Annotated in this window: 40 protein-coding genes and 1 tRNA gene (1 of these 41 only partly in view); 30 read left to right on the top strand and 11 right to left on the bottom strand. The window is 51.0% G+C overall.

Annotation, left to right across the window (positions count from 1 at the left end; all coding sequences use genetic code 11):
• Both ACKWCC_RS12335 and alaS read right to left on the bottom strand, forming a co-directional pair.
• A protein-coding gene (locus ACKWCC_RS12335; protein ID WP_413996247.1) for a GSCFA domain-containing protein crosses the window boundary here: on the bottom strand, positions 1–457 show its 5' end (the start). The gene continues 503 nt to the left of window position 1, outside the view; only the first 457 of its 960 coding nucleotides appear in the window; it begins with the start codon at positions 455–457; the stop codon falls past the left edge of the window.
• Between the two features lie 56 nt (positions 458–513).
• Positions 514–3,129 (bottom strand): alanine--tRNA ligase, encoded by a 2,616-nt coding sequence (gene alaS, locus ACKWCC_RS12330; RefSeq protein ID WP_413996246.1) that lies wholly within the window; start codon positions 3,127–3,129, stop codon positions 514–516.
• 104 nt (positions 3,130–3,233) lie between these two features.
• Here alaS and ACKWCC_RS12325 point away from each other — a divergent pair, with 104 nt between their 5' ends.
• The 5 genes from ACKWCC_RS12325 (at position 3,234) to ACKWCC_RS12305 (ending at position 6,430) form a co-directional block, all read left to right on the top strand.
• On the top strand, positions 3,234–4,211 hold the full coding sequence (locus ACKWCC_RS12325) for a M23 family metallopeptidase (RefSeq protein ID WP_413996245.1): 978 nt from the start codon (positions 3,234–3,236) through the stop codon (positions 4,209–4,211).
• The gene (locus ACKWCC_RS12320; RefSeq protein ID WP_413996244.1) at positions 4,211–4,540 is read left to right on the top strand and encodes a MerR family transcriptional regulator; all 330 of its coding nucleotides are present in this window, start codon (positions 4,211–4,213) and stop codon (positions 4,538–4,540) included. The genes ACKWCC_RS12325 and ACKWCC_RS12320 overlap by 1 nt, the downstream gene beginning before the upstream one ends.
• A gap of 70 nt (positions 4,541–4,610) precedes the next feature.
• Positions 4,611–5,207: a LemA family protein gene (locus ACKWCC_RS12315; protein ID WP_413996243.1), complete on the top strand. Its 597-nt coding sequence runs from the start codon at positions 4,611–4,613 to the stop codon at positions 5,205–5,207.
• 10 nt (positions 5,208–5,217) lie between these two features.
• Complete coding sequence (locus ACKWCC_RS12310; RefSeq protein WP_413996242.1) at positions 5,218–5,655, top strand: TPM domain-containing protein; 438 nt, start codon at positions 5,218–5,220, stop codon at positions 5,653–5,655.
• Complete coding sequence (locus tag ACKWCC_RS12305; RefSeq protein WP_413996241.1) at positions 5,636–6,430, top strand: TPM domain-containing protein; 795 nt, start codon at positions 5,636–5,638, stop codon at positions 6,428–6,430. The genes ACKWCC_RS12310 and ACKWCC_RS12305 overlap by 20 nt, the downstream gene beginning before the upstream one ends.
• Before the next feature lie 411 nt (positions 6,431–6,841).
• Here ACKWCC_RS12305 and der read toward each other — a convergent pair whose 3' ends face one another.
• The 4 genes from der to ACKWCC_RS12285 all read right to left on the bottom strand — a co-directional run bounded on the left by der (position 6,842) and on the right by ACKWCC_RS12285 (position 11,431).
• Complete coding sequence (der, locus tag ACKWCC_RS12300; RefSeq protein WP_413996240.1) at positions 6,842–8,146, bottom strand: ribosome biogenesis GTPase Der; 1,305 nt, start codon at positions 8,144–8,146, stop codon at positions 6,842–6,844.
• A 96-nt stretch (positions 8,147–8,242) separates the two neighbouring features.
• The gene (locus ACKWCC_RS12295) at positions 8,243–8,938 is read right to left on the bottom strand and encodes an acetyltransferase (RefSeq protein WP_413996239.1); all 696 of its coding nucleotides are present in this window, start codon (positions 8,936–8,938) and stop codon (positions 8,243–8,245) included.
• A 256-nt stretch (positions 8,939–9,194) separates the two neighbouring features.
• Complete coding sequence (era, locus tag ACKWCC_RS12290) at positions 9,195–10,079, bottom strand: GTPase Era (RefSeq protein ID WP_413996238.1); 885 nt, start codon at positions 10,077–10,079, stop codon at positions 9,195–9,197.
• Entirely contained in the window at positions 10,076–11,431 is a 1,356-nt protein-coding gene (locus tag ACKWCC_RS12285) for an alanine/glycine:cation symporter family protein (protein WP_413996237.1), read from the bottom strand. The genes era and ACKWCC_RS12285 overlap by 4 nt, the downstream gene beginning before the upstream one ends.
• A gap of 197 nt (positions 11,432–11,628) precedes the next feature.
• On the opposite strand from ACKWCC_RS12285, the gene ACKWCC_RS12280 reads away from it, so the two are divergent.
• The 6 genes from ACKWCC_RS12280 (at position 11,629) to ACKWCC_RS12255 (ending at position 23,686) form a co-directional block, all read left to right on the top strand.
• A tRNA-Met gene (locus ACKWCC_RS12280) sits at positions 11,629–11,701 on the top strand.
• A 685-nt stretch (positions 11,702–12,386) separates the two neighbouring features.
• Positions 12,387–12,554 carry a hypothetical protein gene (locus ACKWCC_RS12275; RefSeq protein ID WP_413996236.1) on the top strand — a complete coding sequence of 56 codons (168 nt, stop codon included), beginning with the start codon at positions 12,387–12,389 and terminating at the stop codon, positions 12,552–12,554.
• 1,275 nt (positions 12,555–13,829) lie between these two features.
• A complete protein-coding gene (locus ACKWCC_RS12270; protein WP_413996235.1) occupies positions 13,830–17,018 on the top strand; it encodes a SusC/RagA family TonB-linked outer membrane protein in 3,189 nt (1,062 codons plus the stop codon).
• Between the two features lie 16 nt (positions 17,019–17,034).
• Positions 17,035–18,888, top strand: a complete 1,854-nt coding sequence (locus tag ACKWCC_RS12265) for a RagB/SusD family nutrient uptake outer membrane protein (RefSeq protein ID WP_413996234.1) — start codon at positions 17,035–17,037, stop codon at positions 18,886–18,888.
• Positions 18,889–18,984: 96 nt separating this feature from the next.
• Entirely contained in the window at positions 18,985–22,341 is a 3,357-nt protein-coding gene (locus tag ACKWCC_RS12260) for a VCBS repeat-containing protein (protein WP_413996233.1), read from the top strand.
• A 229-nt stretch (positions 22,342–22,570) separates the two neighbouring features.
• Entirely contained in the window at positions 22,571–23,686 is a 1,116-nt protein-coding gene (locus tag ACKWCC_RS12255; protein WP_413996232.1) for a DUF4185 domain-containing protein, read from the top strand.
• 212 nt (positions 23,687–23,898) lie between these two features.
• On the opposite strand, the gene ACKWCC_RS12250 is transcribed toward ACKWCC_RS12255, so the two are convergent.
• Positions 23,899–24,153, bottom strand: a complete 255-nt coding sequence (locus ACKWCC_RS12250; protein WP_413996231.1) for a hypothetical protein — start codon at positions 24,151–24,153, stop codon at positions 23,899–23,901.
• A 388-nt stretch (positions 24,154–24,541) separates the two neighbouring features.
• Here ACKWCC_RS12250 and ACKWCC_RS12245 point away from each other — a divergent pair, with 388 nt between their 5' ends.
• Positions 24,542–25,990, top strand: coding sequence for an NADP-dependent isocitrate dehydrogenase (locus tag ACKWCC_RS12245; protein WP_413996230.1), 1,449 nt, complete (start codon positions 24,542–24,544; stop codon positions 25,988–25,990).
• A 376-nt stretch (positions 25,991–26,366) separates the two neighbouring features.
• The gene (locus ACKWCC_RS12240) at positions 26,367–27,269 is read left to right on the top strand and encodes a 3-keto-disaccharide hydrolase (RefSeq protein WP_413996229.1); all 903 of its coding nucleotides are present in this window, start codon (positions 26,367–26,369) and stop codon (positions 27,267–27,269) included.
• A gap of 444 nt (positions 27,270–27,713) precedes the next feature.
• Here ACKWCC_RS12240 and ACKWCC_RS12235 read toward each other — a convergent pair whose 3' ends face one another.
• A complete protein-coding gene (locus ACKWCC_RS12235) occupies positions 27,714–28,193 on the bottom strand; it encodes a Dps family protein (RefSeq protein ID WP_413996228.1) in 480 nt (159 codons plus the stop codon).
• A 277-nt stretch (positions 28,194–28,470) separates the two neighbouring features.
• Between ACKWCC_RS12235 and ACKWCC_RS12230 the strand changes: the two genes are divergently transcribed.
• The 9 genes from ACKWCC_RS12230 (at position 28,471) to ACKWCC_RS12190 (ending at position 37,435) form a co-directional block, all read left to right on the top strand.
• Positions 28,471–29,559: a sensor histidine kinase gene (locus tag ACKWCC_RS12230; protein ID WP_413996227.1), complete on the top strand. Its 1,089-nt coding sequence runs from the start codon at positions 28,471–28,473 to the stop codon at positions 29,557–29,559.
• A gap of 2 nt (positions 29,560–29,561) precedes the next feature.
• On the top strand, positions 29,562–30,887 hold the full coding sequence (locus ACKWCC_RS12225) for a sigma-54-dependent transcriptional regulator (protein ID WP_413996226.1): 1,326 nt from the start codon (positions 29,562–29,564) through the stop codon (positions 30,885–30,887).
• 574 nt (positions 30,888–31,461) lie between these two features.
• Positions 31,462–31,659: a hypothetical protein gene (locus ACKWCC_RS12220; protein ID WP_413996225.1), complete on the top strand. Its 198-nt coding sequence runs from the start codon at positions 31,462–31,464 to the stop codon at positions 31,657–31,659.
• Positions 31,660–31,670: 11 nt separating this feature from the next.
• The gene (locus ACKWCC_RS12215; protein ID WP_413996224.1) at positions 31,671–32,957 is read left to right on the top strand and encodes a Glu/Leu/Phe/Val family dehydrogenase; all 1,287 of its coding nucleotides are present in this window, start codon (positions 31,671–31,673) and stop codon (positions 32,955–32,957) included.
• Between the two features lie 163 nt (positions 32,958–33,120).
• Positions 33,121–33,540, top strand: a complete 420-nt coding sequence (locus tag ACKWCC_RS12210; RefSeq protein ID WP_413996223.1) for a GreA/GreB family elongation factor — start codon at positions 33,121–33,123, stop codon at positions 33,538–33,540.
• Positions 33,537–33,935, top strand: coding sequence for a hypothetical protein (locus ACKWCC_RS12205; RefSeq protein ID WP_413996222.1), 399 nt, complete (start codon positions 33,537–33,539; stop codon positions 33,933–33,935). Before ACKWCC_RS12210 ends, ACKWCC_RS12205 begins: the two co-directional genes overlap by 4 nt.
• A 323-nt stretch (positions 33,936–34,258) precedes the next feature.
• Positions 34,259–35,566, top strand: coding sequence for a Na+/H+ antiporter NhaA (gene nhaA / locus ACKWCC_RS12200; protein ID WP_413996221.1), 1,308 nt, complete (start codon positions 34,259–34,261; stop codon positions 35,564–35,566).
• A 162-nt stretch (positions 35,567–35,728) separates the two neighbouring features.
• On the top strand, positions 35,729–36,949 hold the full coding sequence (locus tag ACKWCC_RS12195; protein WP_413996220.1) for a sulfite oxidase: 1,221 nt from the start codon (positions 35,729–35,731) through the stop codon (positions 36,947–36,949).
• 3 nt (positions 36,950–36,952) lie between these two features.
• Positions 36,953–37,435 carry a monoheme cytochrome C gene (locus ACKWCC_RS12190; protein ID WP_413996219.1) on the top strand — a complete coding sequence of 161 codons (483 nt, stop codon included), beginning with the start codon at positions 36,953–36,955 and terminating at the stop codon, positions 37,433–37,435.
• 4 nt (positions 37,436–37,439) lie between these two features.
• Here ACKWCC_RS12190 and ACKWCC_RS12185 read toward each other — a convergent pair whose 3' ends face one another.
• From ACKWCC_RS12185 to ACKWCC_RS12175, 3 genes are all read right to left on the bottom strand, one after another.
• The gene (locus ACKWCC_RS12185) at positions 37,440–38,591 is read right to left on the bottom strand and encodes a glycoside hydrolase family 27 protein (protein ID WP_413996218.1); all 1,152 of its coding nucleotides are present in this window, start codon (positions 38,589–38,591) and stop codon (positions 37,440–37,442) included.
• A gap of 503 nt (positions 38,592–39,094) precedes the next feature.
• A complete protein-coding gene (locus ACKWCC_RS12180; protein ID WP_413996217.1) occupies positions 39,095–40,282 on the bottom strand; it encodes a CynX/NimT family MFS transporter in 1,188 nt (395 codons plus the stop codon).
• Between the two features lie 2 nt (positions 40,283–40,284).
• A complete protein-coding gene (locus ACKWCC_RS12175) occupies positions 40,285–41,874 on the bottom strand; it encodes an FMN-binding glutamate synthase family protein (RefSeq protein WP_413996216.1) in 1,590 nt (529 codons plus the stop codon).
• Between the two features lie 648 nt (positions 41,875–42,522).
• Between ACKWCC_RS12175 and ACKWCC_RS12170 the strand changes: the two genes are divergently transcribed.
• From ACKWCC_RS12170 to lacZ, 8 genes are all read left to right on the top strand, one after another.
• Entirely contained in the window at positions 42,523–42,939 is a 417-nt protein-coding gene (locus ACKWCC_RS12170; protein ID WP_413996215.1) for a hypothetical protein, read from the top strand.
• Between the two features lie 354 nt (positions 42,940–43,293).
• On the top strand, positions 43,294–44,328 hold the full coding sequence (locus tag ACKWCC_RS12165; RefSeq protein WP_413996214.1) for a sensor histidine kinase: 1,035 nt from the start codon (positions 43,294–43,296) through the stop codon (positions 44,326–44,328).
• Positions 44,325–45,086, top strand: coding sequence for a LytR/AlgR family response regulator transcription factor (locus ACKWCC_RS12160; RefSeq protein ID WP_413996213.1), 762 nt, complete (start codon positions 44,325–44,327; stop codon positions 45,084–45,086). Before ACKWCC_RS12165 ends, ACKWCC_RS12160 begins: the two co-directional genes overlap by 4 nt.
• A gap of 201 nt (positions 45,087–45,287) precedes the next feature.
• On the top strand, positions 45,288–47,609 hold the full coding sequence (locus ACKWCC_RS12155) for a glycoside hydrolase family 20 protein (protein ID WP_413996212.1): 2,322 nt from the start codon (positions 45,288–45,290) through the stop codon (positions 47,607–47,609).
• Between the two features lie 420 nt (positions 47,610–48,029).
• The gene (locus ACKWCC_RS12150) at positions 48,030–48,962 is read left to right on the top strand and encodes a dihydrodipicolinate synthase family protein (RefSeq protein WP_413996211.1); all 933 of its coding nucleotides are present in this window, start codon (positions 48,030–48,032) and stop codon (positions 48,960–48,962) included.
• A gap of 156 nt (positions 48,963–49,118) precedes the next feature.
• A complete protein-coding gene (locus tag ACKWCC_RS12145) occupies positions 49,119–52,379 on the top strand; it encodes a SusC/RagA family TonB-linked outer membrane protein (protein ID WP_413996210.1) in 3,261 nt (1,086 codons plus the stop codon).
• Between the two features lie 12 nt (positions 52,380–52,391).
• Positions 52,392–53,891, top strand: a complete 1,500-nt coding sequence (locus tag ACKWCC_RS12140; RefSeq protein ID WP_413996209.1) for a RagB/SusD family nutrient uptake outer membrane protein — start codon at positions 52,392–52,394, stop codon at positions 53,889–53,891.
• A gap of 236 nt (positions 53,892–54,127) precedes the next feature.
• Positions 54,128–57,244 (top strand): beta-galactosidase, LacZ type, encoded by a 3,117-nt coding sequence (gene lacZ / locus ACKWCC_RS12135; protein ID WP_413996208.1) that lies wholly within the window; start codon positions 54,128–54,130, stop codon positions 57,242–57,244.
• Positions 57,245–57,671: the final 427 nt, after the last annotated feature.

Below are 57,671 nucleotides of genomic sequence, written 5' to 3'. Positions count from 1 at the left end.
TGCGAAATTCCTTTTGGGGCACTTTGTGGCAGTTGGCCACGGTCTTTCCCTGTTCAATGTGCTCGTAGGTCCAGGCCGTGCCCAAAGTGATGATCAGGTGGGAGGCCCCCAAGAGCCGCTGCTCCGTTTCCCGGAGCTGTTGGTCAAGGCGCTCCAGCAGCTTTTCCCGCGAAACATCGCTAAGGGCGCTATGGGCGTCAAAACAATGCCATTGATCATTTCCGAAAAACAGTTCTGCCGGCGTGTAGCCCTGGTTTTTTAGGGCCCGGAAGATCACGTTTTCAATGGCCAGGGGATGAAAGAGGATGCCAAAGGGATTCTCAAAGGACCGGAATTTAAAATACCGGAGCTTGGCCCCGATGTGCTGCGAGAAACAGGAACCGAACAAGACCGGGCGACTGTTGTAATCCATGGGCCTGTTGGCCTTTTTCAAGGGCACTTGGGTCTGCAGTTTCATATCAGAGGTGTTTTTTGATCCCCACCCAACCGGTAACGTACGGGCCATCCCGAGGGTTACCCCAAATACGTTCTGGCACGTTCCAAGGCCTCGGGTATGCCCTCCGGCCGCTTGCCCCCAGCCGTGGCAAAGAAGGGCTGGCCGCCACCGCCGCCCTGAATGTGCTTGCCCAGCTCACGTACAATGGTACCGGCATGGAGCGCTTTGGCCGCCACCAGTTTTTTGGAGATGTAACATGACAATAGGGCCTTGCCGTTCTGCTCGGTGGCAAAGAGCAGGAAAAGATCTTGGCGCCCCTGCCCCATTTCAAAGCAGAGGTCTTTGATGCTGGCCGCATCCAGATCCAATTTACGGGCCAGGAACCGGGCGCCGTTCACCTCCTCCAAATGGTTCATCAATTCAGATTTTAGGTTTTTGGCCTTGTCCTTTAGCAATTGGGCCAGTTGTTTCTTTAAGGCCGCGTTCTCTTCTTGGAGTCCGGCCACTGCCTTTACCGGGTCTTGGGCCCTGCCCAGCACTTCCCGTACCTGGTCCAGGGCCTCTTGGCTCTCCAAAAAAAAGGTTTTGGCGGCGTCCGAGGTAATGGCCTCCACCCGGCGAATGCCCGCGGCCACGGCACCTTCGGACTTAATCTTAAAATGCCAGATGTCTCCGGTGTTCTTCACGTGGGTGCCCCCGCAGAGTTCCACCGATTTTCCAAACTGTATGGTGCGCACCGTGTCCCCGTACTTTTCGCCAAAGAGGGCCATGGCCCCGGAGGCCAGGGCTTCTTGCATGGGAACGTTGCGCCTTTCCTCCAAGGGCAATCTGCCATGGATGCGGGCATTCACAAAATCTTCCACCTGCTGCAGTTCCGCGGGCGTCATCTTGGAAAAGTGCGAAAAATCGAACCTAAGGTAGTTCGCCTGCACCGAGGAGCCCTTTTGCTCCACGTGCCCTCCCAGCACCTCCCTAAGCGCCTGGTGCAGCAAGTGGGTGGCGGTATGGTTGGCCTCGGTGAGCGCACGGTGTTTGGCATCGACCACTGCATTTAGGGAAGCGTCCGGTTTTTTGGGCAGGTTCTTGGCATAGTGTACGATCTCATTGTTTTCCCGTTTGGTGTCCGTAATGTACACCACATCGCCATTGGAAGCCTCCAGGTAGCCCTTGTCCCCGATCTGCCCCCCGCCCTCCGGGTAAAAAGGGGTAAGGTTGAACACCAATTGGTATTGGGTACCGCCCTTTTTGGAGGTCACCTCGCGGTACTTCACCAAGTTCACACGGGCCTCCAGGACATCATAGCCCACAAATTCCTGTTCCTTATCGTCCAGCAGCACCACCCAATCCTGTTTGGAAACGGCAGAGGCCGATTTAGATCGATCTTTTTGGGCCTGCATGGCGGTGTTGAAGCCCGCCTCGTCCAGGGTGTAGCCCTTTTCACCCAAGATCAGGGCGGTGAGGTCTATGGGAAAACCAAAAGTATCGTACAGTTCAAAGGCCTTGGCACCATCCACGACCTTGCCCTTGGTATTGGCGATCATGACGTCCAAGAGAACCAAGCCTTGGTCCAAGGTCTTCAAAAAGGATTGTTCCTCTTCCTTCACCACGTTCTCAATAAGCTGTTTTTGCTCTTTGAGCTCCGGAAAGGCCTCTCCCATGGTGCGCGCCAACACCTGGGCCAGGCGGAACATAAAGGGTTCCTTGGTGTCCAGAAAGGTAAAGCCATAGCGCACGGCGCGCCTCAAGATCCTGCGGATCACATAACCGGCACCGGTATTGGATGGCAATTGGCCATCTGCTATGGAAAAGGCCACCGCCCTGATGTGGTCCACAATGACCCGTATGGCAATGTCCGTTTCCGCTTTCTTGCCATAGACCGCATTGGTTATGGTCTCCATCTCCCGGATCAGGGGCGTAAAGACGTCCGTGTCATAGTTGGAGGTTACGTTCTGCAATACCATGCAGAGCCGCTCAAAACCCATTCCAGTGTCCACGTGCTTGGCGGGCAAGGGCTCCAGGCTGCCATTGGCCTTTCGGTTGTACTGCATGAAGACCAGGTTCCAAAGTTCCACCACCAGCGGATGGTCTGCATTGACCAAACTGGCTCCCGGTGTTTTGGCCCTTTCACCATCGGGTCTCAGGTCCACGTGGATCTCGGAGCAGGGGCCGCAGGGACCTTGGTCTCCCATCTCCCAAAAATTATCCTTTTTATTGCCCATGATGATACGGTCTTCGGGGACAATGTTGCGCCACAGCGCATACGCTTCGTGATCCTTTTCCAGGGCATCGGCATCGGTACTGCCCTCAAAAACGGAGACGTACAACCGATCCTTATCTATCTTGAACACCTCGGTGAGCAGTTCCCAGGCCCAGGTGATGGCCTCTTCCTTAAAATAGTCCCCAAAGCTCCAGTTGCCCAGCATCTCGAACATGGTGTGGTGGTAGGTGTCCTTGCCCACCTCTTCCAGGTCATTGTGCTTGCCACTGACGCGCAGGCACTTTTGGGTATCTGCCACCCGCGGTGCCTTGGGCTGGTCTATGCCCAAGAACTGTGCCTTGAACTGGTTCATTCCGGCGTTGGTAAAGAGCAGGGTGGGATCGTCCTTGATCACCATGGGGGCAGAAGGGACTATATGGTGTTCCTTGCTTTTAAAAAACGCCAGAAACTGCTTTCGTATATCTTTGGAATTCATATACAATGCCAAGGTTTTATAAATTTTAACCGTTTGTACAAAACAATTTTTATATTTGTTTGTTATGTTAAAACGAAAGCGTAAAAATAGGACAAAATCCCGTCATGTCTAAGGTAAAATACTATTACGACCCGGAAACGCTCGCCTACAGAAAGCTGGAACCAAAACGTTCCAGGCGCTACAGGAACATTGCATTTTTCTTTTTGGGCTCTTTTTTGTTCGGACTGCTGGGACTGGTGCTTTTGCTCAACACCAACCTGATCAACACCCCGAGGGAACTCTCCCTGGCCCGTGAGGTTAAAAATTACGAACTACAGTTTGAGCTCCTGAACAAAAAGATGGAGCAAATAGAGTATGTACTGGGAAACATTGCCGATCGGGACAACAACATTTACCGACTCTATTTTGAGGCCAATCCCATTCCCGAGGAACAGCGGCGGGCCGGTTTTGGGGGCATTAACCGGTACAAGTCCCTGGAGGGCTTCAACAACTCGGACATGATCATTGCCACCACCAAGCGCTTGGACGTGATCAAGAAACAGATGGCCATACAGTCCAAATCCCTGGACGAGATCACCAAACTGGCCGAGGAAAAAGAAAAATTGCTGGCCTCCATCCCGGCCATACAGCCCATAAACAATGACGACCTTACCCGAATGGCCTCTGGTTATGGATGGCGCTCGGACCCTTTTACCAAAGTGCGAAAAATGCATTACGGGATGGATTTCACGGCCCCAAAGGGCACGCCCATCTATGCCTCCGGGGACGGCAAGGTGCTGCGTGCGGACAACAATGCCTCCGGATACGGGAAACACATCAGGATCGATCACGGTTATGGGTATCTAAGCCTGTACGCCCACCTGAGCAAGTACAACGTAAAAAAGGGACAGCAGGTAAAAAGGGGCGATCTTATAGGCTTTGTGGGCAGTACGGGACGATCACAGGCCCCGCACCTGCACTATGAGGTCTGGAAGGACAAGGAACGCATAAACCCCATGAATTTCTACTACGGCAGTCTGTCTCCAGAAGAATTCCAGAACATGCTGAAATACGCCAATCAGGAAAACCAATCCCTGGATTGATGAAGGCAAACCTTCCCGAAAAACGGTATTACGGAATAGGCGAAGTGGCCAAGGCCTTTGGCGTGAACACATCCCTGATCCGTTTTTGGGAAAAGGAATTCGATGTGCTCCAGCCCAAGAAAAATGCCAAGGGCAACCGCAAATTCACCCCAAAGGACATTCAAAGTCTGGAACTCATATACCACCTGGTCAAGGAAAGGGGATTTACCCTGGAAGGTGCCAAGACCCACTTAAAGGAAGAGCGGAAAAAGACCCTCTCCAACTTTGAGATCATTCAAAAATTGGAAGGGGTGAAAGCGGCGCTCATAAAAATGAAGGACCAACTGTAAACCATAATCACGAACACTAACCGCTCTTGTGCAGCCCCTGGGGTGCCCAAGGACTTTAAAACCACTGAAAATGAAAAAAGGAATCATTGCACTGATCATTCTGGCCGTAATAGGTCTGGCCCTTTACAATTGGGGCGTAACCTTTAATAACACCGCCATTGCCCTGGAAGAAACCTCTACCAAGACCTGGGCCAATGTGGAGAGCGCCTACCAGCGCCGCAACGACCTCATTGGCAATCTGGTTAAGACCGTACAGGGCGCGGCAGACTTTGAGCGCGGCACCCTGACCGATGTCATTGAGGCCCGTGCCAAGGCCACGGCCGTGAGCATAGACCCCACCAACATTACGCCCGATCAACTGGCGCAGTTTAACGAGGCCCAGAGCGGGCTCAGTGGGGCCTTGAGCCGCTTGTTGGTGACCGTGGAGCGCTACCCGGACCTCAAGGCCAACCAGAATTTCCTGGAGCTGCAATCGCAACTGGAGGGCACCGAGAACCGCATCAACGTGGCACGGGACCGCTTCAATGCCACCGTGGAGCCCTACAACCTGCACATTAAAAAGTTTCCCAACTCCATCTTGGCGGGCATCTTAAATTTTGACGAACTGGCGTATTTCAAGTCCGAGGCCGGATCGGAACAGGCACCGGACGTGAATTTTGATTTTTAAGCAAACGTAAATGTCCCAAGTAGAGGATTTTTTGAGCAGCACGGATGAGGCCGAAATTGTGGAGGCCATCATTGCGGCAGAGCAGCGCACTTCCGGCGAGATCCGGGTGCACTTGGAAGCCCACACCGATCTGGACCCTTACGAAAGGGCCAAGGCCGTTTTCCACCTCCTTAAAATGGACAACACCAAGGAAGAAAACGGCGTACTGCTCTATGTGGCCGTGCAGGACAAAAAATTTGTGATCTGCGTGGACAAGGGGATAGACCGTGCCGTACCGGACAATTTTTGGGAAGGCACACGGGACGTGATACAGGAACATTTTAAAAAAGGACAGTTCAAGACGGGCATTGTTCAGGGCATTTTGCGGGCCGGCGAGGCCTTGCAGGCCCATTTTCCATACAAAAAAGGGGATCAAAACGAACTTTCGGATGAAGTATCCAAAGCTTAGCCTGGTCCTTGCCCTTTGGCTCTTTAGCCTGGTAACGGCCTGGGCCCAGTTCCAGATACCGGAGAAACCCGCGGTACAGACCAGCGTGTACGACTATGTGAACCTCCTCTCCCCTGCCCAGAAAAACACCTTGGAACAAAAACTGATCCGGTATTCGGACAGCACCTCCACCCAGATCGTGGTGGCCATCATTGAAAGTACGCAAGGGGAAAACATCATGTACCTTGGCGCGCAATGGGGCCAGCAATGGGGCCTTGGCCAAGCGGGCACGGACAATGGGGTATTGGTGCTACTGGCCAAAAACGATAAGAAAATTGCGATCAACACGGGCTATGGCACAGAGGGGATGCTCACGGACGCCATGTCCCGGCGCATCATTGAGACCGTGATCATACCCCAATTTAAAAAAGGCGACTATTTTGGTGGCCTCAGTAAGGGAAGTGATGCCATTTTCAAGGTGCTTACAGGTGCTTTCAAGGAAGACCGCTCTTTTGACGAACCCCAGGGAAACCCGCTGGGAGGCCTCCTGCCCATTATCATCTTCATTGTCATCTTCATTATCCTGTCCAAGCGCAACCGGCGCAACGGCGGGGGCAGCGGTGGGCGCAGCGGTAGCGGCCCCAGTATCTGGGACATGATCATCTTGAGCAATATGGGCCGTAGCGGAAGAAGCGGCGGCTTTGGCAGCGGTGGTGGTTTTGGCGGCGGAGGTGGCTTCGGAGGCGGCTTCGGTGGTGGCGGCTTTGGCGGGGGCGGTGCTTCCGGAGGGTGGTAGTAGGTAGTCGTTAGTGGGTAGAGGGTAGTCGTTAGTGGGTAGAGAGTAGAGGGTAGTGCGTTGTGTTTTGATTCTCTTTTCTTGCCTCCTGATTCTTGTTTCTTGTTTCTTGGTATTGAGTATTAAGAGGTCGTTTCTCTGATTTAGGTCAATGTGAATTGGTTTGACATTAGAACCATGGCCTAAGACATACAATTCTATTTTCTCTGTTCTCTGTTCTCTTTTCTTGCCTCCTTATCTTTGGTTCTTGGTATTGAGTATCAAGTATTGAGTATTAAGAGGTCGTTTTCCTGATTTAGGTCGATGTGAATTGGTTTGACGTTAGAACCATGGCCTAAGACATACAATTCTATTTTCTCTGTTCTTACCTCTTGTTTCTACCTTCCGTACTTGAACAAAAGGAGACCACCTTTACTTTTTCCGCATAAAAACGGAAATGGGCACCCCAGAAAAATCGAAATGCTCCCTGATCTTGTTCTCCAGATAGCGTTTGTAGGGATCCTTCACATATTGGGGCAGGTTACAGAAAAATGCAAACTGCGGATAGGGCGTGGGCAGTTGGGTACAGAATTTGATCTTAACGTGCTTGCCCTTGTTAGCCGGTGGCGGATATTGTTCTATGAGCGGCAGCATGACATCATTGAGTTTCCGGGTAACCACCTTACGGCTCCTGTTTTCATATACCTGTACCGCGGTCTCAATGGCCTTGAAGATGCGCTGCTTGGTAAGCGCGGAGATGAACAGAATGGGCACATCCACAAAGGGCTCAATGACCTTTTTTATTCTCTGGGTGTACTCCTTTATGGTATTGGTCTCCTTGTCCTCTACCAAATCCCATTTGTTCACCAAGATGACAATGCCCTTGTTGTTGCGGGCGGCCAGCCAAAAAATGTTCTCCACCTGGCCATCAAAGCCCCGGGTGGCATCGAACAACAATAGGCACACATCGCTGTGCTCAATGGCCCTGACGGAGCGCATCACCGAATAGAATTCCAGATCCTCCCTCACTTTGGCCTTGCGGCGTATCCCGGCCGTATCCACCAAATTGAACTCAAAACCAAACCTATTGTACTTGGTGTCTATACTGTCCCGGGTGGTGCCCGCCACATCGGTCACAATATAGCGCTCTTCCCCGATCAGCGCATTGATAAAGGAAGACTTACCGGCATTGGGGCGGCCCACCACGGCAAAACGGGGCAGATCGTCCTGCTCCTGTTCCGTGTCCGGCAAGACCTGCACCAAGGCATCCAAGAGGTCGCCGGTACCACTGCCGTTGATACTTGAAAGCGTGTGGTAATCGCCCAGGCCAAGGTTATAGAACTCCACGGCATCCTGTTCGCGCATGGCATTGTCCACCTTGTTCACGGCGAGCAGCACGGGCTTGTCCACCCGGCGCAACAGTTTGGCCACATCCTCGTCCATTCCGGTGACCCCCGTTTCCACATCGACCATAAAAATAATGGCGTCGGCCTCATCAATGGCCAACTCCACCTGCTTGTCTATCTCTTTTTCAAAGATATCGTCACTGCCCAGGACGTAGCCACCGGTATCGATTACGGAAAACTCCTTGCCGTTCCAATCGCTTTTCCCATAATGGCGGTCCCGGGTTACGCCGCTTGTGGCATCCACGATGGCCTCACGGCGCTGTATCAACCTATTGAAAAATGTGGATTTGCCCACATTGGGTCTCCCTATAATGGCAACAATGGCGCCCATAGCTCTATATTTTGGCCGCAAAGGTACGGTATCCCTGATAATGCCGTTGGCAAGGGATTTTTTTATTCCAAAAACAAAAGATTTCTTTGGCCCCCTTCAGCGCATTATATGGAGATTTTGGGCATTGCGGCCCAAATAGCGCTCACCGACGGAGCGTGAACGCACCAATTTTGCCGGGGACCCGTAGGCCACAACATAGCTGGGCACATTGCCCACCACCAAAGATCCGGCTCCAATGACGGTATGTTCGCCTATTTCAATATTTTCAATGATGCTTGATCCTAGGCCCACCGCCGAGAAACGGCCCAAAAAAAGATTTCCTCCAGTGGCCACCCGTGGCGCCAAACTGGAAAAATTGTCCATGACCCCATCATGCCCCAAGGAAACATTGGTGTTCAAGATGCAGTGCTCACCCACCACGGCGCCGGCATTTACGACGGCCCCGGGCATCACCACACTGCCAGGTCCAATAACGGCATTATTGGACATGACCGCCTTGGGGTGCACCACCATAACAAAATTGAAATTGGGGTCGATCCGCAAAATACGATCTACCATTCCTTTTCTGCACCAATTGTCCCCGATGGCCACAATCCCGCCCTTGACATTGAACTTGGAAATGACAAAAGGCAGGTCGTACTCACTTCCCAGTACCGGGTACCCGTGGTGCACCATCCCTTTTCCCTTAAAGGAATCCACAAAACCAACAATGCGATAACCGCCTGATCGTTCCACACAATCTGCCACCACGCTGCCGTGACCAGAAGCCCCAAAAATGATTATATTTTCCATTTACAGGGCCAAGTTACGCATTTCATCGATAAAATGTGCATTTTGTCGATGATAATGTGCCTTTTGCAAAAATATTCAACGATCAGGACCCCCAGCACTCCATAGAATGCTTTTTTTGGAAAAAGCCATCCAGACAAGCGATTTTCAAATGATTTCCCCGCCTAAAGAGGGCATAGCCTAAACTTCTGTAGTCTTTTGCTGCTTCGCACTGCATCATTGCCTTCCCTCGGTGCCCAAAATTGAACACACCGCATCCTTAGCCAGAGTACCCAAAGCGTTTTAACTGCCGGTTGTCATTGCGCCAGTTTTTGTTCACCTTTACGTAGAGCTCTATGTGCACCTGCTTGTCAAAGAATTTTTCCAAATCCTTTCGTGCGGCCACCCCCACCCTTTTCAGTGCGCTGCCCTTGTGGCCAATGATAATGCCCTTTTGGGTCTCCCGCTCCACCATGATCACCGAGCGGATACGGATAATATTGTCATCCTCCACAAACTCCTCCGTCTCTATTTCCACCGCGTAGGGAATTTCTTTTTTATAGTGCATCAGAATTTTTTCCCTCACCGTTTCGTTCACAAAAAAGCGTTCCGGCCGATCGGTAAGCTGGTCTTTGGGATAGTAGGCCGGGGCCACGGGCAAAAGCTCTATGATGCGGGCAAACACATTTTTTATGTTGAAGTTGGTAAGTGCAGATATGGGGTGGATCTCTACCTTGGGCAGCTGCTCTTGCCAGTACTGTACCTGTTCTTCCAGCAGCTCCTGGGAGGCAGTGTCCACTTTGTTCAGCAAAAGCAGTACGGGAATGTTGGTCTCACTTATTTTGCTGAAAAATTTATCGTCCTTGAGCCCCTTTTCACCAATTTCCACCATATATATAAGCACATCTGCATCCTCGAAAGCCGATTTTACAAAGTCCATCATGGAGCTTTGCAGCTCATAAGCGGGTTTGATGATGCCCGGGGTATCTGACAGGATGACCTGAAAATCATCTCCATTGACAATGCCCAGGATACGGTGCCTGGTGGTCTGTGCCTTTGAGGTGATGATGGACAGTTTCTCTCCCACAAAGGCGTTCATTAAAGTGGATTTGCCCACATTGGGATTCCCTACGATATTCACAAAACCCGCTCTATGTTCCGTCATCTCTTCATTTTTTTAAAGTAGTCCGCGGCCGCCCGGTTCACCTTTGGGGCCAACAAGAGCACCGCGATCATGTTGGGTATGACCATCAAGGCATAGCTCAGGTCTATAAGGTTCTTTACCAATTCCAAGGAGGCAACGGCCGCAAAGACGATCATGACCACAAAATAATGGTTGTAGTACCTGCCGATCTTGGCATTGGTAAGAAAGGAGAGGCATTTTACCCCATAATAGGAATACGTGAACAAGGTAGATAGGGCAAACGCGGTTACAATGACCATGAGCAGATCGTCTCCCACCCCGAACAGGGTGGTCTCAAAAGCGGAGAGCGTCATGACAATGCCACTGCCATCTTCCAGATAGGCCCCGCTCAAAATAATGACCACTGCGGTAAAGGTACACACCAGTATGGTGTCTATAAAAGGACCCAGCATGGCCACCAGGCCCTCTTTTATGGGATTGTCCGTTTTGGACTGCCCGTGGTACATGGGGGCACTGCCCAGTCCGGCCTCATTGGAGAACATGGCGCGGCGAACGCCAATGATCACCAAGCCCCAAAAGCCTCCGGTGACCAGGGTGTCAAAGTTCCAGGCCTCGCTGATGATCAGTTTTAAACTGGGGATCACCAGCCCAGCGTTCATGACCATGACCACGATCACCGCAACGAGGTAAACGGCCACCATAAAGGGTACCAGTGCCGAGGCCACCTTGGCAATTTTGGTGAGCCCGCCAAACACCACAAAGGAAGTAATGACGGCCAGGAAAATACCAATGGTCCATTTCCAGTTCATATCGGACATGGCGTACAAGTTCTTGGAGGGCTCCACCACGCTCATAAAGGTCTCCGTGAACTGATTGGCGGTGAAGACCCCCAAAAAGCCGAACAGGCCACAAATGGCAAAAAAGATGGCCAAGGGCCTGGCCTTGGGGCCCAGTCCTTTGATAATATAGAACATGGGGCCACCTTGTAACTTTCCGTCGGAATCGGTGCCGCGAAACATAATGGCCAAACTGCACGAATAGAATTTAATGCCCATACCGATCAGGGCGGTCATCCAGATCCAGAAGACCACCCCTGGGCCACCGTCATGGATGGCGATGGCCACTCCGGATATATTTCCGAGACCAACGGTGGCGGCCACCGCGGCGGAAAGGGCCTGAAAGGAGCTCACGTCTCCCTTGGCGTTCTTATCGTCATATTTACCGGCCGTTATGGCTATGGCGTGACCGAAATACCGATAGGGCAGAAACTTGGAATACACGACCAGGAAGAGTCCGCCACCGATCAACAGCAAGAACATGGGCCACTCTGTGTAGGGCAGCGCAGCGGCAATAAAATCATTGATTGCTTCCATTGGCTCACAAAAAGGTGAAAGGTAGGGATTTTCCCCCTTTTTACGGGTTGGCCCGTGCCCAATATTTCTTTCTTCCAGAATTTGACCATCTTAAAAATACATTGTATATTTGCCGTCCATTAGCGCAGAATGCGGTAATGATTTTTCTCGCCGGAGGTTATGTACCGGAGTTGCAAAACAAGTGAGAAAATACCCATCGCGGGGTAGAGCAGTAGGTAGCTCGTCGGGCTCATAACCCGAAGGTCGCTGGTTCGAGTCCAGTCCCCGCTACTAGAAAACAAAGGCCAGAAAGCTTATTTTCTGGCCTTTTTTTGTGTTTTGTTGGTATTGTGAAGATGCCCAGGCTCCCGATCGCTCACGGCGAAGGCTGCCCAGCCCAAAGCGTGGTGCAGTGCCAGATGCAACAAGCCAACTTATTTAGCGGTTTTTTGTAGAAAAAGGGTTTTTTTTCAAATGATCAAGAGAAATTGAGCAGGCATTGCCCAACCTACCACATTGCGCCCCAAACTACTGGCCCTCTTTTTAGCCGCAAGATGCGCCCCTAGAACAAAGCCATGAAAATATGGGGTTTGGTTCCACGGCCATCCCTTGGCGATTCAATCATCGCCCCTACCCTTACTCCCGTGAAAGCGCTTCCAGTCCCCTGGGCATTGGGCAACAGCAAACCGGTACCATTGCAACCTTACCCAAAATGGCCCAATGGCCTAAATTGCCCTGGGCCAATAAACTTCTTTTAGATGCCCCAACAGGGTGCCCAAAAGTTTTCTCGCTCCACCAAAAGGCATCATAGGAGGCCTGCCCTGAAATGAACAGTACTTTCTTCGAATGCCTTGCGGGCTTTCCCCGGGGTAGTTACGAAACCACTAAAGGAAGAATGTACCAAGATTGGGGAAAAAAATGCATGGCCCGACCCCTATTTACATCGCACCTTTGCCCTATGACAAAAACAAGAAAAATGAAAACAGCACACAGCACCGTATTCAATCTCATTGAGATATTTAGGCAACCAAGATTCAGAAATCCCAAAAAGACCCTCCGAGAAACCGATTGCGATCTGCACCAACACCACGATTACTACTGCGATGCCGAAAAACAACTGGCAAACACACAAAACAGCAGATAACATGTTCGGCTTTGGTATGGCGGGCAAACCCTAAAGGGAGCCGCAAACACGGAAATCCAAGTTTTTCTATCGATTGGCAAAGATGGTTAACCCCGTTACTCATCATTTTGTGCCCTAACTCCCTTTCCACTGGCCACCCCATTGTAAACCACCTTCAGGTTTCATGGCAAAACATTCTTGAGAAACAAAGATAAAGTGGCATTCGGTGGGCCAGAAGGGGGCGCGGGAAAACCAATATGGGACAGCCCGACGATGTGCCTTTGGCAAAAGAAAATATTTCCCATTTCTTACAAAGGCAACCCCCTTGGCTTTTACTTTCCCACCTCCTTGAACGTGGAGTTTTTTGGGTATGCCTTCCCTTGAATGACAATCAGTTGTTGGCTTCCAAGAGTGGGAACACGGGCCTGACCCTTGCTCCGTATGGCCTTTTGGGCAACACCTCGGCCTCATACTAATTGTCAATATCGGCCAAGGAACCCCTCACCTTGGGCCCAGACCGGCAACTCTTGGTTACCCTTTACCTGAAATGGTCCGGCCCAAAGGGCAAGGTGGTTGGCAACGGTGTTTCTCGATGTTGCCCTGGGACAAATCTTATAGTTGTTTGCACCTACCCTTTAAAACCAAAATTCCTCTTCTGCCTTTCACGTCCCTATTTCTTTTTCTGGGCCATCGGTTTTTTTAAAATATGGACATTTGGCATTTTGCAAACAACATTGGAGCTTCAGTGGGTTTCCCTGTGCCGGCATAAAGCTTGCTCACTTTGGCCCGGTGAAGGAAGTGGGCCATAAACGGTTTTTACAAGCTTGAGAAAAAAAAACGAATTCCATAAAAAAGCAACCCATTAACAAACATTATTTTAAGCAAATGCGCTTTTACTTGTTAATATTGATTCAATTTTAGAAAATAACGAATCATACTTATCGTTAGAGATAGCATAATTTTGACGATAGCATCTAGTATGTTTAAGATGTGGATTGCTTTTCTTTTCAAAAACAAATAGTTAGTGCAGACCTTAATTCAAGCTTTAAAAGAAAACATCATCATCCTAAAGTTATGGACAGTTTCTGGATTTTACTTTTTTACAATAGAACAATAGGGACGCGCCATTCCTTCTTCTGACAGAGATATTGTTTCCCAAAGGGGTTTATGCTTTCCAGGCAGACATCCATTTCTGTACCTTCCATTTAACCTAAACTAAAATTTATGAATATACCCTGAGCCTTGATGGTTTTACCACAAGAGACCAAAACAACTAAACTATTGTAAAAACGACCAATGAAACTCAAAATCATGAAATGTAATTTATCGCTTAAAAGATGGCTGGCAGCCAGTTGTCCGCTGTACGCATTTGTACTGTTCCTATTTCTTAGTTCGGCATTACGGGCGCATGACCCCTCAGGACCAAACAACAATGGTACTGATCCTGAAGTTTCCAAAACATCCAGGTCAGATTCCTGGGACATGGAGCAAATTACCATAACCGGTACGGTCACAGACGCTATGGGTGTTGGTTTACCGGGCGCCTCGGTATTGGAAAAAGGCACTACCAACGGGACACAAACTGACTTTGATGGGAATTTCACCATCAATGTGCCCACGGGTGCTACTTTGGTCTTTTCATATCTCAGTTTTGTAACCAAAGAAGTGGTTGTTGGGGAATCCACCTCAATAACTGTAGCTCTGGAGGAAGACACCGCGATTCTGGATGAGGTGGTGGTCATTGGCTATGGAACGCAAACCAGGGCCGAGGTGACCAATGCAATTTCACAATTGGAAGGCCCCGTTTTACAACAAACACCTGCCATTTCAACTTCAAATGCGCTTCAAGGGCAGGTTCCAGGGCTTTTTGTTGTTCAAGGTGGCTCTGCTCCGGGTTTTGATGATTCCGAACTAAGGGTGCGCGGCTCAAGTACCTTTAACGGCAATGTTCCGGTCTTGATCGTTATAGACGGTGTTCCCAATAGGGACCCTGATGGCCTAAACCGTATAGATGGCAATGATATAGAGAGCATATCCGTACTTAAGGACGCTTCTGCCGCAATCTACGGAGCGCAGGCCGCGGGAGGGGTTATATTGGTGACCACCAAACGGGGAAGGCAGGGAAAAGCGAAATTCAACTACTCTTTTGACCAAGGTTTTAGCAGGCCCATTGGTAAATTGGGCGTGGCCTCCGCGGTTGATTTTATGAACATTAACAATACCGCCGATGCGTTGGATGGCAGGCCCCTTGGTTTTCCCCAGGAACTGATCGCTGATTTTCAGAACGGCACACGGCAATCCACGGATTGGTGGGATGACATCATCGGCGGAAGGACTTTAATCCAAAGTCGCCACTCGCTCAATGTGAGCGGTGGATCGGAAAGAGTGAGATACTTCACTTCTTTTGGTCATGCAAGGCAAGGCGCACTGGTCATAAATGATGACAAGACCAAGCTTCGGCAGTTTAACCTACGTTCCAACCTGGATGTGGATGTGAGTGACAATTTTAGTGTACAGTTTGATTTGGCCGGCAGGCGCAAATTTACGCAAAGACCCCAGGGTGACGTTGGGGGTGTGGGAAATCAACTTGCGGTAACCAGCCCTTTGTTGCCCGCATTTCTTAACGGGGACACCAATTTGCCCGCGGCAGGCTTTTCAGAATTCAACCCGGCAGCAAGGGTCACCAGCCCAGGTTATGGAAGATTTACAAACGATGTGTTCAATGCAAATCTCAATTGGAACCTTAGGTTGCCGTGGCTCACGGACGGGCTTTCCTTTAAGGGTTTTCTTGCTTATGACCATGCTTACTTTGTGGATAGGGAATTTAACTTTACCTGGACGTGGTGGGAGTTCGATGAGAATGACATTCCAGTGGAACGACCTTCCAGAACCATTGAGCCTCCCGGACTTACCCAGACTTTTAGGCAGTCTAGCCAAACTACGGTCAACTTTAGGTTGGAATATGAAAAACGATTTGGAAAAGACCACGATGTAAAGGCCTTCCTGGCTTACGAACAGAATCAGGGCGCCAGTAACTTCTTTCAGGCCGGCCGTCGTAATTTTGAGTCAGCGGCCTTGGACGAAATATTTGCGGGCAGCCTGGATCAAGATGATTGGATCACAGATGGTGCGGCCTCCGAAACCTCGAGACAAAATTATTTTGGAAGGGTGTCCTATTCGGCCCTTTCAAAATATCTGTTTCAATTTAATTTTAGATATGACGGATCGAGCATCTTTCCAAAAGGCAATAGATTTGGTTTCTTTCCCGGTGCATCTGCAGGATGGCGCCTTTCCGAGGAGTCCTTCGTTCCTGAGGTCTTCAGCGATTTAAAACTGAGGGCCTCATGGGGCATATTGGGCAATGACCGGGTAGATCCCTTTCAGTTCCTACAAGCGTTCGGATTCCCGAGCGGAGTGCAGGGAAATGCCGGCGGAACGGTTCTTGGCGGCCAGGATGTTCAGACCCTGGTACCAGATGTGTCTCCCAATCCAGGCATTACTTGGGAAAAAACGGAAAATATAGATATAGGACTGGAAGGTTCCCTGTTTGAGGGAAAGTTGGGATTTGCCTTTGATTATTTTATCCAGAACACCACGGACATCTTGGCCTCAAGAAACGTATCCATACCCGATGTTTTTGGTATTCTTCCCCCGGATGAGAATATTGGTGAGTTCGCCAATGAAGGCGTAGATGCACAGTTAACCTACAATTACAAAAGCGACAATGGTTTTAGGTTGGGCATCACCGGTAACCTTACCTATGCCAGGAACAGGGTAGAGTTCTTTGATGAAGTGCCACCCGCCGAAGGCTCGGAATTTCAAAGGCTGGAGGGCAGGCCACTGGCCTCTCCCCTAGTGTACAAGGCCATTGGAATATACAGAACCCAAGAGGATTTGGACAATAATGTAAACTATCCCGGTGCAGGCTTGGGGAACCTTATTTTCGCAGACCTAAACGGGGATGGTGTCATCAATGGCGATGACAGGTACAGGTTCGATGCCAAACCTTTTCCTGAAATTCAGTATGGCTTAAACCTCTCTGGTGGTTTCAAGGACTTTGATTTTAGTATGTTGTTCACCGGTCAAGGTAGGGTTAAGCGCGTTGTCAACAACGAATTCAACGCGGGCGGATCGGGCAACAACCTGGAGTATTATGTAGATCGTACCTTTTCCCTTGAAAATAGGGATGCAGAGTTTCCCAGAATTATAAGGACTGGATTGGATGGGGGCACCAACAGCGATTTCTGGTACCGAAATGCAGATTTTTTAAGGTTGAGACAAATGCAACTGGGCTATAACCTGCCGCAAAGCTTGCTGGACAAAACCAACGGTCTGGAAAGTTTTAGACTGTACCTAAGTGCCACTAATATCTTAACCATTTTTGATGCTTTAAGTGAGTTTGAGCGTGGCGATCCGGAATTTGCCAACACGTTTGCCTTTCCTCAGCTAAGCACCATAAGTCTAGGAGTTAACGTAGGATTTTAAAAAAAAAAAAAGAGAAATGAAAAATTCAATTTTAAACACCAAGTCATTTGTGGCGTTCACCTTCTTGTTTGCCATCTTGATCGGCCTCCAGTCATGTGATGAAGATATTTTGGAGCTAACCCCCTTAGATCGTATTACAGAAACAGCTGTTTTCTCAGATGAGGTCTTCCTTACCAATTATGTCAATGGAAACTACCGGGGCATTAGACAGCACTTTAACCCGGATGCAGGAGGGTACATTGGTTTAACGGACATTGCCACCTTTCAAGATCAGACCCTACAGTACGGTGGCTCTGCCATACCGTACAGGGAAGGAAACCTTACCTCCGATCTTGTGGAAACGTTTACCAGATTGGCCGATAACGGAGGAGGAACCAATTTATGGGAAAACTCTTATGAGTATATCCGCCGGATAAATGTGTTCTTTGAGAAAACGGAGGGCAATACAGAGTTGGACGAAAACCGGTTGCGTGTACTGACCGGAGAATCTACGTTCCAGAGGGCGTATATCTATTTTGAACTCCTCAGGCATTTTGGAGGGGTACCCTTATTGACCAGCTCCGTGGCACTGGACGAGGCTGAGAACACAGAAGTAACCAGGGCCTCCTATGACGAGGTTGCCCAATTCGTAATACAAGAATTGGATCGCAGTGCAACACTGTTGGCCGGTGAAGATATGGAGACCGGCAGGGCTTCCCAAGGGGCGGCACTGGCACTGAAAGCCAGACTGCTCATGTACATGGCAAGCCCCTTGAACAATCCTTCAAACGATGTTTCAAAATGGCAGGCTGCAGCTGCGGCGCATGAGGCAGTTTTTGATTTGGGCTATTCGTTGCATCCAGATCATGTCCAGGTCCAGAACAAACCCCTTAAAGAGGACGAGGTAATATTTGGGCGCGAATTTACGATTCAGAACGGCACCGAATCCGTCGCTTTTGGATTGGCTTGGGGATATAACTATGATTTCTGGCCGGCCGGGTTTGACGCCCAACAAAAGCAGGTCCCTACACAACGGTTCGTAAACATGCACCAAATGACCAATGGCGAATATCCGTATCTGGACGAAAACTTTACCTTGAACCCTAATTCCGGCCATGATCCCCAAAACCCATTTGTGGACAGGGACCCCCGGTTTTACTTTAACGTTCTGTATCCAGACGCCCCCCCGCTAAATATCATAGATGGCGGCAGGACCACAGTTAGAACCTATGAATATTGGGAAGATGCCAACCCTGACATACCAAATGAGAACCCACAGCAAACAGACCCCATCAATGGCCAGGTATTGTTTGATTTTGGGCGTGACTCCAGATCATATTGGGTAGAAGGCCGCACCCCATTTCATTGGAACATACAAACGGGCTACATATTCAATAAGTTGTTGGACTTTCAAGGCCCCAGGGCAGATGTTAATTTTGAATACAATAATGTTACCACATTTATAAGATTGGCAGAGATGTATCTCAACTATGCAGAAATACAGTTGGCCCTGGGCAATGAAGATGAGGCCCGAAACTACATCAACCTGGTCAGGGCCAGACCCTCTGTCAATATGCCGCCCATAACGGCAACAGGAGCAGAATTGGTAGAAGTTTACCGAAGGGAAAGGGCAGTGGAACTTGCCTTGGAAGATCACAGGTTCTGGGATTTATTACGCTGGAAAGCCGGCCCTGGCCATATAGACATCAACCCCGTTAACGGACTTACATCGGTTACCAAAGATTGGTCCGACGGGGGCAGGTTGACTTTTGAATACGGTCCCATTGTTGAGCAAAGGGAACCATGGCCGGGTGATTTTTACTATCTACTTCCCATACCAAGGGATGAAATCAATAGAACCGGAATTGAGCAAAACCCCGGTTATGATTGAAACTTAAATTTGTTGAGTTAGTTTTTGAGTTGTAAATTCCATCTATATGACCATATAGGTGGAATTTTATTCTAAACCCATTGTTAATCGTACTATATGTTTTTCAAAGAGCGCACACTCAAGGCCAATAAAATGTTAAGGAACCTGGTCATAAGCATGGGCTTTTTGTCCCTGATCAATTGCTCAGACCGGCAGAAGGATATGGCCAAAGATGAGAAATTGTTCACCAAGGTATCCGTTGAACGATCGGGAATAGATTTTGCCAACAACCTCATAGAAAATGATTCTGTAAATTATTTCAAGTACATACAGATATATATGGGAGGCGGTGTGGCCATTGGCGACATAAACAATGATGGCCTACAAGATCTATATTTCACCGGCAATATGGTAGAAAACAAACTTTACCTTAACAAAGGTGATTTTAAGTTTGAGGACATAACCAAACAGGCAGGTGTTGGTGCAGACAATAGATGGGTCACAGGAGTAACCATGGGAGATGCCAACCAAGATGGTTGGCTGGATATTTATGTCAGTGTCTCCGGTATCTGGGACACCACAAAAAACCTACTTTATATAAACGATGCCAATGAGAACGGGAACCCAACTTTTACAGAGTCCGGTGAAAGATTTGGAGTTGCGGACATTGGGCATGGTACCCAAGCCGTATTCTTTGATTATGACAGGGACGGAGACCAAGACCTCTATGTGTTGAACTACCCCGTGAACACTGCCGGCCAAAACATGCAGAAGTTCAAGGAATACCAAAAGAACAACGTGCCCTACAGGGACAGCGATCGGCTATATCAAAATACTGGGGAGGGCTTTATAGATGTCACCAAGGAAGCCAAATTGTCAAAATACGGATTATCGCTTGGGGTATCGGTCGGCGACTATAATCAAGACGGTTGGCAAGACCTGTACGTATCCAATGATTTTGTGACCCCTGATTATTTTCTGATCAACAATAAGGATGGTACGTTCCGTGATTACAACCTGGAACTTACAAAGCACACAGCCTATTTTGGGATGGGCACGGATGCGGCAGATTTTAACAATGACGGTTATCTCGATTTTTTTCAGGCAGATATGCTTCCGGACGACAATAGAAGGTCAAAGGCCAATATGGACAGTATGGACCCCGATAGATTTCACCTCATTGTTGAAAATGATATGCACCACCAATATTCTGCCAATATGCTGCAGCTAAACATGGGGTTGAACGAAAAAGGACTGCCCATGTTTTCAGATGTTGCCCGTTTGTCAAATGTGCACTCCACCGATTGGAGCTGGGGGCCTCTTTTTGCCGACTTTGATTTTGACGGCCACAAAGATTTAATGGTAACCAATGGCATACGGTATGAAATCAACAACAAAGACTTTTTCATCAATCTCGAGGAATCGGACTTGGACAATGCGGATTGGTTGAGCCTAAATGCACAAATGCCCTCAGAGAAAATTCCAAACCTAATCTATAAAAATTCAGGAAATCTTGAATTTGAAGAGGTGACCGAAAAATGGGGGTTTTATGAAAAGGGCTTCTCGAACGGCTCTGCTTATGCTGATTTGGATAATGACGGCGACCTGGATCTTGTGATCAACAATTTAAATGAGGAGGCCAGTGTGTTTAAAAACAATGCCGTTGAAAATGGTCTTGGCAATTTCATCAAGGTCAAGTTTAAAGGGCCCGCCAAAAACCCCTTTGGCATTGGCGCAAAGGTCTGGGTTTCCACCAAAGAAAATGAACAGTACCAAGAACTCACCTTGACCAGGGGTTTCCAGTCTTCCGTTCCCGCGGAGCTCGTTTTTGGCCTTGGAGACAATGACAGGGTTCATAGGGTTGTTGTGGAATGGCCCACTGGCAGCACCAGTATTCTCCAAGATGTAGAAATCAATACCACAATGGTGGTAGATCATGCAGGTTCTCAAGAAACCCCGGCAACCGTAAAAGAAGCCAGTTCGCTCTTTAAGGATATTACGGATGATGCCGGTCTCGTTTTCAAGCACGAAGAAAATTCATTCGATGATTACCGATATCAGGTATTGTTGCCGCACAATATTTCTGAGTATGGCCCTGCCCTGGCCGTTGGCGACATTAACAATGATGGCCTGGACGATTTTTACGTTGGGGGTGCCTACGGCAGCACAGGGTCCTTGTTTGTTCAGGAGGGCAACGGAAAGTTCAAGGAGATAAAGGAAGGGCCATGGATCGAATCCAAATTCCAGGAAGATACCAGTGCCATTTTTGTGGATACCAATGGAGATGGGCTCCAAGACCTATATGTGGTAAGCGGTGGCAATGAATACCCGGTTGGTCACCAAGCCTATCAAGACAGGTTGTACATAAATTTGGGAGCGGGCAGTTTTGCACGGGCAAAGTCCGCTTTGCCCATCGCTACGGAAAGCGGGGGGTATGTGACTGCTGCCGACTATGACAATGATGGGGATGAAGATTTGTTCGTTGCCGGAAGAATTGTGCCAAGAAACTACCCAAAGGCACCAAGGAGTGTGATTTTAAGAAATGACAGTCAAGGCAATATGGTAAAGTTTACAGATGTCACTTCCAACATAGCCCCGATCTTGGATAGTTTGGGAATGGTAACCAAGGCAAAATGGATAGATTTGGACAAAGACAACGCACTGGACTTGATGCTGATCGGTGAATGGATGCCGATCACCTACTTGAAAAACAACAATGGAAAGTTCACGGACAGAACAGAACAGGCCCAACTCTCCAACACCCAGGGGTGGTGGTATGGCATGGAAGACAGTGATTTTGATGGCGATGGTGACACCGATTTTATTTTCGGCAACCTGGGGTACAACTATAAGTACAAAGCAAAAAAGGGAGAACCCTTTACTTTGTACACCTATGACTACGATGGCAACAACAATGAAGACTTGGTCCTATCCTATTACCAGGACGGAGAACAATACCCGGTCAGGGGCAGGGAATGCTCATCGCAACAAATACCGGCCATCAAAAAGAAATTCAAGGATTACAATTCCTTTGCAGAGGCCAACCTGGCCCAGATATACTCCAAGGAGCATTTAGAGAAATCAACAAAATTCAGCGTGGAGGATTTTGGCAGCGTTTATGTAGAGAATTTGGGAGACGGAACTTTCCAGTTAAAAAGATTGGAACTGTTTGCCCAACTATCCTCATTAAACGACTTTGCTACCGGTGATTTCAACAACGATGGCAATTTGGATGTACTGGGAGCTGGAAATCTCTATGGATCGGAGGTTGAAACACCAAGGAACGATGCGGGGTATGGCCTGGTCTTGATAGGAAATGGGAAAGGGGAATTTAAAGCATTGAAACCCTATGAAACAGGTGTTCACATTTCTGGAGAAGTAAAATCAATACACAAAATAAGATTGGCAGGAGGCAAAGAGGGCTTCTTGATAGCCAAGAACAATGACTTTTTGCAATTGATCGCGAAAAGCTAAGAACTTGGCCTATCTTTAAGTGGTTCCCCCTAACGGTTTTTGTTTTGACGAAACCAGAATGGGAAAAATCTTTGACGTTCTGTTAAACCACCCTTTTCCTCTGGCATTCAGAACATTGCAATGATGCGTGAACGCTCCGGAAGACGCCTTGAACAAGTATGGACATCATCTGGCCATTTCTTGTTTCACGAAAAGACCACATAAGATTCTTAACCCTGAAAATGCCACCATGACGTTAAAAAAATGGACAATTTTTATACTTGGCACGCTACTTTTCACAGTGGGCTGTGCCACTAAGCAGAACTATTCAGATACAAACAACACAGGTAATTCTGCAAGCCAGAGCCCTTATTTTGAAAAACTGGTCATGGTGGACAGTCTTGGAATTACTGGTGCAGACGGTGTTATTTCCTTTCCCCTATCAAAAAAAGAATCCGTTTTCATGATGGGAGACTCCTTTCTTTCCAAGGTAGAGCACGGAAAAAGGGACTCCAGCAGTATCATGATAAACAATTCATTTATCATAATTGACAACAAAAAGGGGATTCACAAGGCTTTGTACAATGGCACGCCTGACAAACCTGAGTCTTTCTTAAAACCGGCCAATGAAAAAGAGTATTATTGGCCTGGTGATGGATTTAAGAGGAAAGGACTGCTGCATTTGTTCATGACCCGTTTTGAACATATTGACGAAGACTGGGGCTTCCGGTTCACTGGAACGGATTACATTAGAATGGCAGAAAATGATTTCAAGGTGGTATCGGTGGAAAATTTTCCCTATTCCAATGTGAACGATGTGCATTATGGCCATAGTTTATTGAACCAATCCGGTTACGTGTACATTTATGGTTCTAAGTTTGATGGGAAAGTGTCAGAATTACATGTTGCCCGGGCGTTGCTTGATCCCAAAGAGGGGAAATTAAAGAATTATCAATTTTTTGACGGTAGCGAATGGGTGGCCAATCCTTCAGAAACCAAAAAATTGAAAGGCATAAACAAATTGGTGCCCGAACAGTTCTCGGTCTTCAAGTATGGAAAAGTTTATGTGCTTTTAATGATGGATAGGGATTTTACCACAGGAAACATTTATTCTTACACATCCAATTCTCCCGTAGGGCCTTGGGGCAACGAAAAAAAGCTGTATCACACCACGGAACAGGAACAATACAGTGAAGACCGGCTATTTACCTACAATGCCATGGCGCATCCGCAGTATATTCAGGATGATCGCCTCTTGATCTCGTATTGCGTAAACAGTTTTATGGTTCCCAAAATCCATGAACATGTGGAATACTACAGACCACGTTTCCTTTGGGTGCCCTTACAAATGATCCTAGGTCCCTAGACCTATAGCACCTTGGTTTCGCAGGCCTTTTAATGGACACTCCAGCCCAAAACCCGCCCTTGTTTCCCCTTTGATCCATACCAACAATTCTGGGCCAGAACAGATATGCCAAATGCTCCAAAGGCCAATATGGCTTCCAGGAACGGGACGGTAAACGGTAAGGGCACCCGGCCTGCCCATCTTAAAACGAAGAAAAGCGCAGCAAATAAGATCTATTTTGCCTTGTTGTACTTGGTGTGGGGAATGTTCTTCTCTTCCAATATGGCATAAAAACGCCTGTGGGATATCTTCAGGTCCCGGGTGATCTGCGCCACTTTCTTCTTTTTCTTTTTGTAGAGTATCAATTCGGCCTTCAACGCCTTGTTGAAATAGTGCTTCTTCAGCGCCTCCACCACCTCCAATTCCGTGTACTTGGAAGTGGCGCAAAAAGCATCGACCTCTTTTTTTATCCCCAACAAACCCTTCATGGCATACTAAATTTTGTTAATGTCCTTGAGGCAAGGTACAAAATCCCCCAGAATTTTTAAGACAGGAAAGGAGGTGGGGCCATAGGTGTTTGGGATATTGGGCAACAAGGATAAAAACAATTGGCAGGGCGGGTGTAAACAGGGCTCTTGTGCGGCCGCTGCCAAATGGACTGCCAACAATGGCACTTGGGGTGGCCGCCGTTAACGGCCTTTTTTGGTGTTCCCGAAACGGGCATACCCCGGGAATGTCCCCAAAATGGCAGACTGGCGTGCGTCCATTTTTTTGCTATTGCCATAAATTACCTTTATTTTTATCGCTAAAACCATTAATGTCCATTAATGGCATCATTTAAGTACTTTTCAATAACCTTAATTTAATAAAAGCTAGATGACAAATATCACGGTTGCAAAGGGCGACGGCATAGGCCCCGAAATTATGGATGCCACGTTGAAGATCATGGAAGCCGCGGGTGCAGAGATCAAAGTGGAGACCATAGACATTGGTGAAAAGGTGTACTTACAAGGGCACAGTTCCGGAATGGCCCCCGAAGCCTGGGAATCCCTACGGCGCACAAAAGTGTTTCTAAAGGCCCCCATAACCACCCCCCAGGGCGGCGGCTACAAAAGTTTGAACGTGACCACGCGCAAAACCCTTGGCCTCTACGCCAATGTTAGGCCCTGCATATCCTATCACCCCTATGTGGCCACAAAGCATCCCGTTATGGACGTGGTGATCATCCGTGAGAACGAAGAAGATCTCTATGCCGGCATTGAGCACCAACAGACAGATGAGGTTACCCAGTGCCTAAAGCTCATTACCCAGCCGGGAACGGAAAAGATCATACGCTTTGGTTTTGAGTACGCCAAGGCCTACGGCCGCAAAAAGGTGACCTGTTTTACCAAGGACAACATCATGAAGCTCACGGACGGACTTTTCCACAGCACCTTTGACAAGGTGGCAAAAGAGTATCCGGACATTGAGAGCGAGCACTGGATCGTGGACATAGGGGCCGCAAAATTGGCCGATACCCCTGAAAACTTTGATGTGATCGTAATGCCCAACCTCTATGGGGACATCCTTTCTGATGTGGCCGCACAGATCACAGGGTCCGTGGGGCTTGGCGGAAGTGCAAACATTGGTGCCGAATACGCCATGTTCGAGGCCATTCACGGTTCTGCCCCTCGCCGGGCCGGGCAAGATATGGCCAACCCCTCTGGCCTCTTGTTGGGGGCCATACAGATGCTGGTGTACATTGGCCAACCCCAAGTGGCCCAAAAAATACACAACGCCTGGCTCAGGACCATGGAAGATGGCGTGCACACCTATGACCTGTTCAAGGAAGGTGTGAGCACCAAGAAAGTGGGCACCTCCGGTTTTGCCGATGCCGTCATTGAAAGATTGGGCCAAGAGCCCCAGCAATTGGCGCCCATTGCCTATAGCGCCGGTACCACGCACAAGATACAAGGCCATTTTGACAAGTTGGAACCTGCCAAAAAAGACTTGGTGGGCGTGGACATCTTCTTGCACTGGAACGGGGAAGATCGCGACCCCAACGTGCTGGGAGACATCCTGAGCAAGTTCACGTCAGGGCCCTTCTCCATACAGCTCATCACCAACAGGGGCGTAAAGGTGTACCCCAACGGCAACCCGGAGACCTTCTGCACGGACCACTGGAGGTGCCGTTTTACCTCCAAGAAGATGGACCAGCCCAGCAGCTACAATGATGTCCTTGCCCTGAGCAAGATGATCACCGAGGCCGGCCTGGACATCATCAAAACAGAGAACCTTTGCCGTTTTAACGGTGAACTGGGCTTCTCTTTGGGACAGGGGCAGTGATGTTTTGTAAACTATAAAGATTGAACGTAATCGCGATGAGCCCCGTTTCCTAAAAGGTTACGGGGCTTTTAGCTTAAACCCATTGCACAACTTCCAAAAAACTTCTGTTTAAAACGATGGTCCGCTAATACTCGGACAATTCTTCTTAAACAACCAAAAACGTCAACGCAGTAGTTGGTTTTCCCTTGTTATATTGTAAAAACCAGAATCTCAAAAGCCCGGCAGTGCAACCGTTTTGGCGATGTAACCGGACACTAGGATTTTTTGGGGCCATATTAAAAGTATCCTATGTTCAACTGATGTCCCGTCAAAAAGAAGGTAGCCCTTCCCCCAACTAAAAAGAAGTCACTATCTTGCCAGCCTTACACGTTCAGATATGATGTCCCATTCCCTTTTAAGAATCCCATCACTCTGCCTCCTGGCCCTCCTCCTAACCCAATGCGGCACCACCCAGAAAATAAACCACGGGACCCAGAACACCGTAGCTGCCAAGCAGGGCGAATGGATACCCCTCTTCAACGGCAAGGACCTTACCAACTGGACCGCCAAAATCCACCATTATGAAGCGGGAGACAACCATGGGGACACCTTTAGGGTGCAGGACAGCATCATAAAAGTGCGCTATGACCAATATACGGGCGATTTCAATGATCGTTTTGGGCACCTCTATTACAACACGCCCTATGCCTATTACCACCTTGTGGTGGAGTACCGCTTTGTGGGCGATCTGCATCCCGGTGCGCCCAGTTACACCCTAAAGAACAGTGGTATCATGTTCCATTCCCAAGACCCACGGACAATGCCCAAGGAACAGGATTGGCCCATATCCGTGGAGATGCAGTTCTTGGCCGGTATTGAAAAAGGCAAGGAACGCCCCACGGGCAACATGTGCTCCCCGGGAACGGATGTGGTGTATCAAGGCAAAGTGGACCCCAGGCACTGCATTGGCAGCAGCTCCAAAACCTACTATGGGGATCAATGGGTACGCGCAGAGGCCATTGTTTTGGGAGATTCGCTCATCACACATATCATCAACGGTGAGACCGTGCTCCAATACAGCAAGCCCCAAGTGGGCGGTGGCGTGGCCAACCGTTATGACCCCAAACATAAAGTGGACGGCACCCCGCTCAAAGAGGGCTTCATTGCCCTGCAGAGTGAGGGACAGCCCATAGATTTCAGGACAGTGAAACTCAGAAACCTCAAAGGCTGTATGGACCCAAAAGCAAAAAACTACCGCGCCCACTACATTGCCCCCGACCCGGATAGCTGCCTGTATTGATTGTATGCCGGTTTGGATTGCAGGACGTGGGGGAAACAAGAGATAAGAGACAAGAGGCAAGAGGCAAAAAAGAGAAAAAATCGTTTACCCTCTCCCAACTACCCTCTACCCTCTACCCACTGCAATTCACTTGGTACTGGCTCCTCGCCATGACGGTGGGGAAAAAAGAGGCAAGAAGCAAAAAACAAGAGTCAAGAAAAGAGATTAGATTAAAAACGGTTAACACTAACCAGAGAAGCCCAAAAGAAACCTCTTCATTCTCCATAGTAAGAAACAAAGCAAGAGGCTGAAAGCCAAAACAACGGCCTTCAGCCCAAGTCCCAAAGCGCAATCACCTCGACACCAACCTCCCAGCATACAATACTGAATACCCCGTACTCAATACTCAGTACTCAGTACTCAATACTCCGTACTCCGTACTCACTGCCAACATCCCCAATACCGCTATACCTTTGCAATGGTGGCGCGCAACATCCAGGCCATTTCCTCGTGCTCTTGCATTAAGCCGGTAAGGAAATCGCCGGTCCCCGCATCATTGTGGTCGTCCTCCACTTTTGGGATTTCGGACCTAATGTACTGGATAATGGCATCGTGGTCTTCCAAAAGGGCCTCGATGTAATCGTGGCTGCTGTTGCTGCCCTCATATTTCTCGCCCAGATGGGTCAGGTCCAAGAAACTTTGCAAGGTGCCCGGCGAGTAGTGGCCCAACTTCCTGATGCGCTCGGCCACGCTGTCCGTAAAGGTCTTGATGGCATTGTAGTGCTCCTCAAAGAACTCATGCTTGGTATGGAAGTCGTGGCCCTCCAGGTTCCAGTGCGCACGCAGGGTCTTGGTATAAAGGACAAACTCGTCTGCCAGTACCTTTTCCAATATTTCCGTTACCGCTTTTCTGTTTTCTTTTGATATTCCAATATTTGTTCGCATGCTATGATATTAAAGGATTAAACTAATGGCGATGCCTTCTTGCATCGGTCTCAAAATAAGCACAACGTAGGGCTTTGGGCCCAAAAACGCCCGTTACCATCAACATTTTTCGGATAGAGCACCCAAACATCGGTTTTCCGGATTTCAACGCCTATTTTTGATCGTCATACGTCTTGGGGCCCCTATTTTCCACAGAACGCACACACCGCCTCTTCCCCGTATTTTTTAAGTTGATAAATTTTTGTCACCTTGCATAAAAGTCCATAATCGCAAGCCCATGACCACCACCGAAGCCAAGCTAAAGGAACGCCTAAAGGAACTTACCTGCCTGTACGAAGTAAGCAGCATTATTGTAAATTCTGACTATGAGGAACTGGAGACCTCCCTGCGCGCCATTGCCCATTGCCTAAAGAGGGCGTGGCAGTACAGTGACCGGGCAGCGGTGCTGCTCCACAGCGGTCCGTACAGGTTGGGCACTCCGGGGTTCAAGGAAGATATGGTCTGCCTTACATCCACCATCAAAGTGTTCAACGTACCGGACGGGGCCATTACCGTGGGCTACCCCTCGGACACCCACAGCAAAAACGATTTTTTGGAAGAGGAACAGAAACTGTTGGACAATGTGGGCATTGCCGTGGGCAATCTGTTGGAGCGAAAACAGATCCGCGACAGTGAAGCGGCGATAAAACGGCAAATGGAGCGTGCCGATCGCCTCCACATCCTTGGGGAGATCACGGCGGGAATAGCCCATGAGCTCAACACCCCTCTGGCCAACATCCTGGGATTTGCAGAACTGTTACGGGACAAGGTGAAAAACGAGGAAAACGTGCGCGACCTCAAAAAAATCATGGACAATGCCATTTTTAGTCGCGAAATTGTAAAAAAGCTCATGTTCTTTGCCTGCGAAATGCCCCAGGAAATGCAGACCATTTCCCTGAACCCCATTGTGGAGAACGCCCTAAAGCTCCTAAAGCCGGCCCTGCAACAAAAGAACATAGTGCTGCACAGCCACTTGGCCCCCCAAACCCTTTCGCTAAGGGCAGATACGGTACAGGTTACCCAAGTGCTCTTTAACCTCATCATGAACGCCATCCATTTTTCGCCCCAGGGAGGAGAGATCACCGTGACCACCAAAAAAATGACCAAGGGCGTGGAAATCACCATCTCGGACCAAGGTCCCGGCATTTCCAAGGAAAACGAGGACAAGGTGTTTGAGCCCTTTTTCACCACAAAGCCCCTAAAAGAGGGCTCGGGACTGGGCCTTAGTGTGGTGCACGGCATCATCAGCAGCCATAAGGGCCACATTGCCCATGCCCCCAACCGCCCCAAAGGCACTATCTTTACCGTATATTTCCCAAAAAGCTGACTATGGCATTGCGCAAGGAGAACATCCTTTTGGTGGATGACGACATGGATATCCTGGAACTACTGCAACGGCACCTCAAGTCCTGGGATTTTCACACCTTTAAGGCCGTCTCCGTAAAAGAGGCGGTGCAGATTCTAAAGGGCTCCCATATAGACCTGTTGATCACGGACATACAGATGCCCGAAGTGGACGGGCTGCAGCTCCTGAAGTTCACGGACGAGCATTATCCCGCCCTGCCCAAATTGGTGGTCACCGGCTATCCTTCCGTGGATGGGGCCTTGCAGACCTTTAAATCGGGTGCCACCGACTACCTTACCAAACCCTTTACCAAAGCAGAGCTCAACGATGCGGTGAACAAGGCCTTGGGACAGGCCCGCAGCCAAAACATGACCAAAAAGAGCGGCCAATTGCCCCCTCTGCGCTACCCGGACATGGTGGGCACCTCCCCGGCCTTTCGTAAAATGGCGGAGCTCATCGCCCGGGTCAAGGACAACAAGGCCACGGTACTGGTCCTCGGGGAGAGCGGCACGGGCAAGGAGCTGGTGGCCCGGGCCATACATTACAGTGGCAAGTTTGCCCGGGCCCCCTTCATTGCCGTGAACTGTGCCGCCATCCCGGAAAATTTGCAGGAGGCAGAACTCTTTGGCCATACCAAAGGGGCCTTTACCGGTGCCAGTGAAGAACGTCCGGGGTTTTTCCAGGCGGCCAATGGGGGCACCCTCTTCCTGGACGAGATAGGCAGCGCCCCGCTTGCCGTCCAGACCAAGCTGTTGCGGGCCTTGCAGGAAAAGGAGATCACCAAGGTGGGATCCCGAAAGGCAGAACCCCTGGACCTGCGCATCGTGGCCGCCTCCAACACGGATCTGCGGGAAGACATTGCCAACAAGACCTTTAGGGAAGACCTCTACTACCGGCTCACGGTGGTGGAGATCAACGTGCCGCCACTCAGGGAAAGAAAGGCCGATATTCCCCTTTTGGCAGAGCGCTTCGTACAAAAATACGGGGTGGAATACAAGGACCGGCCCATGCACATTGCCCCAGATGCCCTGCGCATCCTGGAACGTTATCCCTGGCCGGGAAACATCAGGGAACTGGAAAACAGCATACAGCGCGCGGTGATCATGGCCGATGGCCGCATTGAGGTAAAGGACCTACCGGAACATTTAAAGTACAAAATAGCATTTGGCCAAGCCAATGACCTTGTGAGCCTAAAGGATCTAGAAAAAAGGCATATTGAGCGGGTATTGGCCGCCACCCAGGGAAACAAGACCAAAGCGGCAGAAATTCTGGGCATTGATCGCAAAACGCTACGGGAAAAACTGAAGTGAGACCGCCCCGCCCGGTAGGGCTTCCAAGCAACCCAACACAATGGCCTGGGCCTTTTTAAGGTAGCTGGTAGCCCAATACGCTGCGCTGCCCCGTTGGTGAACAGAGCAAAAAAAAGCAGCCCGCCAAACATCCCGGTGAAACAACCAGAACCGCCGGTGCCGGACCAACTTACCCAGGGAACCGTCTTTAAAACATCTCCCGTCCCCTGCGCCCCTGCGCGCAAGGGTGGAACGTGCATTGAACTCAATAAAGATGGACTGTTTTTACCCAGATGGGTAAAACCGCCCCATACGGCAAAAAGCACACTTCCCTAATTTTTTATATAAATAATTGACAAACAATACTTTAATTGGTTTAAACCAATCCGTGACGGGAAGGGCACGCCATTTGCCATAACGGAGTTCCCAATGTTGGTACTGAACCTAAAAAAGCGGTTTCCTCGCCAACAAGCTATGGAAAAGAGCAACGAAAAAGAACGGTGCCCCACCTATGCCCCAGCCAGCAGGGCCACAAAAGCGATCGAACAGATCAATTTGGCAAAATGGTGGCTGTGCGCATTAAAAAATGATGAATATGGGAAGTTTAAATCAAAGCATTTGCAATCTTTGTGCCCACAAGGTGTATTGCGTCCTTACCAAAGATAAGGACAATGTGAGCAGTTGTAGCGAATACATGGACATTGTGGCCCACAATGCTCCCACCTTTGGAAAAAAAACGATCAAGGACAAAAGCAAGTCCCGCCATTCAAAAAGGGAGCGGGTCTTCTTCTAAACATGCAACAAATGAAAGTAAAAAAAGTAAAGAAAGTGCACAAGCAAGGGATGCTTGACAATGTGATGAGGCAGTTTAACCATGCTGCGGACATCATTGGCCTTAACAAGAACATCCGTAAGATCTTGGAGGTGACCAACAATGAACTGGTGGTTCACTTTCCGGTTCGGATGGACAGCGGCGAGGTGGAGATCTTCACCGGTTATCGCGTACAGCACAACAATGCCCTGGGGCCTTACAAGGGCGGTCTTCGGTACCATCCCACGGTAGATATTGATGCCGCAAGGGCCCTTGCCATGTGGATGACCTGGAAGACCTCCCTTGCCGGGCTTCCTTACGGCGGCGCCAAGGGCGGCATTGAATTGGATCCAAAAAAATATTCAACCGCAGAGCTGGAGCGCATCACGAGGCGTTTCACCTATGCCCTGGGAGACAACATTGGTCCCGAACTGGACATTCCCGCCCCTGACGTGAACACCAATGCCCAGACCATGGCCTGGATCTTGGACACGTACATGTCTACCAAATCGCCCAACGAGCGCTCCAAAAACCTGCACGTGGTCACCGGCAAGCCCACGGGCAGCGGAGGTTCCCAAGGTAGGGACAGGGCCACCGGTTACGGGGTGTTCCTGACCATTAAGTTCTGGGCGGCCCACAAGGGGCTGGACCTTACCGGCAAGACCTTTATTGTGCAAGGATTTGGAAACGTGGGGTATTGGGCGGCGCATTTTCTGGAAAAAGAAGGGGCCAAGCTTGTGGCCGTACAGGATGCCTCGGGCACCTTGTACAACGAAGACGGGATGGCCGCAGACGAACTTTTGGCCTATGCCCAAGCCAACAATGGCAATGTTGAAGGGTTTGCCCAAGGCGCCCCAATGGCCAACGAGGACTTTTTTGGCCTGGAGTGCGACATCTGTATCCCTGCCGCCCTGGGCAACCAGATCACGGCCCTAAAGGCTCCGCACATCAAGGCAAAGGTCATTGCCGAAGGGGCCAACGGGCCCACCGATGTGGAAGCCGAAAAAATATTGCTGGAAAGGGGCGTGGACATCATCCCCGATATTCTATGCAATGCCGGTGGCGTCATAGGCAGCTATTTTGAATGGTTGCAAAACCGCAATGGGGAACTCTGGCAAATGGATGAGATCTTGCAAAAGTTGGAAAAGAAGATGCGGGAATCCTATGACAAGGTGCAACACACCGCACTGGAACAAAACCTGGACATGCGCACGGCCGCCTTTGTCATAGCCATTGAGCGCCTGGAACAGGCCTACACCCAACGCGGTATCTTTCCCTGATCCTTCGTTCCCATACGGGAAGTGGCCAGGGAACAACCCTAATTTTGTATGGTGCTTGGTGCGTGCCCCGGCCGCGCACCAAACCATTGTGCGTGCATTGAATAGATGGCAGGCCTGCGCCATTATGGAGAAAAGGCAGTATTAACAGTTAACAACCTGAGACATGAAGTACGAAAATTTGGTCATTGAGAAAAAAGAATACGTCATTTTAAAAAGGGTACTGAACCTCTCTGGATTCCACCAAGATGTTACCCTTAAGAAGTCGGTGGGCAGTTTGGCCCGGGAGTTGGAAGATGCCAAGATCTGTGATGAAAACAAGATGCCCAAAGATGTGGTGCGCATAAACAGCACGGTCACCATAGCGTCCGAGACCGGATGGCACAAGACGTTTCAGTTGGTACTGCCCAATGAGGGCGATGTAAAGAACAACAAAATATCCTTGCTCACCCCAATGGGCGCAGCGGTGATCGGTTACGCGGAAGGAGACACGGTCACTTGGGAATTTCCCGCCGGCGAGCAAAAGCTCACCCTGGAAAAAGTGGTACAGGAAGAAAAGCACCTTAACCTAAACATGATCTTATGAGCACGGCACAGCCCTTTTATCCGCACGACCCCGACAGTGAGATCATGCTGCAAAAAGACCGGGCAGAGGCAGCACAATGGATCAAGGACCTGGAGCATGCCGAAAAAGAACTGGCGCTCTTGCGCCCTTTGTCCGCAGGCCTTTCCCAGAGCGGGGAGCTCACGGCGGAGTTGGACCGCTTGCGGGAGAAAAACAACTTCGCCCTGCTACACCTGCGCCTTTATGCCAAGGACATGGCGAATGCCCTGGAATGCGACACCATGGCCTGCGATGCCTACCACTTGGAGAACCATGAGCAGCACAGGCAGCGCTATGCCAAGCACATTGAGGCCTATCGCACTTTAAAACTCACCATTATGGAGCAAGTGGCGGCCACCGACCCGCCACGGCCATAGTGGCGGCCCCAACAGGAAAACAGCCCACAGGTCCCTAGCTGGCAATCGGGGCTCCAACACCATTGAAAGGAGGCCTTTGCCCGTTCGTTCACAATAATTGCCTCGTACAGATGATTGGGCCTTGGGCGGAAAAACGGCCAAGGGAAGCCTGTCTTTTTTAGCCATGCCTCCAAAAAAAAAAACAAGCTGCCCTATAAAAAAATCAAAACAGCAATAATTCCTGGGCATTTTATATATTGCAGGGCAACCTAGCTTGAAATTGATGTGAACCAATACGCGGTTTTGCCCCTGGATCATTACCGCGAGAACACAAAATGAAATAGATGATCAAAAGAATACTTACCCCTTTACGCAGATTTGTACAGATAGAAAGTTTCAGTGGCATCCTCTTGTTGGTGGCCACCATCGTGGCCCTGATATGGGCCAACTCACAATGGGCAGAGACTTATAAATCGCTCTGGGAAGTAAAAATGGGCTTCAGTTCTTCCTTCTTTGAGTTGAAAAAACCGCTCATCCTTTGGGTAAATGACGGGCTTATGGCCATCTTCTTTTTCTTGATCGGCCTGGAGATCAAACGGGAACTGGTCATTGGCGAGCTAAATTCCGTTAAAAAAATGGTGTTCCCGCTGGTGGGGGCCCTGGGCGGCATGATCATCCCGGTCACCTTCTACCTTGTACTGAACGAGAACCCTGACACCGTAAAAGGATGGGGCATTCCCATGGCCACGGACATTGCGTTTTCCCTGGCCGTACTAAACCTATTGGGCAGTCGGGTACCCTTGAGCCTAAAAATATTTCTGACGGCTTTTGCCATTGTGGACGATATTGGGGCCGTATTGGCCATCGCCATTTTTTACAGCAGCGACATTAACATTACCATGATCCTGTCCGCCTTTGGCTTCTTGATTTTTCTGTACTACCTATCTTATAAAGGGGCCTACTCCAGGTTCATGCTGGTCACCGTGGGCATCGTGGTGTGGACCCTCTTCTTGAAATCGGGCATACACCCCACCCTTGCGGGCATATTGCTGGCCTTCGCCGTACCCTTGAGGCAAAAGATAGTGACCCCGGAATACATAAGCAATCTGGAAGACTCCCTGAACAAAATAAAGAACGCCAAGGTGCTCCAAACCCCGGTGCTGTCCTATGAACAGATGTCCTATGTCCACACCCTGGAAAAACGTACCAAGAAATACCAGTCCCCGCTGCAGCGCATGGAGCATGGCCTGCACAATTGGGTGGCCTACTTCATTATTCCGGTATTTGCCTTGGCCAACGCCGGAGTGGCCATTTCCAGTGACATGCACCTGGACTTTACCATGATCACCATCCTTGTGATCTCACTGGTGGTGGGCAAAGGTCTTGGGGTTACCAGTTTTGTGTTCCTGGCCAAAAAACTGAAGATCATTGAGGTGCCCAAGGACCTCACTTTTAAACACATCATTGGGGTGGCCTTCCTCGCGGGAATTGGGTTTACCATGTCCATTTTCATTGGCAGTCTTGCCTTTGTGGACGATCCATTGCATATAGATTCGGCCAAGATTGGCATTCTGGCCGGTTCTACCATAGCGGCCATCATAGGCTATACCATTCTGCGGCTCACACCGGAAGCGGAGCCGGGACATCCATAAATGTCCAGCCCCCTTACCGGCGGCGCAACCTATAAATAGGAAAGTGAACGCCCACGGGCAAGGACGTATCCAAAAAAGGGGACACTGCCTGTGCAAGCGATGCAACCGGCGCACCGCAATGGCCCTGTGCGCACTGTGCGCCATATTTGATATCTTTATTCCATGAACCGACGAAATTTCATGGGCAAGGCCGCCTTGGCCACCATGGCTGCCACCTTGGGCACGAAACTGGTAAATGGCCACCTGATGCCAAAGGGATACGTGCCCCTTGCCCTCCAAGACCCAGACCCTTTTTCCCTGTTCAACAAGGACAGCCAAATGGTGGTGCTCAATGACAGACCTTGGAACATGGAGGCACAAGCCCACCTGTTGGACGATAAGGTGACCCCAAACCCCTACATCTTCATCCGCAACAACGGCCTGGTCCCTGAAAACGTGGACGCCTCCGGATGGACCCTGACCATTGACGGGGAATCCGTGGTCCAAGAAAAGACCTACACCCTTGCCGAACTGAAGAGGAACTTTAAATGGCACACCTACCAACTTACCCTGGAATGTGGGGGCAATGGGCGGGCCGAGTTCAACCCGCCCGCCAAGGGAAACCAATGGACCGTGGGGGCGGTGTATTGTGCCCAATGGACCGGGGTGCGCCTGCGCGATGTCCTGGAAGATGCTGGGATCAAGGAAGATGCCGTGTACATAGGCTACCATGCGGCGGACGAGCACCTGAGCCGCGACCCCAACAAACCACCCATTTCCCGTGGCGCCCCAATGGCCAAGGCCCTACAGGACGAAACCCTCTTGGCCTTTGAAATGAACGGGGCGCCCATTCCTTTGGTGCACGGATATCCGCTGCGCTTGGTGGCCGGGGGCTGGCCCGCCTCCGTATCGGGCAAATGGATCACCGGCATCAGTGTCCGTAACAAGGTGCATGACGGCGCCAAAATGACGGGCGATGCCTACCGGGTGCCCTGCACGCCAGTAGCGCCGGGGGAAAAGGTGTTGGACAAGGACATGTGCATCATTGAGTCCATGCCGGTAAAATCGCTCATTACCCATCCCAAGAGCGGGGCCACCCTAAAGGCAAAGGACACATTTGAGATGCGCGGCCACGCCTGGGCAGGGGAGCTGGAAGTGGCCCAAGTGGACTATTCCCTGGATTTTGGTGCCAGCTGGAAATCCTGCCAGCTCAGTGCCCCGGCCAACCGCTTGGCCTGGCAACATTTTTCGGCCACGGTACGGCTTCCGGAAAAAGGCTACTACGAGATATGGGCAAGGGCCACGGACAGCCAAGGCAAGGCACAGCCCATGCTGGTCCCGGGCTGGAACCCCAAAGGCTACCTCAACAATGCCTGCCACCGCATTGCCGTAAAAAGGGTTTGAGCTATGGAAAGGCAAAAAGAAGAGCAGTTTAAAAAAAGCATGCGCGAGGTGCGCCGGCTCATCATCATCCTATGGAGCCTTGCCGGTCTTGTGGTGCTCCTGGGCATCTACCTTATGGCAGACCCCACCCTCTCCCTGCTTAATGGCGCACCGGAAACCGCGGTAGCTCCCCTACCAGAAGACGATTACGATAAAATAGAGAACGGCATACACCTCCGCACCGGCCTGGTGGATGCTCCCGGGCTCATGGAAACCGTAAACAATTGCACCAATTGCCACTCGGCCAAATTGGTCACCCAAAACCGTATGGACAAGGAGCGTTGGCGCGCCACCATACGATGGATGCAGGAAACCCAAAACTTATGGGACTTGGGCAAAAACGAGGACATCATCATAGATTACCTGGTAAAAAACTACCCGCCCCAAGAAGTGGGCAGAAGGGCCAATTTAAAACCGGTGGATTGGTATGTGCTGGACGCACACTGACCGGTTATCTGTCCTTTTCCTTAAACTCCGCATCATTGTATTGAAAAACGTTGAAGGGTAGCGCCTTTCCTTCAATGCGCAAAACCACCACCCCATGGGCTGGCACTTCCCTGGTGATGCCTGCCTCCCGTGAGCGCGGAAACGCTTCCTTGCTCCACAGGTCCCTGATGGTATAGCCCGCCGTGGCCTCCAGACCCACATCGGATAGGGCCATGGAAATGGGCTGTGCCTTTTTGGACCGGTTTAACAGGGCCACGGCCACTGTTCCGCTCATCGTATGGTACAAAGGCCTGGCCCAGACCTCCAGGTCGCCCTGGTCCACCAAACGCCGCGCCTGATATACGAAGGGATGCTGATTTAGGGCGATGATATCCTCATTCGTAACGATCTCCAGGGTTTCCTTGGAAATGGTGGTAAGGTCATTGCCCAACAATAATGGCGAATGCATGATGCTCCACATACTAAAGTGGGCCTTGTCTTCCTCATAACTCATCCCGCGCCCCACCTGTAGCATGTCCATATCATTGTAGTGCCCCCTGGAGGCATGGGGCCAAAGATCCGCATTGAGGTCCAAAATGGCGAGAATGGAACCAAAACTGTTCTCTATATCTCCAGAGATACGCCAAGAATCGGCCATTTGCGTCACCCATTTCCCGGGAAACTTCCATCGGCACACATTGTACACGGTGTTCGGGGCCAGGTCTTTGATGATTTCCCCTATTTGGGTGTAGCGCATTTCCTCGTCCAATCCCAACCATTCCCCACCGCACCAATCCACTTTGATGAAATCATAGTTCCACTCCTTTAGGAACAGGCTCAGGTCTCTCCGCTCATGCCCGTAAAGCCCCATACCGGAACCAATGGTATCCCGGTCCCAAAAGGAGGCACAGGTGTTGGCACCGGCATCACTATAAATTCCGGCCTTGAGGCCCTTATCGTGGATATAGGCCGCCAAGGACTTCATGCCGTTGGGAAAGCGCTCTGGGTGCACCAGTAGGTTGCCCAAGGAATCCCGACCACCAAAAAATCCATCATCGGTATTGATGTAGGCGTATCCCACATCATTAAGCCCCAAAGAGACCAGGGCGTCCGCTTGGGCCTTGATGATGTCCTCATTGATGTTGATGCGATAATTGTTCCAGCTGGCCCATCCCATAATTGGGGGCTTTTTGCCATCACTGGGTTGCACTCCAGCCGTTTCGGGCTCGGTTGCCTGTTGGCCATAACCCAAGTTTGGGCTAGCGAAATACATAAAAAACGCAGTACAAAGAAAGATAGTGGTTGGTCTCATCTTCAAAGTGTTCAAGAAAAGGGCATCCCGTAGGCCTCTTTTTGTTCCCGCACTCCATCGCCCTGGACAAAGGAATGGCCTACCCTAAAACAACTACGGGAGAACGGCTGAATCATATTCCAAAAGTACGCAAAACAAGCGCATCCCCACCTTCATCCGTTCATAAACTAACCTTGGTTTTGTCGTACGTCCCTTTCTCAAAATCCGGCGATGTATAGGGAACACCCCAATGTTTAGAAGGGAACGCTGCCCTTTGTCCATCGGGTTGCACGGCACCTCTCGCCACACCATTCTCGGAATGGAAATATCCCAGGGCTGTGCTTCCCCCATAAGAATCCCGGCCCAAAAGGCCCAACATCCCTTTTGATTTACACCGAGCGATCTTTGGAAGCCCCGAGGCCCATCGCCAGTTTCAAAGCGCAGACGCCGAGCAGCATCAAGAGGGGAACAGACCAGTCTTTGGCAAGGTCATACAAGGCTCCGAAGGCAATGGGACCCACCGCGGCCACAAAATATCCCACGGATTGGGCCATTCCGGAAAGCTCCGTGGCCGTTTCGGTATCCCTGGAGCGCAGCACAATGAACAATAGCGCCAGACCAAAGGTGCCGCCGAGCACAAATCCAAAAAGGCTTACCCAAAGGGCCACCATGCCCCATTGCGGCATTAACAGCCCCACTATGGCCATAACTTCCATAAAAATGAGCACGGCCACAAAAAAACCTTGGTCCGCCCGTTTTGCGGCCAGGGTGGGCACAAGCAGGGAGCCCAGAATGCCCACGGCCTGCGAAAGGGAAAGCATCCAGCCGGCGTAAGAGGCATCAAAGCCCCGGTGCTGCAAAATGGCCGGTAGCCAGGCCAGCACCACATAAAAAGTGAACGACTGCAGGCCCATGAACAGGGCCACGAACCAGGCCAGACGATTGGCCATAAGTCCTTTTAAGGCGGCCATAAAGCCTCTTTTCGGGTCGGCCTTTTTCAAATGGGCCGCCTGTGGCCACCACACGGCCGCGGCCACCAGGGCCAAAATGCCCCAGACGGCCAAAGCGCCATGCCAGTCCAGCCCCAGATCCTTGGCCAAGGGCACGCTCACGCCCGCCGCAACGGCGGCCCCAATGGCCATGGTGCTGCTGTACAAGCTGGTGACCCACCCGGAGTGCTGTTCAAAGTTGCGCTTGGTGATGCTGGGCAGCAGTACGTTGCCAAGGGCAATGGCAATGCCCAGTAGGGCCGTGCCCACATACAGTGCGCCCACCCATGGCAGGGAGCGAATTCCAATGCCAACGGCCAAAAGCAGCATGGCCCCGAGCAAGGTCTTGCCCATTCCATATCTTTTGGTAAAAAACGGTGTCAAGGTGCTCACCACGCCAAAGGCCAACAAGGGCAGGGTCGTGAGGAGGCCCAGTAGGGAATTGGTGAGCCCGGTCTGGGCCTTGATGTTGTCTATGAGCGGGCCCACACCGGCCAGGGCAGGCCTCAGGTTGATGGCAATGCAAAGAATGCCCGCAATGAGCAGTAATTGGCGCCGATCTTTCCAAGGGCGGTTGGCGGAAGACATGCTCAATTCATAATGCGCGTAAGCTGAAAGTAGCGTTGGTAGCTTTCCGGAATGTTGGCAATGTCCAACAAGCTTCCCGTGGGGATATAAGGGTAGATTTCATCGTAGTTCTTTACCTCAAATTTACCCATTCGCTTGCTGATGTGCTCTCGCCGCAGCTCGTGGGGGCCATTGAGCCCGGCGGCCGCAATGAGCTCCAAGAAACTCTTTATGGTGGCATCGTGGTAATTGCGCACCCTGGGTGCCTTGTCTGCCACCACCAGCCCCTTCATGAGCGATTTGTTCTGGGTGGCCACCCCCACGGGGCAGGTATTGGTGTTGCATTGTAATGCCTGTATGCAGCCCACGGCCAGCATCATGGCCCGGGCACTGTTGCACCCATCCGCGCCCAGGGCAATGGCCCTTGCCATATCAAAGCCGGTGATGATCTTTCCGGCCGCAATGACCTTGATGTCCTTGCGAAGGTCAAACCCGGTCAAGGTATCGTGCACAAAGATCAGGCCCTCGCGCATGGGCATGCCCATGGTGTTGGAGAACTCCACGGGCGCGGCGCCCGTACCACCCTCCCCGCCGTCCACGGTAATGAAATCGGGGGTAATGCCGGTGTAGATCATGGCCTCACAAAAATCCATGAACTCCTGTCTGCGGCCAATGCACAGCTTAAAGCCCACGGGCTTGCCCCCGGAAAGGTCCCGCAGCTTCTCAATGAAGTGCATAAAGCTTATGGGGTCCTTAAAGGCCGAGTGCGATGGGGGCGAGTGCACCGCAATGCCCGGTTTCACGTGGCGTATCTTGGCAATTTCCTCGGTGTTCTTAATGGCGGGAAGGATGCCCCCGTGACCTGGCTTCGCCCCCTGGGAAAGTTTGATCTCTATCATTTTCACCTCGGGCCGCTTCGCATTCTGTTCAAAAGTGACCTCGTTAAAGGTGCCATCGTCCTTACGGCAGCCAAAATACCCGGTCCCAATTTGCCAAATAAGATCGCCACCGGGCTCCAAGTGATAGTCACTGATGGCCCCCTCGCCCGTATTATGGGCAAAATTTCCCATTTTGGCGCCCTGGTTCATCGCCAATACCGCATTTTTGCTCAAAGAGCCATAGCTCATGGCCGATATGTTCAGCAGACTGGAAGAATAGGGTTGTTTGCAATTCTTCTCCCCAATGAGGAGACGGGGAAAGTCGCCCACATCCTGCGGGTTGCTCTTGGCGTACATGGAATGTTCCATCCATTCATAACCGGTCTGGTAAAGGTCCATCTGGGTGCCAAAGGGCTCCGTGTCCGTCTCCCCCTTGGCCCGGCGGTAGATCACGGACCTCAAGATGCGGTTCAAGGGCCTACCTTCCGTATCGGTCTCCACAAAGTACTGCATGATCTCTGGCCGTATGGACTCCAGCACATAACGGAACCTGCCGATCACTGGAAAATTGCGGCGAATGGTATGGTGGGTCTGCACCATGTCAAAAACGCCCATAAGCACCAGGGGGGCCACCAAAAGAAAGGCCCATAACACCGGCGGCCAGAAAAAAGCAATGCCCAAAATGGCCAGGGTGCTCACCGTGGCAATCAACACAAACAACTCACGTACCTTCATTTCAATTTTTTTTGTGCCCCGATCAAAGACGGCCTGTTTTCATCTCCCCGATCGGGTTGCATTTCCAATTCACTAAAGCTTTCCTGCCCATGCCCCCTCAAAAAAAAGCAAGTGGTTAAAACAAGAAGGGTCTTTTTGCATATCCGCAAAAGTGAACCTCCTCCGTCCCAGCCCATGAGGCATTCATAAGAAACTGAACTTTAATTTCGAGGCAAGCCCCGGAGCATTAATTCCTTTGGCAGTGCCAATAACTCGCAAAGATAAGCACTTACCAAATTACGGACACCATTCTTCAGCGGGCAAAGCGGTAAAAACCATCGGCACTCTTAAAGGTGGCTTTACGGGGCCGCGGGGACTCCAGGTGGCCCAGGGCCCCATATTTCCCCCCGGAAGCCCCTCCTTGGGCATCTTGGGCGGGCCTGCCGGAAACTTCATTTCAACCTAAGGTCGTTTCACCCCTTGATTTGGACGTTTGGGTCAAAAATAAGCCCGGTGGGGGCCCCTTTAAAACTACTTTTGTACCCGAATTACATCAAAAGAGAAAAAATAATTTAGTGATATGAAATGAGCCATAACAATGCTGGATACCATCCGAAATGTTCATTGGCGAATTACATCTGACTTAAAAAAACAAATAAATAGCAACAGATGAAAAAAGTAACCGCAATTTTAGGACTATTGGTGCTGGGCACGGGCATGGCCTCTTTTAAGGCGTACCCACAATGCAAGACCCAGTGCGAGGATTTCAATATTGACGATCTTGAGGTGGTGGAACTCGAAGAGGAAGTGGAACTGGGCTTTGATACCGCAGCCTACCTTCCGGAAGGATTTGATCCTTACCAAGGGATGACCACGATCTTGGACGAGATTGAGCTGGTTGAAATAGACGAGGAAGTCGCCTTGGGCTTTGATACCGCTCCCTACCTACCCGAAGGTTTCAACCCCTACAAAGGGATGATTTTTGAGGTCGATGACATTGAGGTCATTGAGATCGAGGAAGAAGTGATTCTTGATTTTAATGTGAACGATTACCTGCCCAAGCACTTTAACAGGCTCTCCAAGTAATAGGGAGCAGTAGCCCCTTGGCGCAAGCCCATTGATCCAAGGAAGCCCATTGTGGCATACAAAACTGGGCCAAGACACGGAAACCTTAGGGTGATGCTGTCTTGGTCCTTTTTGTGCTTAATACCATTTCCCAATTGAAAATAAGCCGATAAATGGTTTCTTTTTACGCCCTATTTCAAAATAAAAATAAGCCGTAGCTCGGCTATGCCCGATTTTTCTTTTTCGCAGGCCAAAAAAATAATTCCATTTCTATGGCTGCATTTCAAATGAGAACTGGTATAAGGGATGTCCAAGTCCCAGGGGCCGGCCCCACTATGGGTTAAAACCCGTACTTTTATACCCAAGCCAAGACGTATGTCCTTTACCCACGTAAAACAGTCCTCGATCATTAAGATAGCCCTGCTGCTGTCCATTTTGGTCTCCATTCCAAAAACGGTGTTTCTGTACGAGTCCGGCAGTACGGACCAACTGGAATTTACCGGGCTTTACGTGGCGGATCTGGCTTACCGTTTTGTCTTCTTTCTGGTGTTCTCCTGGTGCGTGCTGCAGCTCAATGCCAATGTGGGCTACGCCAAGTATGCGTGGTCCACCCCGGTGCGCATGGGCGTCATGATGCTCATAAACATCGCGGTGCTCATTGGCACCCTGAGCCTGTTCGAGTTTTTGTACCCGCACGTGGTACGGTCCCAAATGAACGCACAGGACAAGGGGTTCCTGGCCTTTACCTACCTTATTCTGCTCCTTTCGCTCTTTTTCATAGGCAGGATCCTAAGGCTACAGGTGGACCGGCAGGAAAACAGGGTGGAGAACGAGCACCTAAAGCAACAAAGCCTGCAGAATGAACTGATGGCGCTCAAGAACCAAATTGACCCGCACTTTCTCTTCAATTCGCTCAATTCCCTTACCTCCCTGATCCGTGGCAATGAAAAGGCCACCCAGTTCGTTAAAAAACTGTCCTATATGTACCGTTACATCCTGCAAAGTGGGGAGAGCGACCTGGTGAGCGTTAAGGACGAACTGAAGTTCCTGGAAAGTTATACCTACCTGATCCTTACCCGGTACCGCGACCGCTTTAGCATTGCCATAGATATTGAGGAAGCGTACATGGATCTGGAAATTCCGCCGCTGGCCCTGCAACTTCTGGTGGAGAACAGTGTAAAGCACAACGAGATCTCTGGCACCCACCCCCTGAAGGTGCATATTTTTTCCAAGGATGGCGCGCTTTTCGTGGAAAACGAGATGCGCCTGCGCAAAACCTTTGCCGAGGGCACCAAGAACGGATTGCAAAACTTAAAAAAGCGCTACGTGCTCCTGCTGAGGAAAGAGCTTACCGTAAGTACGGAAAACAATATCTTTAGCGTAAAACTCCCCTTAATCCGAACGCGATGAAAGTAGTGATTGTGGAAGACGAGTTGGCGGCCAGCGACAACCTGGCCTATCTCTTGAAAAGTGTGGACGACGAGATAGAAGTGGTCAAGGTACTGGATTCCGTGCAGGCCGCCATTGCCTATTTCTCCAAGCCCCAGACCGCTGCCCTGGTCTTTATGGACATCCATTTGGCAGATGGTATCTCTTTTGAGATCTTTGAACGGGTGCCCATGACCATCCCGGTCATCTTCACCACGGCCTACAACCAATATGCCCTAAAGGCCTTCAAGGTGAACAGTATTGATTATCTGCTAAAACCCATAGATCGGGATGAGCTCACGGATGCCCTGGTGCAGTTCAAGACACAGACCAAGGAACAGGGCATTGGCGACGATCAGATCAAAGGGCTGTTGAACCTGGTAAAGGAAAAGGAAAAAACATACAAGACCACCTACCTGGTAAACCAGCGGGACCAGCTCATTCCGCTGAAAACGCAGGACATTGCCTATTTTATGATCGATGCCGGCATTGTACAGGCCACCACCTTTGGCAACAAAAAATACATCATAGACGGCAAGATGGAAGATTTGGAGGAAGAGCTGGATCCCCAGAATTTTTACCGGGCCAACCGTCAGTGCATCTTGCGCCGCGATGCCCTCTCCAAGATCAAGCAATATTTTAACGGCAAGCTCATCGTGGAACTTAGCCCGCCCACCGCGGAAAGGGTGGTGGTGAGCAAGGCCAAGGCCGGGGAGTTCAAGACCTGGGTGGCCTCTTAATGAGGACGCTATGCCCCGTACATTGGGCCAGGCAAAATTAGCTTCCCCGGAAATGGGGCATGGTCGCAAAGACCTTACCACCGGAGACCCCAATGGGCCCATGTCCATGTCCCCGACTTTTCGGCCATATCATCGGCCAAAACAAGGGAATGTTCCAAGAAACTTTTATCTTTGAAATATGTTATACATAATTCATTTTCTATGAAGATCAACTCCCTCCTTATTGCGCTGGGCCTTTCCGCTTTATTCCTTTCCTGCTCAGATGGGTCCCCGGCCGCCCACGAGAAGAAAGCCCTTGCGCTGATCCCGGAACCGGTGCAACTGGAGCGCGGCCAAGGGTCCTTTACCTTTAACGAAAACACCCGTTTCGTGGTCAAGGACAACAGTCATGGCCCAGTGGCCAACCTGCTGGCCAATAAGTTCATGGGGGCTGCGGGCTTTGTGCTGTCCACGGTCTCGGAAACCCCGGAAAGCAATTACGTACTGCTTACCACGGACCAAGGCATGGCCCGCGAGGCCTACAGCTTGGCCGTGACCCCAAACCACATAAAGATCACCGCGGGAAGTTATCCATCCCTTGTCCATGGCATACAGACCCTTAGGCAGTTGCTGCCGGCTGAAATTGAGATGCGCAATGCCCCGGAAACAACCCAATGGACGGTGCCAAGCCTAACCATTGAAGACCACCCACGGTATCCCTGGCGGGGACTGATGCTGGACGTGTCCCGGCATTTTTTCGACAAGGAATACATCAAGGAATCCATAGACCGCATGGCCCTTTTTAAATTGAACGTGCTTCACCTCCATTTGGTGGACGATCAGGGCTGGCGACTGGAAATCAAGAAATACCCCAAACTCACCGAGGTGGGCGCCTTTAGGGTAGATCAGGAGGAAAAACACTGGAATGCACGGAACACCAACCAGCCCGGGGACTCGGCCACCTATGGTGGTTTTTACACCCAGGATGACATCCGGGAAATTGTGGCCTACGCCCAAATGCACGGCATTTCCGTCATGCCGGAAATTGAGATGCCGGCCCACGTGACCAGTGCCGTGGCCGCCTATCCGGAATATTCCTGCAAGGGCACGCCTGTGGCCGTACCCTCTGGCGGAATATGGCCCATTACCGACATTTACTGTGCGGGCAAGGAGTCCACCTTTGCATTTTTGGAAGATGTCATGATGGAGACCATGACGCTTTTCCCTTTTGAGTACATTCACGTGGGCGGGGACGAGGCCACCAAGACCAACTGGGAAACCTGTCCCGACTGCCAGCGCCGCATGCGCGAGGAAGGCCTGGCCAACACCGAAGAACTGCAAAGCTATTTCATAAAACGGATGGAACGGTTCCTGAGCTCCAAGGGAAGGACCTTGGTGGGCTGGGACGAGATTTTGGAGGGCGGTCTGCCCGCCGGGGCCACGGTAATGAGCTGGCGCGGCATCCAAGGGGGCTGGGAGGCCTCCAAAGAGGGCCATGACGTGATCATGACCCCGGGAACGGTCTATCTGAACCATTATCAGGGCGAACCCGATTACGAGCCCATTGCCTTTGGCGGTTATGAGCCCCTGAACAAGGTGTATGCCTTTGACCCCGTGGTGGATTCCATGTCCGTGGCACAAAAAGAGCATGTCTTGGGCAGCCAAGCCAACCTATGGTCAGAATATGTTACCAACAACGAGGAATCCGAATACATGCTCTTTCCCAGGGTCACCGCACTTTCCGAGGGACTTTGGACCCCAAAGGAAAAGAAGGACTGGGCGGCCTATGCCGCCAAGATTCCCGCACTCTTTGAACGTTTGGAGGCGATGAACGTTACCTATGCGCGCAGTGCCTATGCCGTTACCGCCAAGAGCAAGCTCACGGAGACCGGCGGCATTGCCGTGTCCCTTGCCAATGAATTTCCGGAGAGCAGCATTCGGTATGCCCTCAACGAGGCACCGCTGACCAAAGAATCCCCAATCTACACCGCGCCATTGAAGCTGGAAGGGACCACCACGGTAAAGGCGGCGGTCTTTGAAAATGGGGAAATTGTGGGAGACACCTTGGTGAAACACTTTAATTTTCACAAGGCCGTGGGCGCAACGGTGCAGTATGACCCTATCTACAGCAAGCGGTACCAGGGCACAGGGGCAGATAACCTGGTGAACGTGTTCCGGGGCAGCAAAAACTTCCACGATGGCCAATGGCAGGCCTGGCTGGAGGACGATGCCCTTCTGACCCTGGATTTGGGCCGGCCCAAAACATTTTCGTCGGTGGCCGTGGGTGCCATGGAGAACCAAGGGTCCGGTATCTACTATCCCACGGGGATCAAGGTGATGGTCTCCGAAGATGGCAAAACCTTCCGGGAGGTGGGGCGTTTGGAGCGTCCGCACCAAGACAACGGTTTTGTGAACCTGGAGACCTTCAAAGTCATCTTTGATGAACTTACGGCCCAATACATCAAGGTGGAGGTCACCAATTTGGCCCACCCACCCACCGGCGGCAGTTGCTTCATCTTTTTGGACGAGGTCTTGGTGGAATGACCAAGGCGGGGGAAAAGCGACCGCAGCCAATAAACGGGCGCAGAACAACGTTATGCACTTGGACACCATAGATGGTCTGGCCCAAAAAAGGCCAGAGCAAGCAGCAGCGGTTCCAACCTGCACAGCAGCGCATGTCTTGCTCCTATGGCCTGCATAAGGACGCACATCCCAAAAAAAGGCCTTGGCCCAAGGCATTGTGCAAGTGGGTTGGGCCAACACCACCAAACCCTTATGGCAACCCACCTAAGAAAACCAATCATAAAACCCCACCGCCCCATTGCCATGAACTTGCTCAACGTACTTTTGCGAATTAAAACGGCGGAGCAGGCCCATCATGGAAAAAAAAGTTCGGGAAATGAAACTACAGTTCCAAATTTGGAATAATTTCATACATTTGCCTATGTCATACATAATACATTTATGAAAAATCTTATCGCTGCCACCTACGCGCCCATGCAGGCCGACGGCTCCTTGAACACCGGAATCATAGGGACATATACCGCCTTTCTGGTGGAAAACAACATTGAGGGCGCCTTTGTGAACGGTTCCACGGGCGACTTTGTATCGCTCAGCACCGCAGAGCGCAAGGCCCTTATTGAAGCCTGGTCGCAGCACAGGCCCAATAATTTCTTTCTTACCAACCATGTGGGGCACACCAACCTGCGCGAGGCCCAAGAACTGGCGGACCACTCACAAGGTCTGGTGGATGGCATCTGTGTGTTGCCCCCGTATTATTTTAAGCCCAGGTCCCTGGAATCGATTGTGTACTACTGCCGGGAAGTGGCGGCCTGCGCGCCCAACCTTCCCTTTTACTATTACCATATTCCCGTGCTCACCGGGGCCAATTTTCCCATGGCCGATTTTATGGCGATGGCCGTACGGCAGATTCCCAACTTTGCCGGGATAAAATTCTCAAAGTTCGATGCGGCCGATTACCAGGCCTGCCTGGCATTTGATGGCGGTTCCAAGAACATCCTTTTTGGAGTGGACGAGCAGTTGGTGGACAGTCTCCCCTTGGGCGCCACGGGATGGGTGGGAAGCACCTATAATCATTTGGCACCGCTTTACTACGAGATCATTTCCCTTTACGGAGCCGGAAACATCGAGGAAGCCATGGCCCTGCAGGCCAAAGCGGTTTATTTTGTGCAGATACTGGACAAACTCAACGGTTTCAATGGTGCCGGCAAGAGCTTCATGCGCCTTTTTGGTCTTGATATGGGCCCCAGCCGCTACCCGCACAACACCATGGACAACGCCCTACTGTTGCAGGCCCTTTCCCTTTTGGAGAAGGAGGGGCTCCCCAAATACCTGAACAAGACATTCTCCCCACACCATATCGAAACCGAGGTTTAGGCAAGAACACCCCCTTTTTATTCTGAATACCGTAACAGAGAGACTCCTAAAAGCTCTTTTTCGCAAAAAAATTTAATGCTTTATGTTATACATAAGTCATTTTTATTTATTTTTGGGGCCATTGATAGACCAATTGATTCACTTAAACTAAACTTTATGGAACTTGTATCTTTCCAAAAGGCACCGCTAAACTCCCCGCTATCGTGGTTGTTGCGCGCCTTTGAGCAGTCATTGCCCCTTGTGGGCAGCGTATTGCTTTTTCTCTGTGCCACGCTCAGCGCCAGCGCACAGGAAAAAGACATTACCGGCACCGTGGCCGACCAGTTTGGCACCCCCTTGCCCGGCGCAAGCGTCATCGTCAAGGGAACCACAAACGGCACCACCACGGATTTTGACGGAAATTTTGCCCTGCGCGCATCGGATACCGATGTGCTCGTCATTAGCTACCTTGGCTTTGTTACCCAAGAGATGCCCGTGGGCGGCCAGAGCAGCTTTTCCATTGTATTGGCCGAAGACACCCAAAAATTGGACGAAGTGGTCCTTACGGGGTATAGCACCCAAAAACGTAGCACCATGGCCACCTCGGTTTCAAAACTGGACACCAAGGTGCTGGAAAGTGCTTCCCGCTCCAACGCCGCCACGGCCCTGCAAGGCACCGTGGCCGGGGTGCGCATTACCCAGACCACCGGGCAACCAGGTTCATCTCCCAGCATCAGTGTGCGTGGGGGAACCAATTTTGACGGTTCCGGATCGCCCTTGATCTTGGTGGACGGGGTGCCCACGGATTCCTTCTACGCCATCAATGCAGATGACATTGAATCCATGGAAGTGCTAAAGGATGCCGCCTCTACCGCCATATACGGGGCCAGGGCCGCGGACGGGGTCATCTTGGTGACCACCAAACAGGGCAAGGTGGGCAAGTCCAGCATTACCTTCAGGCAGAAGTACCGCATTAACGAAAGGCGAGACCGCTTTGATTATTTGGGCGCCGTGGACTATATTAACTACAACCGTCAAGGAATTGCCAACACCCAGCGTATTTTGGGGTCGGGCGCCTTTACCGTGTTCCGCGATGGCAGAAACGGTATGGGCACGGGCAACAACCCCATAGACTCCGAGTACACCACCATGTTCTTGGACGATACCAACCGCTATCTCTTGGATTTTGAGGGCTGGCAGACCATTCCGGACATTTTGGACCCCACGAGGACCATTCTCTTCCAGGAAAACGATATGACAGAGCTCTTTTTCCAGAACAGCTACGCCAATGACCAGACCCTCTCTTTCCAAGGGGGCAACGAGAAAGGAAAGTACTTCCTGAGTTTGGGCCGCTTGGACGAAAAAGGATTGGTGTTTGGCTCCGACTTTGAACGCTACTCGGGCACCTTCAACGGCTCCTACAAAATAACGGACAAACTCACCATCAACTCCAACGTGTTCTATGCGCACTCGGCCAACAACCCCAATTACCTGAACAACAACAATTGGGTGTTTCAGCGGGCACAGGGCCAAGCACCCACCTCACGGATCTTTAACAACAACCCGGATGGCAGCCTAAGCGACCAGCCCAACCCCGGTACCAATGTATCTTTTGGTAACCCGCTCTACTACAATGATAAGTTTGTGCGCAACAACTTGGAGCAACGCTTGTCCACCTCGGTGCGGTTGGACTGGGATGTGGTGGACAATCTGAAATTTAGCCTAAACGGCAGCCACTTTGTGATCAACAACAGCAACGAGTCCTTTAGCCGGGCCTACCTCAACGGGGGATCGCTCAACACCACCCGAAATGCCAGTGCCAGGCACCAGCGTACCTTGAGAAACCAGCTCACCGGTCTGCTCAACTACAACAACACCTTTGGCAAGCACAATGTGGACCTTCTGGGAGGGGCGGAAATTTACAAGGAAAACTTTTTTGAGCTCAATGCCGCCACCCGACTGAGCGGATCTGACGAAATCCCCACCCTGAACGCGGGCTCTGAGGCCAACGGGGTGCCTAGCTCTTTCAAGGCAGCGAGTTCAATTGTGTCGCTCTTTGGGCAGCTCAATTACGATTTTGACGACCGCTTCCTCGTGGGCCTTAGCTTGCGCCGGGACGGTTCCTCCCGCTTGGACAACGACAAGTTCGGTATTTTCCCGGGTGCCTCCGTAGGTTGGAACATCCATAACGAAAGTTTTTACGACGGCAAGGATTTCAGTAAGGTACTGAGCCGTCTTAAGCCCAGATTGAGCTATGGGGTAAACGGTAAGGTCGAGTCCCTTGGGCGTTACCAAGTGTTCGGCAGCTACGGCGAAACCGGTATCTACGATGGCCTTACTGGCTACGCCAATACCGGCATCCCTACGCCAGATTTGCAGTGGGAACGCTCCACCACCTTTAACATGGGTCTGGACATTGGCCTTTTCAGGGGCCGGGTGAACATTTTGGCAGATTACTTCATCCGCGACGTAAAGGACAAGATCGCGGGCCTTACCTTACCGCTTTGGACCGGTTTTAGCAGCATCACCACCAACAACGGAACGCTGCGCAACAAAGGTTTTGAGCTGGAGTTTGCCACCAAGGTCATTACCGGCGAAAACTGGAAATGGGACGTGGGCGGCACCTTCTACACCTTTAAGAACTTTGTGCAGCAACTGCCCGAGAACGACAATGAGAACAACCGCCAGGGCGGTACCCAAATCTGGGACGCCAATAGGGGCGAACTGGTCTGGGTGGGCGGCCTGCAGGAAGGACAGCGCGTGGGCACCGACCTGGTGGTGGCCTACAGCCAAGACTACATCTATGCCGATGATGCCGCGGTGGCAGAGCACGCCACCAGGGAAGACGTAAACCTGCGCAACCCCACCCAACGCTATCCCGGTGATGTGGCCTGGAAAGACACCAATGGAGACAATGTCATAGACTTCCAGGACAGGGTCATTGTGGGCCGTACCGTACCCAACACCACGGGCGGGGTCACCTCCAACCTCACCTACAAAAACTGGAACCTCTTTGTGGCCACGGATTTTGCCCTGGGCCACGTGATCCAGAACGACAACCGTGTTCGGGGACTGTCGCAAGTACAGGGAAACCAGAACGGACCCGTGGAGATCTTGGATTCCTGGACCCCGGAAAACACCATTACGGACGTGGCCCGTTTTGATTTTACGGACCAACAGGCCAACTTTAAACGTGGCGTGGACCGCCTTTGGGAAAAGGGAGATTACCTAGCGCTAAGGGAAGTGACCTTGAGCTACAACTTCCCCACCGAGGAGATCTTTGATGATATGCTGGAAGGGCTTAGACTGTACGTCACCGGGGCCAACCTGCACTATTTCACCCAATTTGGGGGCAACTCCGTGGAAGTGGGCGGGGTCAATAGCGGAAGCTTTCCCATACCCATTAGCTACACCATTGGCCTAAACGTAACCTTTTAAAAACAATCAGCAATGAAAAAATACTTGATTTTACTGTTAGCCCTGGGCGCCCTTGTTTCCTGTGAGAACGAAATAGAGCTGGAGCCCATAAGTGACATTCCCGGAACGGGCTTCCTGGACAACGAAAGTGCGGCCAAACTGGCCCACACCGGCCTTTACAGCTCCCTGAGGGGGTACAACTTTTCCCTTTTTCTCTTGGGAGAGGTACGGTCGGACTATTATGGGGGCACCACCCTGGAATCACCGAACAGCATCCAGCTGATCAACCAGGTCATCAACACCACCAATGTGCCCTTTGGCAACTGGGGCGGTTTTTACACCCTGGTACACCGCATCAATGATTTTTTGGCCAATGTGCCGGACATTGAGTTTAGCAACGAGGAAGAAAAACAGCACCTTTTGGGACAGGTGTACGGGCTACGGGCCTACGTGTACTACACCATGCTCAAGACCTGGGGCGCCGTTCCCATTAGCACGGAGCCCTTTGATACCACCGCAGACGTGGCAGACCTGAACCGGGCACGCTCCCCCAAGGAGGAAGTAATGGCCTTGATCAAATCGGACCTGGAGAACTCGTTGAGCGCCTTTGGTGCGGACGACAGTTTCTATAAGGGAAAGAAGATCTACTGGTCCAAAGCCGCCACCCTGACCCTGAAAGGGGATGTCTTCATCTGGTCCGGCAAGGTGCTCAACGGGGGCAATGCAGATTACACCGAGGCCAAGTCGGCCCTGGAGCAGGTGACCGGAACGGGGGTTGCACTGGTGCCCAATTTCATGGACCTCTGGAGCCCCACCAATGAGAACAACGAGGAATTCATCTTCACGCTTTCCTATGAGCGCGATCAGGCCGGCAATTTTTACAACGGGGTCTTTACCGGGAGATCTACCGAGATCAACCAAACCTGGGACTCCGAAGGCAATTCCTTGGCCAACGAGATCTTCAACGGCGGAAACCGCTACGGCCCTTCCTTGAAGCTATTGTTAAAGTTGGACGATACCCTGGACACCCGCTACAACACCCTTACCCGAATGTTCTCGGATGATGCCGGCCACATTCCGTTCGATGAGACCAATTATGTGGGATCCATCCTGAACAAGTTTTTGGGCATTGTGGATGCCGGAAGCCGCATCAGCGTAAACGATGTACCGCTGTACCGCCATGCAGACGCCCTCTTGCTTTTGGCAGAGGCCAAGAACAACTTGGGCGAAGACCCTTCGGCAGAAATGAACCTGGTGCGCCAAAGGGCCTTTGGTGCCAATTATGATGCGGCCATCCATGCCTTTGTGAACGGTTCCCAAGAAGACAACACCCTGGCCATATTGGACGAGCGCATGAAGGAGTTTGTGGGCGAAGGAAAACGCTGGTGGGACCTGAGGCGCGCCGGAGGCACCATCATTTTCGACGAGGTGGAGACCCTTTTGGAAAGCGAGGCCTTTAAGTTGCAACTGCCCATCTCACCCGATATGATCGGCAGGAATCCACTGTTGGAACAGACCGAGGGCTATGAATGATCTTTGTTGTTTGAGTTAGTTGATTGTTGCAAGAAGGTCCCTTTCAGGGGCCTTCTTTTTTATGGAAAACAACATCAACCTTACCTAAAATTCGTCCCTGAAAACCAAAAATTAAGCGTATTTTTATAGGTCGATGTGCCCCTTGCACAAAAGAGGCCCAAAGAACCGGATCCAAAGCGCCCCATCGCCGTTATGGCCATACAAAACCGAAAAATATCCCTTAAAAAAAACACACGATGAACCGCATCAAAACCCTTTTTTTCGCTTTTACCCTTAGCTTGATGTATCCATTCGCCGGCAAGGCACAGACCCTGGACCCCATCATTGAGAACCCTGCCGTGATCCAGCAGAACAAACTGGATGCCCGGGCCTCTTTTTTTCCCTTCCGGACAGAGGGGCTTGCCAGGGAAAACAACATGGAAAAAGCGGACAACCATATTTCGCTCAACGGTACCTGGAAATTCAAGTGGTCCAAAAATCCGGAAACACGTCCGGTGGATTTTTATGAAGAAAACCACGATACCTCCACTTGGGACCAGATCAAGGTACCGGCCAACTGGGAAGTGGAGGGCTTTGGCATCCCAATCTACGTGAACGCCTCCTACCCTTTTCAACGGGGCGAACTGGCCCCACCGGACATTCCGGACGGTTACAACCCCGTGGGATCCTACAAGCGCAGCTTTGAAGTCCCCGCCCAATGGAAAGGGCAGGAAATTTACGTCCACTTCGGGGCGGTAAAATCGGCCTTTTACATTTGGGTCAACGGCAAGAAAGTGGGCTATAGCCAAGGCTCCAAGTTACCGGCAGAGTTCAACATTACGCCCTATGTAAGAAGCGGCACCAACACCATGGCCCTGGAAGTGTACCGTTGGAGCGATGGCAGTTACCTGGAATGCCAAGACTTCTGGCGGCTATCTGGTATTGAGCGGGATGTGTACCTTTACGCCCGTCCGCAGACGCAGATAGCGGATTATTTTGCCAAGGCCGGACTCACCAATGATTACACGGACGGTGTCCTGGACCTGAGTGTTTCCTTGGCCCACCACGGCCCTAAAAACGCCCGCGGCCAGGTGCACGTAAGCCTGGTAAAGGACGGGGCTGTGCGCTACGCCAAGGAGTCGGACTACGATTTGGGCAGTAAGGACTGTGCCACGCTCCAATTTGGGCACACACTGCCCCAAGTGGCCCCTTGGTCTGCCGAAAGTCCGTCCCTCTACACCTTGAACATCGTCCTAAAGGACAAAAAGGGAAACACCTTGGAAGCCATTTCCAAGGCCATTGGCTTCCGCACCTCCGAAGTGAAGGACGGGCAATACCTCCTGAACGGGAAACCCATTCTCTTCAAGGGCGTTAACCGGCACGAACATGACGGCGAACGGGGCCACGTGGTGAGCAGGGAAGACATGCTGAGAGACATCCAGATCTTTAAGGAAAACAACATCAATGCCGTACGCACCGCCCACTACCCCAACGACCCCTATTGGTATGAGCTCTGCGACCGCTACGGCATCTATGTGGTGAACGAGGCCAATGTGGAATCGCACGGAATGGGCTATAATTTGGCCCGCACCCTGGCCAACAACCCCGACTGGCTTCAGGCACATCTTGCCAGAACCGAGCGCATGGTGGCGCGCGACAAGAACCACCCCTCGGTGATCATTTGGTCGCTGGGCAACGAGGCCGGGAATGGGTACAACATGTACAACACCTACCTCAAGGCCAAGGAAATGGATCCCACCCGGCCGGTACAGTATGAACGGGCCGGCCACGAATGGAACACCGACCTCTATGTGCCCATGTACAGCACTCCGGCAGAAATTGCCAAATACGCAGAGGACAAACGCTTCAACAAACCTTTGGTGCTCTGTGAGTATGCCCACGCCATGGGCAACAGCCTGGGCGGATTCAAGGAGTATTGGGACCTTTTTGAAAAATATGACAAGCTACAGGGCGGTTTTATCTGGGATTACGTGGACCAAGGCCTCAAAACCATAAAAAATGGGAAGGAGATCTATGCCTATGGCGGAGATTTTGGCCCGGAGGGCACCCCGAGCGACAATAACTTCCTGAACAACGGTCTGGTACAGCCCGATCGCCGGCTCAATCCACACATGCACGAGGCAAGGCACATACACCAGGACATCAAATTTTACCGGGAAAAAGGGGCCGGCACCCAGGTACGCATAAAAAACTGGCGCTTCTTTACCGGTACGGAAAATCTTGATTTTAATTGGGAACTCTTGGCCGATGGTGCGGTGGTGGAAAAAGGCAAATTGCCCAACATGGACATCGCCCCACAATCAAGTGAAACGGTAACCCTTCCACTGACCACCCGTTTGGACCCAAAAAAGGAGTATTTCCTAAACCTGGAAGCGCGCTTGGCCAAGGCCACCCCCTTACTTCCAGAAGGCTTTGGACTGGCCTACGAACAATTTGCCCTGAACCAACCCTTGGCACCCACCCCAAAGCCCATTGGCGGCACGCTGGACTACCAGGAAGACCAAGGGATGCTCACGGTAAAAGGGGCTGACTTTGAGGCTGTCTTCCACCTTGAAAAAGGTGCGCTTACCGCACTTCGCCACAAGGGCACCGAGCTTCTTTCCGCCGGCCCAAAAGTGAACTTTTGGAGGGCCCCGGTGGACAATGATTATGGTGCGGGGCTCCAAACGGCCTTCCAACCATGGAAAAATGCTTCCCTAGAACCAGTGAGGGCCATGGTCCCGAAAAAGACCAAAGAAGGCTACTTGCAGCTAGAATTCAAATGGATTCTTTTTGATGGCGATGCCGAATATATCCAACGCTACACCGTACGTCCCGATGCCAGCATTGTGGTGACCAACCAACTCCGGGCCCTAAAAGGGGAGCATCCCAACATGTTCAAATTTGGGAACGAAATGGTGCTGCCCGAAACCTACCGAACCGTAAGATGGTACGGGAAAGGTCCGTTTGAGGCCTATCCCGACCGGCAGCACGCCGCCACGGTAGGGGTTTACGAGACCACCGTGGCAGAACAGTACTTCCCTTACATTAGGCCACAGGAAAACGGGAACCGACTGGATGTGAGATGGGTGGAGTTAAAAATGGACAATGGTAAAGGCCTACGGTTCTCCAGTGACACCCCGTTTCAGTTCTCCGCCCTGCACTTTAGCAGGGAAGACTTGGATTCCGGTGCCAAAAGAACCCAGCAACATGCCGGGGAACTCACCCCACGAAAGGAAGTCTATCTAAACGTGGACGGTTTTCAGCAGGGCCTGGGCAGCATCAACAGTTGGGGCAGGCTGCCCTTGGAAATGTATCGCTTGCCCTATGCTTCCTATGAATACGGCTACACCATAAAACCGATTGGAATGTAAGTACATCCTCGTGTCCTTCCCTTAAAACCTGGAAGGTGCCGAACAGAAAATGTCAAAAGTCCGCCTACCTGCATGGTACGGACAGGAAATGAATTCCGCTTGCGGAAGAAAGGGGTGGTCCCGGGGGTGGTTCCATGCCGAAAACCTTCTTTGTTGTCCGAAGGGCCCGTTGAAGCCCGCTCTGGGAAATTCGGGTTGAAACAACCCAACGCCCCCACGGAGCGGACCCCTCCGCTTTTCCACAGTGAAGTGGAAAACCACCTCCCCTTGATAAAGGGGAGGAGCCGCCTCTGGGTTTTCAATTCAACCTTTACCGTTATGGCGAGTCGCGAAGCCATTCGGGCGGGCTCGCCCGAACGGTACGGGTGGGCCTGTCCGAACCTCTTGGGGCGGGGAATGAATTCCGCTTGCGGAAGAAAGGGGTGGT

The sequence above is a fragment of the Maribacter aquimarinus genome (assembly GCF_047345505.1).
GTDB lineage: Bacteria > Bacteroidota > Bacteroidia > Flavobacteriales > Flavobacteriaceae > Maribacter.
This window is presented reverse-complemented; position numbering and strand designations above follow the sequence as displayed.

Bases quoted from the DNA above. Each gene is read 5' to 3' on its own strand.
- alaS (WP_413996246.1), bottom strand. From the start codon at position 3,129: ATGAATTCCAAAGATATACGAAAGCAGTTTCTGGCGTTTTTTAAAAGC.
- ACKWCC_RS12325 (WP_413996245.1), top strand. From the start codon at position 3,234: ATGTCTAAGGTAAAATACTATTACGACCCGGAAACGCTCGCCTACAGA.
- ACKWCC_RS12320 (WP_413996244.1), top strand. From the start codon at position 4,211: ATGAAGGCAAACCTTCCCGAAAAACGGTATTACGGAATAGGCGAAGTG.
- ACKWCC_RS12315 (WP_413996243.1), top strand. From the start codon at position 4,611: ATGAAAAAAGGAATCATTGCACTGATCATTCTGGCCGTAATAGGTCTG.
- ACKWCC_RS12310 (WP_413996242.1), top strand. From the start codon at position 5,218: ATGTCCCAAGTAGAGGATTTTTTGAGCAGCACGGATGAGGCCGAAATT.
- ACKWCC_RS12305 (WP_413996241.1), top strand. From the start codon at position 5,636: ATGAAGTATCCAAAGCTTAGCCTGGTCCTTGCCCTTTGGCTCTTTAGC.
- der (WP_413996240.1), bottom strand. From the start codon at position 8,146: ATGGGCGCCATTGTTGCCATTATAGGGAGACCCAATGTGGGCAAATCC.
- ACKWCC_RS12295 (WP_413996239.1), bottom strand. From the start codon at position 8,938: ATGGAAAATATAATCATTTTTGGGGCTTCTGGTCACGGCAGCGTGGTG.
- era (WP_413996238.1), bottom strand. From the start codon at position 10,079: ATGACGGAACATAGAGCGGGTTTTGTGAATATCGTAGGGAATCCCAAT.
- ACKWCC_RS12285 (WP_413996237.1), bottom strand. From the start codon at position 11,431: ATGGAAGCAATCAATGATTTTATTGCCGCTGCGCTGCCCTACACAGAG.
- ACKWCC_RS12275 (WP_413996236.1), top strand. From the start codon at position 12,387: ATGAAAACAGCACACAGCACCGTATTCAATCTCATTGAGATATTTAGG.
- ACKWCC_RS12270 (WP_413996235.1), top strand. From the start codon at position 13,830: ATGAAACTCAAAATCATGAAATGTAATTTATCGCTTAAAAGATGGCTG.
- ACKWCC_RS12265 (WP_413996234.1), top strand. From the start codon at position 17,035: ATGAAAAATTCAATTTTAAACACCAAGTCATTTGTGGCGTTCACCTTC.
- ACKWCC_RS12260 (WP_413996233.1), top strand. From the start codon at position 18,985: ATGTTTTTCAAAGAGCGCACACTCAAGGCCAATAAAATGTTAAGGAAC.
- ACKWCC_RS12255 (WP_413996232.1), top strand. From the start codon at position 22,571: ATGACGTTAAAAAAATGGACAATTTTTATACTTGGCACGCTACTTTTC.
- ACKWCC_RS12250 (WP_413996231.1), bottom strand. From the start codon at position 24,153: ATGAAGGGTTTGTTGGGGATAAAAAAAGAGGTCGATGCTTTTTGCGCC.
- ACKWCC_RS12245 (WP_413996230.1), top strand. From the start codon at position 24,542: ATGACAAATATCACGGTTGCAAAGGGCGACGGCATAGGCCCCGAAATT.
- ACKWCC_RS12240 (WP_413996229.1), top strand. From the start codon at position 26,367: ATGATGTCCCATTCCCTTTTAAGAATCCCATCACTCTGCCTCCTGGCC.
- ACKWCC_RS12235 (WP_413996228.1), bottom strand. From the start codon at position 28,193: ATGCGAACAAATATTGGAATATCAAAAGAAAACAGAAAAGCGGTAACG.
- ACKWCC_RS12230 (WP_413996227.1), top strand. From the start codon at position 28,471: ATGACCACCACCGAAGCCAAGCTAAAGGAACGCCTAAAGGAACTTACC.
- ACKWCC_RS12225 (WP_413996226.1), top strand. From the start codon at position 29,562: ATGGCATTGCGCAAGGAGAACATCCTTTTGGTGGATGACGACATGGAT.
- ACKWCC_RS12220 (WP_413996225.1), top strand. From the start codon at position 31,462: ATGGGAAGTTTAAATCAAAGCATTTGCAATCTTTGTGCCCACAAGGTG.
- ACKWCC_RS12215 (WP_413996224.1), top strand. From the start codon at position 31,671: ATGAAAGTAAAAAAAGTAAAGAAAGTGCACAAGCAAGGGATGCTTGAC.
- ACKWCC_RS12210 (WP_413996223.1), top strand. From the start codon at position 33,121: ATGAAGTACGAAAATTTGGTCATTGAGAAAAAAGAATACGTCATTTTA.
- ACKWCC_RS12205 (WP_413996222.1), top strand. From the start codon at position 33,537: ATGAGCACGGCACAGCCCTTTTATCCGCACGACCCCGACAGTGAGATC.
- nhaA (WP_413996221.1), top strand. From the start codon at position 34,259: ATGATCAAAAGAATACTTACCCCTTTACGCAGATTTGTACAGATAGAA.
- ACKWCC_RS12195 (WP_413996220.1), top strand. From the start codon at position 35,729: ATGAACCGACGAAATTTCATGGGCAAGGCCGCCTTGGCCACCATGGCT.
- ACKWCC_RS12190 (WP_413996219.1), top strand. From the start codon at position 36,953: ATGGAAAGGCAAAAAGAAGAGCAGTTTAAAAAAAGCATGCGCGAGGTG.
- ACKWCC_RS12185 (WP_413996218.1), bottom strand. From the start codon at position 38,591: ATGGGATGGGCCAGCTGGAACAATTATCGCATCAACATCAATGAGGAC.
- ACKWCC_RS12180 (WP_413996217.1), bottom strand. From the start codon at position 40,282: ATGTCTTCCGCCAACCGCCCTTGGAAAGATCGGCGCCAATTACTGCTC.
- ACKWCC_RS12175 (WP_413996216.1), bottom strand. From the start codon at position 41,874: ATGAAGGTACGTGAGTTGTTTGTGTTGATTGCCACGGTGAGCACCCTG.
- ACKWCC_RS12170 (WP_413996215.1), top strand. From the start codon at position 42,523: ATGAAAAAAGTAACCGCAATTTTAGGACTATTGGTGCTGGGCACGGGC.
- ACKWCC_RS12165 (WP_413996214.1), top strand. From the start codon at position 43,294: ATGTCCTTTACCCACGTAAAACAGTCCTCGATCATTAAGATAGCCCTG.
- ACKWCC_RS12160 (WP_413996213.1), top strand. From the start codon at position 44,325: ATGAAAGTAGTGATTGTGGAAGACGAGTTGGCGGCCAGCGACAACCTG.
- ACKWCC_RS12155 (WP_413996212.1), top strand. From the start codon at position 45,288: ATGAAGATCAACTCCCTCCTTATTGCGCTGGGCCTTTCCGCTTTATTC.
- ACKWCC_RS12150 (WP_413996211.1), top strand. From the start codon at position 48,030: ATGAAAAATCTTATCGCTGCCACCTACGCGCCCATGCAGGCCGACGGC.
- ACKWCC_RS12145 (WP_413996210.1), top strand. From the start codon at position 49,119: ATGGAACTTGTATCTTTCCAAAAGGCACCGCTAAACTCCCCGCTATCG.
- ACKWCC_RS12140 (WP_413996209.1), top strand. From the start codon at position 52,392: ATGAAAAAATACTTGATTTTACTGTTAGCCCTGGGCGCCCTTGTTTCC.
- lacZ (WP_413996208.1), top strand. From the start codon at position 54,128: ATGAACCGCATCAAAACCCTTTTTTTCGCTTTTACCCTTAGCTTGATG.